Here is a 57,671-nt window from a genome sequence, read left to right on the forward strand (position 1 = left end):
GACGCGCTGGCCAAGCTCGGTGCCGTCGACCACGTCGCGGTGGGCCTCGCCGATTTCGGCAAGCCGGAGGGCTTCCTGGAACGCCAGGTGCCGCGCTGGCTTTCGGAGCTGGAGTCCTACAACGAGTACGACGGCTACCCCGGGCCCGACATCCCCGGCATCGACGAGGTGTCGGCCTGGCTGGACCGGCATCGGCCGGCCCACTGGACGCCGGGCATCATGCACGGCGACTACCACGCCGCCAACGTAATGTTCTCCCGCACCGGTCCGGACGTGGTCGCGATCGTCGACTGGGAGATGTGCACCATCGGCGACCCGCTGCTGGATCTGGGCTGGCTGCTGGCCACCTGGCGCCAGCCCGACGGCTCCAGCGTGTTCAGCCACGCCCTCGGCGGACAGGATGGGCTGGCCAGCACCGACGAACTTCTCGAGCGCTACGCCGCCGACACCACCCGCGACCTGTCCCACCTCACCTGGTACACCGTGTTGGCCTGCTTCAAGCTCGGCATCGTGATCGAGGGCACACTGGCCCGGGCCTGTGCCGGCAAGGCGGAGAAGGAGGTCGGCGACCAATTGCACGCGGCCACGGTGCATCTGTTCGAGCGGGCGCTGGGCCTGATCTCCAATGACGGCTGACCTACTAACATCTCCTCTCGTGCCGCGTTATCCCGAGGAACCGGATTTCTACTCCGAGCCGACCGCGGCCGCGCGGTACGGCGGATATTACGAGCCCGAGCCGCAATCGCCGGAGCCCCCGACGCCGCCGACGCCGTGGTATCGCCGTCCGGCGGCGCTGGTCGCGGCCGGCGCGATCGGGGTGATCGTGCTGGCCGCGTTGGTGTTCGCGGTGGTCAAGCTGACCAGCGGCTCACCGGCGCCCAGCCCCGCCACCACAACGACGCCGGTCCCGTCCACCACCGCGCCGGTGACCACCACGGTGCAGGCGCCGCGACACCACAGGGGCGGCGGTGGTGGAGGCCCGACTGAGACGGTGACCGAGACGGCGCCGCCGCCGCCGAGCACCGACACGAGCACGACGACAGAGCCGTCCACCACGATCGCACCGAGCACCGAAACCAGCACCGTCACGCAGACCGTGACCGAACCACCCCGCAGGGGCCCGTTCGGTGGACCGTTTCAGCCGTATCAGCCGCGCCCCTAGCGCGGCGACGTGCAAGCGAGTGGCGACCTGGTCCGGCCGGCGTCGGATGCGGATGCGCCAGCGTGCCTTGCCGAGAACGCGCCCATCTGCGACGCAACGCTTACAGCGCAAAGTACGTGATGTGACCTGCCCAACTCAGTCCGATACGGTCGAAGACGATTGGACCCGTGTACGTCAGAAGCATGTCCGACAGTCCGTAACTCGCCGTGACGTGCGCCAACCACGGCTGATGTTGGGCGGGTAGCTGGGATTGTTGCTCGGAGAACTGCAGCACCTGGCGGCGCAGCGACTCCAAATCGGGGGAATCGCCCACCAGGTAAACCGCGGCAGCATTAGCCGCTCCGCGGTCGGGGTTAAGGACAGCATGCCCGAACACATGGGCCCGGATCGGATGCGTGGCGGTCTTGAGCGCGTCGAGCCGCTGCTTCAACCCGACGTCGGAAAGGCCACGCACGTCGATGCCGAAATCGACCAGCGAGAGATGCAGATCCTGCAATGGCTCCCCACCGGGGATGGCCAGTAGCGGTCCGTCATCCGCGCGCGGGTAGAGCGCGATAAGCCCGCCCGTGGCCATGGCTTGTTCTTGCTCGGCGTCGATCAGCCGCATACTCCGCGCGCCGTTGGCCTGGTATACCGACATCGGTGATGCCCAAGTGGTCGTTGAGAGCATTAGGCAAGCGGCGATGACGGCAAGGCGCCAGACTGACATCAGCGAAGCCTGTCGCAGTTTGTTGACGATTTCATCTGCCCTGTGGCTTGGACACACGCTCCAGCGTGAGTTTCGGGGTAACCCGGCCACTCGAGTCAGTCCAAAGATCGTAAAATGCGACCCGGTTTTTGAGAAAAGCGATCACATCATCGTCCTCGTTCGGATCGTTTTCGTCCTCGATCAGACGTTTCAGCGCTGAATCGAAGCGATCAAGTTCTCTCGATGTGACAAAACGCGCGATCTCTGATGCCAGTCCGGGATCGTCCGGAACCCGTCGCCTGACCGCTTTATTGATTGCGCCCAGCGTTGTAGGTATATCGAGCAGGGCATGATCTTCCTCGACAAAGTAGGTCTCAACCGGGCGGCCCTTGGTGGTAGTAATCTCAAGGTTTTGGGCGTTGCTCTTTTTCCTGAAGGTGTCCGCATAATTGGTCGAAGCCTGCAGGTCTCGTGGAATGTAAACGTTGAGACGTTCGATCTGATCGATAGCTAATTCCCTAACCGGGCGCTTGTTCTCGTCGCGGAGGAAGGCCTTCGCATCAGTGCTTGATAATGCTTTCGCGGTGCGCTTCACCATGTTGGTGTAGTAGCCGAGAGCAAGGCCCGCCGTTGGGGAACCTTCGATCATTGGCCAACCCTTGTAGTACTCTGTAACCGGGTTATCGAATTTTCCCTGGGGACCAGGGTTGCGCATTTCGGCGAGCGCGGAATGGACCGTTTCTTCAATTGCCTCGCGCGCGGCGGCTGAGTCATCCAAATCCAAAACCAAGTGACGGTAGTGAGTGACGTCGAATGGGACATGCTCCGTCTGCTTGCGGAACCAGCCGAGTTTCGAATTTTTGTGCCGGACCATTATCGTCGGTAGGCCGATGCTGTGCCGGATGCCCAGCTCATACATTACGCTTGGATTTCCGCCGGTTATATCGGCCACCACCAAATTTGCGCGATCGAGGTCGGCGATAACCTGCTGCATAATCTGCTTTTGCTCCGGGACATTTGGAGTCTTGACTTCATATCCGCTTTCTTTCAGCAATGGACGCAAAATTTCGTTTGCGAGACGCTTTTGTCGAGCCAAGTCCCGGGGGTTCTTCATGGGCCCGATAACAAAACAGACCTGGCCCAATTTATTCTTGGCACCACCACTCACCGGATGCGCGTCCACTCTGGCCTCCGCCCTCGAAAATGACAAGCAAGAGTTAATGCAGTACAAAGCTTAGCATAGAGGCGGTATCAATGTCCATCGTCGTGCCAGGTAAATCGCTGTTTTCGGTTCCTAAACCGCCACAGGATCGCGGCTTTTCATGTATTTCTATGAAGGGCCAGAGCGACCGTGGGAATGTACATGCGCACCTGTTCCCGGTCGCTCTCTTTCTCCTGATCCGTTAATGAATGGTATGGAGTCCACATTTGCTTCTCCCAGTGCGAGGCCCATTCAGGCGGGATGAGTAGCGAACCATCTTCGTTCCTGTGACACTTTGAATGTAAGTAGCGCTGCCAATGAGACCAGCGTTCATGCTCGATAGCCGCGAGGTCTTCAATGACCGGGGGTGATCCCAAAGTTAACTCGATATCTCGTCGGGAAGGTAATGGCATCAGTTAACCGCTTTCAGCTTCCTGTCTAGACGCCTCACCCGAATACGCCTTATATCCGGCCGGCATCGACTAAGCCCCAGTAGTGCTTTCCGAGGGCCGTCAAACGGCAACCTGTCGAGTGCATGGCCGCGTAGTACATGTGCTCTTCATCGATTGGGACCACAAGCTGGCACGCCCGGTACTTTTGTAAACCGGAGAAAATCTCCTCGTTCGGACTAACGTCCGCGTCCGCGGTAGGCTCATACGACGGGTCCAGGGGATACTCGTAATCGGGCGCCGGAAACCACTCGGTGAGTTTACGCAGAATCGGCAAGGGCACTCGCGGCTTGCACCTTCGGATGTTTTCGAGCCGGTCGATATTCGCCTTGAATGTCGGCCGCTGCTCCCAGGCCCCGAAGGATTCCGAGAGGTAGGCGTACAGACCGGCTACGGTCACGTGGCCGAGCACGTCGGCGGCGCCACCGTCGAGGGCGCCCTCAAGGTAGGTGGAGAACTGTCCTCTCCCCTCGGCCGTCTCCATCGACGCTTCATCATTGCGGCTGGCCGTCAGCACGCCCAATCCAGTGCGTAAGTTCGCCAGGCCATTGTTCAAGGCCTCGATGGTTGTTGCGCCCCCAGAGAAGCAGCAATCGAGAATGACCGTGATCTCGGACACGGAGCTTGTGTTGATGCGAGCCAGGATCTCGGAGAACATCACTCCAGGGGTATTCTCCGTGGCGTCGGAGGTCGCAAGTGCGACGCCGCCATTGGTCCGAGAGCCGTGACCTGCGAAATATAGGAGCGCATAGGTCGCTCCACCGGCCAGTAACTCGTCCACCATCTGGAGCAGCTTGTCGCGGCTCAATCGAGAGGAACCGTCCCGAACACTCGCCAGTCGGCAGTCCAAATTCGGGCTGTCATCCTCGTTCTTCGTCAACAACGGTTGCAGAGCGGCGGCATCGTTCGCGCAACCCGACAGCGGAGAAAAGTTTTCGTAGTCGTCGATCCCGACCAGCAGCGCCCTCTTCACAAATTCCCCCTTACCGGTGTGAATGCCGCCGTGTCGTACTCGATGAACGCGGCCCTCGGCGACATAGTTTCACTTCACGTTCGTGAACGGAGACGATTTGCCTAACCTTCCTTGGCTAGCCAACTCTTACCAGAACGAGGGTGAGGTACCCGGCGATATAAGTGAGCGCAAACAGAACTGGGATCAATTGCTCGATGTGTGACAGCGGCCAATATCGGCTCCTGTCCTTTCCTTCACCGAGCGCCCACCACTCCGCGCGCCAGAACGGCGAGGCGGGCAATCGTTCTTCGAGGGCGCCCACGACGCGGTACTTTGCGGTGTTGAGCAATTGGTAGCTGCGGACAAGGTAGAACCAGGCATAACACTGACCCAATATCGCGACCAGCGGAATCGCGAACCACCACGCCTCGACGCCGGTGGGACCCTTGAACATGGTGGCGATGAGGCCGACGACTCCGGTGTTCAACGTCAAGAAGAAGGAATTTGTCAGCCCGCGGCGCGCACTAATTCGGTCGGCCATCTCGACGTAGAGTTTGTACTGCTCGAGCAGGGCGCTGTCATAAGACTCACTGGCGCCGTGGGCGCCAATCGCTTCCAGGGGCGCTTTGAAAAGCCGGACGTTGATCTCCGAATCGGTGTCATCCGCGGGCATTCCACTCCTCCTCGCGTCAACTGGGATAGTGCCACACGGGCTCGCGACGTGTCCTCGATCCGCTCTCCCGGGGGCAAGCTCGGTTCGCCGCCCCAGTTCAGCTTGAATAGCTGTTTAAATTCGAGGATTTGCGGCAGCATTGGCGATCAGCCGGGGTCGTCAACCCCGGAAGGCAAGGGGTTATGTTGATTTCCCAGGTGCTGAACATGGATTTTCTATTGGCGGCCGCCGAGGACACCCGCTCAAACCTCGATGACTCGCTCGTCGAGCGAAGGCGGCGTACTTCCATCGATCAGGGTCCACTGACACATATCTCAACTCACGACATTCGAGACGTCGTTGATGAGCTGGCACGCGCCCACCGCGCGAGCGCCGCCACGGCGAGCGTTAAGGCATCCGAGATGTGGATGCCGCGAGACCCGATCCTTGCGATCCTGCAAACCGAACTCACTCGCGCGCTCCATGCACAGACGGGCTCCCTTATAACTGACACCGAGGGTCTCGCCTCGCTTCGCATCGCAGCCGACCCTGGCACGAGAGACGCGGAGCGCCGGCGAGCGTTCGGCAAGTTCGAGGTGACAAGGCCGAAGATTTTCAGCGATCCGCGATGGGTATGGGCTGGTGTGGTCATCGCGTGGCACCGGTTCAAGAACAAGGCTCCTTTTGGGGGACTTCCCCAACAAGCGGTGCGGATCGCCGACGACGCTCGCGTCGTTCTGCTCGGCGATTGGGGCTCAGGCTTGCCACGAGCACAGGCGGTCGCCAAGCGTATCCGCGACGTCCTCGATGAGGGGGTTGCCGACAAACGCGAGCAGCATGTCGTGCACCTGGGCGACGTCTACTACACCGGGGCCAAGGAGGAATACACCGACAACTTCCTCGCCTATTGGCCGGTTCGGCCCGGAGAGCCGATCGGTTCCTACACCATCTGCGGCAACCATGACATGTACCGAGGCGGGCACGACTTCTACGCCACGGCACTAACCGATCCTCGATTTGATCGACAGGCTGACCGAAGCGTCTTCGCGCTAAAGAACAGCAATTGGCAATTTCTCGGTCTCGACACAGCGTACGAGGACCACCAGCTGTCGAACGGCCAAGTCGAGTGGGTTCACGAACAGCTAAGCGCCGCAGCCAATCTCAATACAGTCCTGCTGTCGCACCACCAGGGGTGGAGCGCCTACGAAGATGCTGGTGCGCAGCTGCGGGCACAACTCGCCGATGTGTTGGCGACCGAACGCGTGGACGCATGGTTTTGGGGCCATGAGCATCGCTGCCTCACGTACGACGCACAACACGGGGTCGGCTTTGCGTCTTGCCTAGGGCACGGCGGGGTGCCGGAATACCTAATCGCGCAGGACCCGCTCCCCTATCCGGTGGGGCTGCGATACGACTACCGGCTGAAACATGGAACAGGGTTAGAGCCGTGGAACACCTTCGGATTCGCCGTCATCGAGCTGAATGCCCGCGACATGGTTGTGCGCTACATCGACGAAAGGGGTGTCGAACACCACCGAGAGCATTTGCAAAGGTGAGCGCCGTCGGCGGGAACATCAACGCGGCAATTGCGGCCGCGCCTGCCTTGGTCGGCGATCCACCGGACTCGACGGGGTTTCGATGGCACTTTGTGTCATCGCCGTGACTGGGCCCCCGCAGGCGCAAGCTTCTCAACGTAGGACGTCGGCAGTGTTCAACGCCATTTCAGTGAGCGCCCGAAAGGGATTCGAACCCCTAACCTTCTGATCCGTAGGCGGATTCAACGTCGTTACTCACGTTCGCCGGTGTTTGACGGCGGTTGAGCCTGGGGGTCCGAAACCACCTCTGGCCTGCAGGGATTCGTCCGCTTTGATGTGTATGAGTCCCCTGCCGTCCGAGGGCGTTTGGGGGTGAGTTCTAGATGAGTTGTGACACCGTCGTGACACCGAGCAAGTTGGTCATCCCTCGCAGGACGAATCAGGCGTGGCGTGTCGCTTCCTGGGCGAGCTGAACGCGCGAGGTGAGGCCGAGTTTGGTGTAGACGTGGATGAGGTGGGTTTGGACGGTGCGCGGTGAGACGAATAGCCGTATGGCGATGTCCTTGTTGCCGAGTCCCTCGCTGATCAGTCGCACTACGTCGCGCTCGGTGGGGGTGAGCGACGCCCACCCGCTGGCGGGGCGTTTGCGTTCGCCACGGCCGCGCTGCGCGTAAGCGATCGCGTCCTCGGTAGACAGGGCGGCGCCCTCGGCCCACGCGGATTCAAAGTCCTGCTCGCCCAAGGCATCACGAACCGCCGTCACCCCGGCTTCGTAGTCGGCATCCCAGAGCTTGAACCGCACCGCGCCCCTGCGTTCCCGTATGGCGTGTGCTGCACCGAAGAGGCGGGCGCCTTCGCGGTGGCTGCCGGCCTGGCCGGCCAGAGCGGCGAGGCATTCGAGAGTGTCGGATACGTGCAGGTAAGCCTCAACTTCGGCGGCACATGCGAGCGCGGCGTGGGCGTCGCGTTCGCCTTGTTCGGGCTCCCCTTGCGCGATCGCCACGCGGGCGCGCGTCAACAGCGCTACCGTCAGGTAAAAGCCGGTCGTGCTCGTGACCGCCTCGTCTGCCCCGCGGCGGGCAGCGAGCAGATCCCCGCCCGCCAGTGCGGCCTGCGCACTGATGGCTCGCTGTATCGCCGCCGTCTGGGGCAGGGCGCTCAGGTGCGGCCCGGCCTCGGTCGCGTCCTGCAGCGTCGCAACATCCCCGGCGGCCGAGGCCGCGAGAGCCAACGCCACATGGCCGGTGCCCGCGTAGAGCCCACCCAGCTCGGCGGCGGCCTCGATGGCCGCGTCGGCGGCGGCCCGGGCAGCACCCGTGTCACCCTGAAACGCCAGGGTGGCGCCCTGATACGCGAGGCTAGCCGACTCAAGGATCCCATCGTGAGCTGCCTGAGCCTCGGCCACCAGCTCGGCGAATTGTGCGGCAGCACCGACCAGATCACCCCTATATGCCTGTGCCACTCCAAGGCACCAGCGGCAATAGCGCGAGACGAACCGATCGCCGATCGCCTCGGCCAGGTCGCGTCCTTCTTCGGCGGCTGCGCGCGTCGCGATCGGGTCACCGGCGACGCTGGCGGCCATCGCCTGAAAAGCGAGGATCTGGCCGAGCCGCCACCGATCATCCAAAGCACGGGCCAAGCCGATGGCCTCGGCGAAGTACGCCTCGGCCAGCTCGAAACGCGTGCAGAAGGCGGCGATCGAACCGCAGGCGGTCAGCGCCCGCGCCAGCAGGGCCAGGTCATCGACCTCGCGCGCGATCGCCAGGGCCTGCTGGGCCTGATCCAGGCTGTCGGCGGCGCCCATCCGGATGGCGAGCCCGGCCCTGTCGGCAAGCGCCCGCGCCCGCACCCCAGCGGCGACCTCAGCGTGCTGCGCGTCGAGGTCGGCCAGGGCAGCGTCGAACCACACCAGCCCTTCCCGCAGGCGGCCCCGCCCTTCCCACAGCGGCTGCAACGACGACGCCAGCGCCAACGCCAGCTCGACGTCGGAGTTTTCCCGGCACCACCCGAACGCGGCGCGCAAATTGTCGATCTCGATTTCGGCCTGCTCGATGCGCTGCTCATAACCACGGTCTGCCGGCGCGTCGAGCACCGCGGCCAGCGCCGTGTAGTGATCGCGGTGACGCGACCGCACGGCGTCGGCCTCGCCGGACTCCGCGAGCTTTTCCAGCGCGTACTGGCGCACCGTCTCCACCAGCCGGTAACGCGTTCGGCCCCTGCTGTCGTCGGCCACCACCAGCGACTTGTCCACCAACAGAGTGACCAGATCCAGGATCTGATAACGCTCCACATCTCCGCCGCCGGCGACCGCCTGGGCCGCGTTCAGATCGAAGCCACCCAAAAACACCGCCAGCCGGCGAAACAACACCCGTTCCGGCTCGGTCAACAGCGCATGCGACCAGTCCACCGAGGCGCGCAATGTCTGCTGACGGCGCACCGCGGTGCGCGCACCGCCGGTCAACAGCCGAAACCGGTCATGCAAGCCCTCGAGGATCTCGGCCACCGACAACGCCCGCACCCGCGCCGCCGCCAGCTCGATCGCCAGGGGCATCCCATCCAGGCGCCGACAAATCTCACCCACCGCCGCAGCGTTGTCGGCGTCGACGGCGAAATCGGGTCGAGCACGGCGAGCGCGCTCGACAAACAACTCGATCGCCTCGTCGGCCAACGACAGCGACGGCACCCGCCAGCTCACTTCACCCGCAACACCGATCGGCTCACGACTCGTGGCCAGCAGCGTCAGCGCCGGCGCTGCACCGAGGAGCGCGACTACCAGCTCCGCGCTCGCGTCGAGCAGGTGCTCGCAGTTGTCCAGCACCACCAGCAGCTGACGGTCGCGAACAAACCGCAGCAGCGTGTCCATCGTGGAGCGGCCGGGCTGGTCGGGCAGACCCAACGCGCGGGCCACCGCGACCACCACCACGCCTGGGTGGGCGATCGGCGCCAGATCGACGTACCACACACCGTCACCGAACTCGGCCGCGATGCGAGCCGCGACCTCAACAGCGAGACGGGTCTTGCCGGCGCCGCCGGCACCGGTCAGCGTCACCAGCCGGTTGTCGACGAGCAGCTTCTCCAGGTCAGTCATCTGTGCGCCCCGGCCGACAAAGCTGGTGAGCTGCACCGGAAAGTTTTGGGAGACAACCGCCTTTGCGGTGCGAAGCGCGGGGAAGTCGTTGCGCAGGTCGGGGTGGCATAGCTGCACCACCCGCTCGGGACGGTTCGCACCGCGCAGCTCGTGACGGCCGAGATCAACTAGCCAGGCGTCAGCCGGAAGTACATCGGCGACCAGATCCTCCGTCGTGCCGGAGAGCACGGTCTGGCCGCCGTGGGCCAGATCCCGGATGCGCGCGGCGCGGTTGATGGTGGGACCGATGTAATTACCTTCATCACGCAGCTGCACCTCCCCGGTATGCACACCGATCCGCAAGCAGATCGGGGCCAGCGGCGCCCGCTGCAATTCCAAAGCACACACCACCGCGTCACTCGCGCGGGCAAACGCCACCACAAAACTGTCGCCCTCACCCTGCTCGAGCGGCCGCACCCCGCCATGGGCGGAGACGAGATCATCCAGCGCGTGATCCAGGCGCGCAAAGGCCGCCGTCATCTGCTCGGGCTGGGCCTCCCAGAGCCGCGTGGAGCCCTCGACGTCAGCCAAAAGCAGCGTCACCGTGCCCGTCGGCAAAAGCCCGCTCATGCCAAGATCACTCCAGTCCACCAACGGCATATCAACGCGTGGATTGATCTCGCTCATGCTAACCAGCATGCGGCCACCGTGAGGCGTAAAACATCAGCGCAAACGCGTAGAGCCGCCGACTTACTACGCGGATTTTCCCCAGGTCACCGAGATTCGCGCGGCAGCGGCGTGCGCATGTGAGGGGCGGCCCACGACCGCAGTCGCACGGGGCGTTGGATTCGACGGACTTGCATACGGCAACTGAGTCCAACATGCAGACTTACACGCGAGCAGGAGAGCAGGAGTTATGACCGTGGCCTCCAACTACGATAACGCTGACAGCGCGGCCACTTCCGCAGGAGCGGGCGCCACTGACGAGACCGCCGTCATGCCGCCGTCAACCGCGGCGCCCCCCGAGTTGGCTTGGTCGCGCGACGATGACGACGCCCCGGTGTCTCGTGGGAGGTGGTGCTGAACGCGCCAGTATCATCCTCATCGGCGCCGCTGTAGTGGCTGTCGTTATCGGTCTTTCGGCCTGGCTCGGCTTCTTCCGCTATGACAGCACCGAACCCACGCATACCCCTGGCGCCACGAGCCCTGTCGTACTGACACCGATCACGCTGGGACAAGTCGTCAGGTCCGGCATGCAGTCGCCACACGTGAGTTCGAACGATCGTGTGACACTCTCGTGGCACCGAGGCCACTTGGGGTATCGGCGGGCATGACCCGCAATCTGCGCTGGCGCAGGCCAGTCGGCAATTTCGTTTGCGCGCCCGAAGGGATTCGAACCCCTAACCTTCTGATCCGTAGTCAGATGCTCTATCCGTTGAGCTACGGGCGCCTGTTATCTAGTTGTCGTTCCATGTGTTCCGTGTTTCCGTGGCGGAGGCGAGAGGATTTGAACCTCCGGTCCCCTTTGAGGGGGACAACTCATTAGCAGTGAGCCCCATTCGGCCGCTCTGGCACGCCTCCCTTGGACTTCCTGAGGGTACCGGACCCCTTTCCGCTCGCGCGGAGCCATACCTTACACAGTCGAGACATAAACTGTCGAAGTGACCGCCCGCCTGCGCAACGAACTGGTCGGACTGCCGGTGTATGTCCCCGGCAAGAACGTGCCCGGCTCGATCAAGCTGGCCAGCAACGAGACCGTGTACGGCCCGCTGCCCAGCGTGCAAGCGGCGATCGAGCGCGCGGTTGCCGTCGTCAACCGCTACCCGGACAGCGCCAGCGTCGACCTCAAGGCCGCGCTGTCCATGCACCTGGGGTCCGACGTCGCCCCCGAGCACATCGCGGTCGGTAGCGGTTCGGTCACGTTGTGCCAGCAGCTTGTTCAGATCACCGCCGCCGCCGGCGACGAGGTGATGATCGGCTGGCGCAGCTTCGAGTGCTACCGGCCCATCATCCAAGTCTCCGGCGCGACCACCGTCACCGTCCCGTTGACCGAGCACACGCACGACCTCGACGCGATGCTCGCCGCCATCACCGACCGCACCCGGCTCATCTTCGTGTGCAACCCCAACAATCCGACGTCCACCGTCGTCGACCCGGACACACTGAAGCGATTCGTCGAGGCCGTGCCGCCTCACGTCCTGATCGCCATCGACGAGGCCTACGTCGAATACATCCGCGACGGCATGCTGCCCAACAGCCTGGACCTGGCGCTGACCCGCAGCAATGTCGTTGTGCTGCGGACCTTTTCGAAGGCCTACGGGTTGGCGGGGCTGCGCGTCGGTTACGCGGTGGGCCACCCGGACCTGATCATCGCGCTGGACAAGGTGGTCATGCCGTTCGCCGTGACGAACGTCGCACAGGCGGCCGCCATCGCGTCGCTCGAGGCCTCCGACGAGCTGCTGGCCCGCACCGACGCACTGGTCGCCGAGCGCACCCGCGTCGGCGCCGCGCTGCGCGCCGCCGGATTCGAGCTGCCCCCCTCGCAGGCCAATTTCCTCTGGCTACCGCTAGGTGAGCGCACCACGGATTTCACCGAGCAAGCCGCCGATGCGCACCTGTTGGTGCGGCCGTTCGCGGACGAAGGCGTCCGTGTCACCATTGGTTCGCCGGAGGAAAATGACGCCCTGTTGCATTTTGCCCGCGACTGGGTAGCCCGCACCGAATCATAAGGAGACACCGTGGACCTCGCGCGCAAGAAGTTCACCGAGTTCAAGGAGCGCAGCGGCGACATCGCGGATTCCGAGCTCGACGAATTCTGGGCAGAGCTTGCGCCCGCGACGGTCGACGGGATGATCGGCGAGTGGAAGGGCGGCGAGTTCCAGACCGGCCACAAGATGAACGGCCAACTGGAAAAGGCCGGCTGGTACGGCAAGACCTTCAAGTCCGTCCGCGACGTGCAGCCACTCGTCTGTCTCGACGCCGACGGCAACAAGTTCTCCAACGTGGAGATGGGCAAGGGCGAAGCAAGCCTGTGGCTGGAGGATTTCCGCGGAGAGGTCACCGCGACCATGGTTTACGACGGTCAGCCGGTGCACGATCACTTCAAGAAGATCGACGACGACGCCGTGATGGGCATCATGAACGGCAAGGGCGTCCGGGACAACGGCAAGTACTACTACTTCTACCTGGAACGCGAGCAGTAACTCGGGCGCTCGAGTGGGTAGGCGCCCGAACTACCCTGCCGGGTTACGACCGGTGAACGCGACCAGCTGCTCGAGCGCGCCGGCGTCCGCCGAGACGTCGACCGGGTCATCGAATCCGGCCTGACCCCGCAACTCCGGCCTGATGATCTGACGCGCGAGCCCCAGCACATATTCGGACAGCGGCTCGGGGGCATCGACATCGCGGCCCACCGCGGCGGCGTAATCCCATGCGTGGACCAGGAATTCGATCGACAGGATGGCGCACGCACTGTTCGCGGGCATCTCACCCTTGCCGAACGGCACCGACCCCTCCAGACCGTGGCGGCGCCAGGCGTCCAACGCGGGCCGGGCCGCGGCGATCACTTGGCGTTCCACCGAATCGCTTTCCTCGCGCGCCGGAATCTCGGCACCGACCATGCCGCCGAGCGCCGAGATCGAATTCAACAGATGCCCCGTCAGATCCGCCACGTCGAATTCGGTGCACGGCGTCGGTCGGGACAGGTCGTCGGAGGCGATCGTGTGCAGCACCCGCTGCAGGACCCCCAAGGTGTCCTCGGCGCTGTGCAGCTCGTCGGTGGGCGGGGAATGCGGTCCGGGTCGCAAATCAGGAGCCATAATCGCCACGCTACGGTCTCGATATGGCGCAAGCATACGAATCCGTCACCGTCGAGACGAAAGACCACGTCGCCCAGGTGACGCTGATCGGACCGGGCAAGGGCAACGCGATGGGACCGGCCTTCTGGTCGGAAATGCCCGAGCTGTTCGCGGCGCTGGACGCCGACCCCGAGGTCCGGGCCATCGTGCTGACCGGCTCGGGCAAGAACTTCAGCTACGGGCTCGACGTGCCGGCGATGGGCGGTTCGTTCACCCCGCTGCTGTCCGGCGACGCCTTGGCCGGCCCGCGCGCGGTGTTTCACCGCGAGGTCAAGCGCATGCAGGGAGCGATCACCGCGGTCGCCGACTGCCGGACCCCGACCATCGCGGCGGTGCACGGCTGGTGCATCGGGGGCGGCGTCGACCTGATCTCGGCGGTAGACATCCGCTACGCCAGCGCCGACGCCAAGTTCTCGGTGCGCGAGGTCAAGCTCGCCATCGTCGCCGACGTCGGTAGCCTGGCCCGCCTCCCGATGATCCTGAACGACGGACACCTGCGCGAGCTCGCGTTGACCGGCAAGGACATCGATGCGGCCCGCGCCGAGAAGATCGGTCTGGTCAACGACATCTACGCCGACGCCGACGCCACCCTGGCCGCGGCGCACGCCACCGCCGCGGAGATCGCCGCCAATCCCCCGCTGACCGTGCACGGCGTCAAGGACGTCCTCGACCAGCAGCGCATCGCGGCGGTCTCGGAGAGCCTGCGGTATGTGGCGGCCTGGAATGCGGCCTTCCTGCCGTCCAAGGACCTGACCGAGGGCATCTCGGCGACGTTCGAGAAGCGCCCACCGCGGTTCACCGGGGAGTAACCGGACGCCACGTACCCTCGCTGGGGTGAACCAGCCGCCCTCAGCGACTCCCGACGGCAAGATCCGGCTCCCCGCAGACCTGGACTCCGTGACGGCGATCGGCGCCGAAGACCACTCGGAAATCGACAGCGCCGCCGTCGACCGGATCTGGCAGGCGGCGCGACATTGGTATGGCGCCGGTTTCCATCCCGCGATCCAGCTGTGCATCCGCCAGCACGGCCGCGTCGTGCTCAACCGCGCGATCGGCCACGGCTGGGGCAACGCCCCGAGCGATCCGCCCGACGCGGAGAAGATCGTGGTCACACCTGACACACCCTTCTGCGTGTATTCGGCGGCCAAGGGGATGGCGGCGACCGTGGTGCACATGCTGGTCGAGCGCGGTGTCTTCTCGCTTGACGACCGGGTGTGCGACTACATCCCCACATTCACCAGTCACGGCAAGCATCGGATCACCATCCGGCACGTCATGACACACAGCGCCGGACTGCCCTTCCCCACCGGGCCCAGGCCCGACGTCACCCGCGCCGACGACCACGAGTACGCGCAGCAGAAGCTGGGCGAGTTGCGGCCGCTCTACCGTCCCGGGTTGGTGCACATCTACCACGCGCTGACCTGGGGTCCACTGGTGCGCGAGATCGTTTACGCGGCCACCGGCAAGGAGATTCGCGAGATCCTGGCCACCGAGATCCTCGACCCGCTCGGCTTCCGATGGACCAACTTCGGCGTCGCAAAGGAGGATGTCCCGCTGGTCGCGCCGAGCCATGCCACCGGGCGGACGCTCCCGCCGGTGGTCGCGCAGATCTTCCGCAAGGCAATCGGCGGAACCGTGCACGAGTTGATCCCGTACACAAACTCCCCGATGTTCTTGACCACCATCATTCCGTCGTCGAACACGGTGTCTACCGCCCAGGAGATGTCGCGGTTCGCCGAGATATGGCGGCGCGGAGGCGAACTCGACGGTGTGCGGGTGATCAGCCCGGAGACCATGTATGGCGCCGTGACCCAATGCCGAAGGCTACGACCCGATTTCGCTGTCGGATTGCAACCGGCCCGCTGGGGCACCGGGTACATCCTCGGCACCAACCGGTGGGGCCCGTTCGGGCGCAACGCGCCACACGCGTTCGGCAACCTGGGCCTGGTCAACATCGCCATCTGGGCCGACCCCGCGCGCGGTATATCGGCCGGCGTAGTGAGCAGCGGCAAACCCGGCCGGGACCCCGAATCCGGCCGGTACACCGCCCTGCTGGACACGATCACCGCCGAAATCCCAACCGGTTGACGACGGCTGCAGTGGGAACACTGCCACTCATGGCTACCTATCGAGTGCTCAACCCGAAGGGCGACGTCGTCGCGACCAAGGACATCGAAAGCGCCGACGACGCCCACGCCTGGTTCGTTGACCAGAAGGCCGACAACAGCGAGCTCGGCTGGCGCATGGAGGTCCAGCACGACGACGAATGGCACTTCTTCGACGACAGTGAGGGCGATCGAGGCTAGGTGTTTGTCCCCCGGCGCGCGGGGCAACCAACACAGCATGGATTCGCAACGCTTCCGCAAGCTGCTGGACGCATCGGGGCCGTTCGCCTCGGTGTACTTCGATGACTCACATGACACCCACGACGCCGAAGCTCAGCTCGAGCTGAAGTGGCGGGCGGTCAAGGAGGAGCTGGAACGCTCAGGCGCCGAAGCGGCGGTGATCGGCCAGATCGAGGACGCAGTGCTGAATCTGCGTCCACCGATCGGCCGCAGCGGGCGCGCGGTGATCGCCGGTGCCGGCGGCGTGCTGATCAATGAGCACCTGGCGCGCCCGGCCGCGACCGACATCGTTCGCGTCTCCGAATTGCCGTACCTGGTACCGATTCTCGAGCTGAGCTTCGATCACCCGGACTACGTGCTGGTGGTCGCCGACCACAGCGGCGCCGACATCACCACCCACATCGGTGGGACGCTGCGCAGCGAGACCGTCGACGGCGGTGGCTATCCCGTGCACAAATCCGCCGGAGCCGAGACCGCGGGCTACGGCGATCCCCAGCTACGCACCGAGGAGGCCGCGCGGAAAAACCTGCGCGCCGTCGCTGACCGAGTCGCTGAGCTCGCCGACGACAAGGCGATCGAGGTGATCTTCGTGGTGGGCGAGGTGCGCTCGCGCTCCGATCTGCTCGCGGCACTGCCCGACCGACTGCAGGAACGCACGGTGGCACTCGAGATCGGGGCGCGGCACAGCGGTCACGATTTCGGCGAGATCGAGCACGCCGTCGAGGGCGAATTCGTCAAGCGCCAGCTGCGCACGATCGATGATGCGGCGCAGCGCTTTACCGCCGAGATCGGGCGGCAGTCGGGGCTCGCGGCCGAGGGGCTCGGGGCGGTGTGCTCCGCGCTGCGCCAGGGCGCGGTGGAGACACTGATCATCGGCGACATCGGCGATGCGACCGTGGTTGCCGACGAGGGCTTGACGACGATCGCGCCCGACGAGAACGTGCTCTCCGAGCAGGGCGCCGCTCCCGCCAAGACGCTACGGGCCGACGAAGCGCTGCCGTTCTCGGCGATCTCGGTCGGCGCCGCCCTGGTGCGCACCGACGAGCGGATCTCTCCGGCCGACGGCGTGGGCGCGGTCCTGCGCTACGCGCCGACGCTGCATCAGCCGAGTGAGAAGAGCGGTGGCGGAGGGATTTGAACCCCCGGACGGTGTTAGCCGTCTCTCGCTTTCAAGGCGAGTGCATTAGGCCGCTCTGCCACGCCACCGCTGATCAGGGTAGCCGGACTCGGTAGCGTGGCCACCATGCGCGCCATCGTCGCCGAATCCGCAGATCAGCTCTCCTGGCAGGAAGTACCCGATGTTTCCGCCGGCCCCGGCGAGGTGCTGGTCAAGGTCGCCGCCGCCGGAGTAAACCGCGCCGACCTGCTGCAGGCCGCCGGCAAATACCCGCCGCCGCCGGGTGCCAGCGAGATCATCGGGATGGAGGTGTCCGGCGTCATCGCCGATGTCGGCTCCGACGTCACGAATTGGTCTGTCGGACAAGAGGTTTGCGCACTACTCGCCGGTGGGGGCTACGCCGAATACGTCGCCGTTCCGGCCGGCCAGCTGATGCCGGTTCCCGAGGGTGTCGACCTGGTGGACGCCGCCGGGTTGCCCGAAGTGGCCTGTACCGTCTGGTCGAACCTGGTGCTGACCGCGCATCTCGGCAAGGGGCAGCTGCTGCTGATGCACGGCGGGGCCAGCGGCATCGGCAGCCACGCCATCCAGGTCGCCCGGGCGCTGGGCGTGCGCGTGGCCGTCACCGTCGGGTCGGCGGAGAAGCTGGAATTCTGCCGCGAACTCGGCGCCGAGATCACCATCAACTATCGCGACGAGGACTTCGTCGCGCGCCTGCAGGAGGCCGGCGGCGCCGACGTGATCTTCGACATCATGGGCGCCTCCTACCTCGACCGTAATATCGACGCCCTGGCCACCGACGGGCAACTCGTGATCATCGGCATGCAGGGCGGGATCAAGGGCGAACTCAACATCGGCAAGCTGCTGGGCAAGCGTGCGCGGGTCATCGGCACCACGCTTCGCGCGCGCCCGGTGACCGGGCCCAACAGTAAGACCGAGATCGTGCAGGCGGTGATCGAGTCGGTGTGGCCGATGATCGCCGAGGACCGCGTCCGGCCGATCATCGGCGCCCGCCTGCCCATCCAGCAAGCGGGAGAAGCGCATCAACAGCTGACGTCGAGCAAGGTGACCGGAAAGGTCCTCCTGACGGTCTAACCCAGCGACGCTAGCGCACGCACCAACTGATCGACTTCTGCGGTCGTCGAGTAGTGCGCCAGCCCGACCGTGACCGCGCCGCCGACGTCGTTGACGCCCAACACATCGAGCGCGCGGGAACTTTCGTTGGTGACGACCAGAATCCCGTTGTCCGCCAACCGCTGAACGACCCGCTCGGCGGGCACGCCGTTCAGCGCGAAACTGACCACCGGGATCCGCACCTCCGGGCGGCCGATCACCATCACCAACGGCAGCGACCGCAACGACACCATCAGGTAGTCGTAGATCCGGTTCAGGTACGAGGCGGCGGACTGCATCGACACCGCCAGGCGTTCGCGCCGGCTCCCGCGCGCGGTTTCGTCGAGCGATGCCAGGTACTCGATGCTGGCCACCACCCCGGCCAGCAGACCGAACTGGTGCGCGCCGATCTCCAGACGGGCCGGCCCGACGGCCTTGGGGTCCGGCGAGATCGAACTGAACGAGTTGAGCAACGCGGGATCGCGGAACACGATCGCCCCGATCGGCGGACCGCCCCACGCCGCGGCGTTGACCGCCACCACGTCGGCGTCGGTTTCCTTGACGTCGAGCAACCGGTAGGGCGCGGCGGCGGAATGGTCGACCACCGCCAGGCCGCCGACGTCGTGCACCAGTTTGGTCATCGCCCGCAGGTCGGTGACCGTGCCCAGTGTCGCGGACGCCGAGGCCACGGCGACCAGCCGGGTCGACTTCCCAATGAGACCCTCCCACTGCCACGTGGGAAGCTCACCCGTCTCGATGTCGATCTCGGCCCACTTGACCTTGGCGCCGTACCGGTGTGCCGCGCGCAGCCATGGAGCGATGTTGGCTTCGTCGTCCAGGCGGCTGACGATGACCTCGTAGCCCAGGCCGGCCCGCGACGACGACGCCTCGGCCAGCGCCGACAACAAGATCGCACGATCGGCGCCCAGCACGACACCCGCGGGGTCGACGTTGAACAGGTCAGCTACCGCCGCCCGCGCCGCCTCCAGGACGGCCGCACTGCGCTGCGCGGATGGGTGTGGGCCCACCGTAGTGGGACCGGACCTGCGGAAAGCCGTCGACACCGTGGTCGCGACGGAATCGGGAATCAGCATCCCGCTCGGGGCGTCGAAGTGTACCCAGCCGTCACCCAGCGACGGATGCAGTCCGCGCACCCGGGCGACGTCATATGCCATGTGGGCCACCTTAGGGCTTCCGCTTTTTGCGAAACTGTGACGGTAGCGGGTCCCGCAGACGTTCCGGCCAGTTGGTGGCCTCCCGAGCCAGGGCACCCGGCCAGCCATACTAGTCGAGTGGGGCTCTGGTTCGGAACGCTCATTGCATTGTTCTTGCTGATAGCGCCCGGGGCGATCATCGCACGTATCAGTCAGTTGTCTTGGTCTGTCGCAGTCGCGGTCGGCCCGGCGCTGACCTTCGGCATGGTCGCACTAGCCATTATTCCGTTTGGTGCCATCGGGATTCCGTGGAACGGCTGGACCGCGCTGGCGACGCTGGTTGTGGTGTGCCTGCTGATGATCGCCCTGCAGCTGCTGCTGGCCCGTTACCGCGACCGCGAAGCGGAGGCTCGCGGGGTCAGCCGTTGGCCTGCCATCACGGTGGGGGTGGGCGTACTGTTGGGCGCCCTGCTCATCATGTGGGCCGCCTACCGCGGCCTCGCCGCCCACTGGCAGACCATCCCGAGCACCTGGGACGCCGTCTGGCACGCCAACGAGGTGCGGTTCATCCTGGACACCGGCCAGGCGTCGTCGACGCACATGGGCGAGCTGCGCAACGTCGAGACCCATAAGACGCTGTACTACCCCTCGGTGTTCCACGCCCTGACCACCGTGTTCTGCCAGCTGACCGGGGCGGCTCCCACCACCGGCTACACGCTGAGTTCGGTCGCCGCATCGGTCTGGCTGTTCCCGACCAGCGCGGCCATGCTGACCTGGCATCTGGTGCGGCGGCACACCACCGAGTGGCGCAGCGCCGGGGCGGCGGCCACCGCGGCGGCGCTGTCGGCGTCGTTCACCGCGGTCCCGTATGTCGAGTTCGGCGTGGCCGCGATGCCTAACCTCGCGGCCTACGGAGTAGCGGTCCCGGCCTTCGTCCTGATCAGCACCACGCTGCGACACCGCGACCGCATCCCGGCGGCGGTCCTGGCGTGGGTGGGCGTCATGTCCGTGCACATCACCGGCGGGGTGATCGTGTTGTTGTTCCTGGTGGCCTGGTGGCTCATGGACGCGGTGTGGCGTCCGGTGCGCGGCAGGCTGGCCGATCTCGTCGCCCTGGCCTGGGTTGCGGTGGTCTCCGGATTGATCCTGTTGCCGCAGTTCATCAGCGTCCAGGGGCAGGAAGACATCATCGCCGGGCATTCCTTTCTGACGTACCTCAGCAAGAAGCGGGGACTTTTCGACGCCGTCTTCCAGCACTCCCGCCACCTCAACGACTTCCCATACCAGTACGGGCTCATGGCACTCGCGATCTTCGGCGGCCTGCTTTTCGCCTACAAGAAAATCTGGTGGCCGCTGGCCGTCTGGCTGCTGCTCGTGGTGGTCGAGGTCGACGCGGGAACGCCGCTCGGCGGTCCGATCGGCGCGGTGGCCGGAATGTTCGGCGAGTTCTTCTACAAGGATCCGCGCCGGATCTCGGCCGCCGTCACCCTGCTGCTGGAGCCGATGGCCGGAGTCGCAGTGTTCGCGATCGTCGTGGGCGTCGTGGCCGTCGCCCAACGGGTGAGCGGCAGGTTCAAGCCACTTCCCGCCCCGGTCTGGGTCTCGGCCACCGCTGTGCTGCTGGTGGCGATCACCGTGCTCACGGGGCGCCACTACCTGTATCGACACCTGGTGTTATTCGGCGACAAGTACGACTCGGTGATTGTCGACCAGCGCGACCTGATGGCCATGGCCTATCTGTCTAAACTGCCCGGCGCCCACGAGACGCTGATCGGCAACGCCAACACCGACGGCACAGCCTGGATGTACGCCGTCGCCGATCTGCATCCGTTGTGGACCCATTACGACTATCCGCAACAGATGGGTCCGGGCCCCAACCGATACATCTTCTGGACCTCGGCCCGCAAAGGCGAATCCGATCCGCGGGTCCTCGAAGCGATTAGAGCGCTCAATATCCGGTACATCTACACCAGCACGCCGACTGTCCGGGGGTTCGCCGTACCCGAAGGACTAGTGTCACTGGATAAGTCGAAGTCGTGGGCGTTGATCTACGACAATGGCGGTGCCCGAATTTATGAATGGCGACCAAACGGCGCGACGCCACACCCATAGTCCTCAAAGGATGGTGAAGGATTGAGTACCCGCAACGATGACGACGACGTCGAAATCATCGGCGGCGTCGACCCGCGAGTGATGGCGCTCACCGATGACGACGCCGACGAGCGTTCCCTGACCGACCTGGTCGAGCAGCCCGCGAAGGTGATGCGAATCGGGACCATGATCAAGCAACTGCTCGAGGAGGTGCGCGCCGCACCGCTGGACGAGGCCAGCCGTAACCGGCTGCGCGAGATCCACGCGACCAGCATCCGGGAACTGGAGGAGGGCTTGGCACCGGAGCTGCGGGAGGAGCTCGACCGCCTCACCCTGCCCTTCAATGAGGACGCGGCCCCGTCCGACGCCGAATTGCGCATCGCCCAGGCGCAGTTGGTCGGCTGGCTGGAAGGGCTGTTCCACGGCATCCAGACCGCCCTGTTCGCGCAGCAGATGGCCGCCCGCGCGCAGCTGGAAAAAATGCGCCAGGGGGCGCTGCCGCCGGGCATCGGTAAGCCGGGCGCGCCCGGGCACGGTCAATACCTGTAAGCGAACTTGAGTAGTTGACGGTGTCTGGTCCTCACATCGAGACGCACAACGCGTGGGTGGAGTTTCCCATCTTCGACGCCAAGTCGCGTTCGTTGAAGAAGGCCTTCTTGGGTAAGGCCGGCGGCACGATCGGCCGCAACAGCTCCAACGTGGTGGTGGTCGAAGCGTTGCGCGACATCACCATGTCCCTCGAGCTGGGCGACCGGGTCGGGCTGGTGGGCCACAACGGGGCGGGCAAATCGACTCTGCTGCGCCTACTTTCGGGCATCTACGAACCCACCCGTGGTTGGGCGACGGTCACCGGCCGGGTCGCGCCGGTCTTCGACCTCGGCGTCGGCATGGACCCCGAGATCTCCGGTTACGAGAACATCATCATTCGCGGCCTGTTCCTGGGTCAGACGCGAAAGCAGATGCTGTCCAAGGTCGATGAGATCGCCGAGTTCACCGAGCTGGGCGACTACCTGTCCATGCCGCTGCGCACCTATTCCACCGGGATGCGTGTCCGGCTCGCGATGGGCGTGGTCACCAGCATCGACCCCGAGATCCTGCTGCTCGATGAAGGCATCGGCGCGGTGGACGCCGACTTCTTGAAGAAGGCGCAGTCGCGGTTGCAGAGCCTGGTCGAGCGCTCCGGAATCCTGGTTTTCGCCAGCCATTCCAACGAATTCCTGGCCCGTCTGTGCAAGACGGCGATGTGGATCGACCATGGCGTCATCCGCATGTCCGGCGGCATCGAAGACGTGGTGCGCGCCTACGAAGGGGAGGACGCGGCCCGGCACGTTCGCGAAGTGCTGGAAGAGACGCAGCAAGCGAATCGGGTCGAGACACCCCTGGCCCAAAGAGCATCCGGGAATGAGTGAGACTATCTTCGCCGTCGTCGTCACCCACCGGCGCCCCGACGAGCTGGCCAAGTCGCTCGATGTGCTGAGCACGCAGACCCGGCTGCCCGATCACCTCATCGTGGTGGACAACGATTTTTCCGGCGAAGCACCGGACTCCGGCCGGGTAGGCGACCTGGTGGCCGGCCAACCGATCCCGACCACTTACCTGGCCTCACACCGAAACCTCGGCGGCGCAGGGGGTTTCGCGCTGGGCATCCTGCACGCGTTAGCTCAGGGCGCCGATTGGGTGTGGCTGGCCGACGACGACGGGCGCCCGCAGGACACGAGGGTTCTGGCCACCCTGCTGGCCTGTGCCGAAAAGCACGGCCTGGCCGAAGTGTCTCCGATGGTCTGCAACTCCGACGACCCGGAACGGCTGGCCTTCCCGCTGCGCCGCGGGTTGGTATGGCGCAGGCGCGCAAGCGAATTGCGCACCGAAGCGGGACAGGGCTTACTGCCGGGAATCGCCTCGCTGTTCAACGGCGCGCTGTTCAGGGCCACCACCCTGGAGGCGGTCGGCGTCCCGGACCTGAGGCTGTTCATCCGCGGCGACGAGGTGGAGATGCATCGCCGGCTGGTTCGGTCCGGCCTGCCGTTCGGGACCTGCCTGGACACGATCTACCTGCACCCGTGCGGGTCCGACGAGTTTCGGCCGATTCTGGGTGGCCGCATGCACACCCAGTATCCCGACAACCACACCAAGCGGTTCTACACCTACCGCAACCGCGGCTACCTGCTGTCGCAGCCCGGCCTGCGCAAACTGCTGGTACAGGAGTGGGTCCGGTTCGGTTGGTTCTTCCTGGTGACGCGTCGCGACCCGCGCGGTCTGGCCGAATGGATCCGGTTGCGGCGCTTGGGGCGTCGCGAGCAGTTCGGCACGCCAGCAGAGGAGCGGCGCAGATGACCCGCGCCGGCGACGATGCAGAGCGCAGCGATGCGGAGGAGTGGCGCACATGACTTTCGTCGACGCGGCGGCACAGTCGCGCACCCTTACCCGCGCCCGGGGCGACCTCGTCGCGGGCTTTCGCCGGCACGAGCTCTGGCTGCACCTGGGCTGGCAGGACATCAAACAGCGCTACCGCCGCTCGGTGCTGGGACCGTTCTGGATCACCATCGCAACAGGAACCACGGCCGTCGCGATGGGGGGCTTGTACTCCAAGCTTTTTCATCTCGAACTGTCGCTGCATCTGCCGTATGTGACGCTGGGGCTGATCATCTGGAACCTGATCAATGCCGCCATCCTGGAGGGCGCCGACGTCTTCGTCGCCAACGAGGGACTGATCAAGCAACTGCCGACGCCGCTGAGCGTCCATGTCTATCGGCTGGTGTGGCGGCAGATTATCCTGTTCGCGCACAACATCGTCATCTACGTCGTCATCGCGATGATCTTTCCCAAACCGTGGTCATGGGCCGACCTTTCGGTCATCCCGGCGCTGGCGCTGATCGTGCTCAACTGCATCTGGGTGTCACTGTGTTTCGGCATCTTGGCGACCCGCTACCGCGACATCGGCCCGTTGCTCTTCTCGGTGGTGCAGCTGCTGTTCTTCATGACGCCGATCATCTGGAACGACGACACCCTGCGACAGCAAGGCGCGGGGCGCTGGTCGAAGATCGTCGAACTCAATCCCCTGCTGCACTACCTCGACATCGTGCGCGCCCCGCTACTGGGCTCCCATCAGGAACTGCGGCACTGGGCCGTGGTGCTGGTGTTGACGGCCGTCGGCTGGCTGCTGGCCGCAATCGCGATGCGCCAATACCGCGCCCGGGTGCCCTACTGGGTGTAGGGGTTCCCGCGGGTCGAACAGTGGCCCGCCCTGATGTCGGTGGTAGGGCGGCGGGACGGTTGCGCTATGCAATTGCGCTGATCGTCCCGCTCGACGCCGCTGGGGCCCGGTGCCGTTGCGCGTCCACACAATCCGGTGCGCCACACTGACGCGCCGCTCTGCGCGCGCAGAGGTAGGTCACACGGAGACGCCCTGTTGTCACATTGCGCAACCGAGCGGTGTCTAAAGGCCATCAACGAGTCGGCGAAGTACGCCGGCGCGGGTTGGTTGGCGATAGCCGCCATCCTGGCTCAGGCGAACGGCACCACAGCGAAGGAACCCCATGACCACCAACCAGCCACTTCTTCTCCTGCACGGCCTGATGATGTCCGCCGGGGTGTGGGCCGACGTCATCCCGCTGCTCGCCGATCGTCATGACGTCATGGCACCCACCGCCCTCGGCCATCGCGGCGGGCCAAAGCTCACCGGCAAAGCCACCGTTGCGGCCCTCGCCGATGAAATGGAGCGTCTCCTGGACGTCCGAGGACTCGATCGCATTCACATCGCCGGAAATTCGATGGGTGGGTGGATGGCTATCGAACTGGCCCGCCGCGGCCGAGCACTTACCGTCTGCGCCTTCTCACCGGCAGGATTCTGGACGCACGGTACAAGCGACGAAACTCTTGCCAGCGGCAGGGTTCGGCGCGCTAGACGTCGGGCGCATCTGGTTCGACCGGTGGCACCGGCGTTGCTCCGCTTCGCATGTCTTCGCCGACTGGCGATGCAGGATGCCGCCGATCACGGTGAACGACTCACCCCTGCGCAGGCCCTCGATGCCCTCCTCGACCTTGCAAGATGCACCGCCGCCGAAGACATGCTGCAACCATCCGAGAGCGTCGAACCTCTCGATCCGCTGCCCTGCCCAATGACCCTGGCATGGTCGGGCAACGACCGCATTCTTCCGCCACACGTCTACGGCGCCACCGCCCGAAAACGGCTTCCCGGCGCCGAGTACTTGCTACTCCGCGACGTCGGTCACGTGCCGATGATCGACAATCCGCGGCTATGCGCTGACACGATCCTTGCCACCACCCGGGCACTCGCGCCGCGCTGACGCAGAACGCTGGCGGCCCGCTCGTCGTGGTGTCACACTGGAACGCCACCTGAGCAACCGGGCGAAAGGTCCACCGACGTGAGCAAAAAGGTCCCATCGGCAGCGGACGCCGCGCGGAACAACCTCGAAGCGGAACTGGACCGGCTACGGCAACGGCGCGAGCGGCTCGAGGCCGAGGTCAAGAACGACCGCGGCATGGTGGGCGATCACGGGGATGCGGCCGAGGCGATCCAGCGCGCGGAGGAACTGGTGGTCCTCACCGACCGGATCGGCGAGTTGGACCGGCGTCTGCGGGCCGGGCCGTCGGACGCCGACGCCTCGGAGACGCTGCCCGGCGGCACCGAGGTGACGCTGCGGTTCGCCGACGGTGAGGTGGTCACGATGTACGTGATCTCGATCATCGAAGAGACACCGGTCGGCCGGGAGGCTGAGACGCTGACCGCGCGCAGCCCCCTGGCCCAGGCCTTGGCCGGGCGCAAACCCGGCGACACGGTGACCTACTCGACGCCGCAGGGCGAGAACCAGGTCGAGCTGATCTCGGTCAAGCTGCCCCGCTGACGCTTGCCGGGGCGCGCCCGGCGACCCCGTTAGACTCCCCTGGATGGTTGCGCCGCTACCCGATTCCGCGTCCGAAGACGTGCGCCTGGACTTGAGCCTGAAGACGCAGGTCGTCCGGTTCGTCGTCACCGGCGGCATGGCGGGAATCGTGGACTTCGGGCTCTACCTGCTGCTGTGGAAGGCCTTGGGCGTCCAGGTTGACCTGTCCAAGGCGACCAGCTTCGTCGTCGGCACCATCACGGCCTATCTGATCAACCGCCGCTGGACCTTCCAGGCGACCCCCAGCACCGCCCGGTTCGTCGCGGTCATGGTTCTCTACGCCATCACGTTCGCCGTCCAGGTCGGGCTCAACCACCTATGTCTGGCGCTTCTGCACTACCGCGGCTGGGCGCCGCTTGTCGCATTCGTGATCGCGCAGGGCACCGCGACGGTGATCAACTTCGTCGTGCAGCGGGCCGTAATCTTCCGCATCCGCTGAGCCGCGCTGCGCAAGCGGTACCCTCTTTGACGATGTCGAGCACCGATCCCCTGACCAAGCCCGCCCGGCTGATGGGCTTCGGGCGCACCGCGCCGTCAGTCGCCCAGGTGCTCTGTACCCGCGATCCGGAGGTGATCGCCAAGGCGGTAGCCCGGGTGGCCGACTCGGGCGATCCCAAGAGCCGCGGCGTGATCGCCCGCGGACTGGGCCGCTCCTACGGCGACAACGCGCAAAACGGCGGCGGCCTGGTGATCGACATGACCGGGCTCAATCGCATCCACTCGATCAGCGCCGACACCCGACTGGTCGACGTCGACGCCGGCGTCAGCCTCGACCAGTTGATGAAGGCGGCGCTGCCGTTCGGGCTGTGGGTTCCGGTGCTGCCGGGAACGCGCCAGGTCACCGTCGGCGGCGCGATCGCCTGCGACATCCATGGCAAGAACCACCACAGCGCGGGCAGCTTCGGTAACCACGTCCGGTCGATGGACCTCCTCATGGCCGACGGCACCGTGCGCACCATCACCCCCGACGGGGACGATGCCGAGCTGTTCTGGGCCACCGTCGGCGGCAACGGCCTGACCGGAATCGTGCTGCGCGCCACCATCGCCATGACGCCGACGGAGACGGCCTACTTCATCGCCGACGGCATTGCCACCAAGGACCTCGACGAAACGGTCGCCGTTCACCTCGACGGCAGCGAGGCCAACTACACGTACTCCAGCGCCTGGTTCGATCTGATCAGCCCGCCGGCGAAGCTGGGCCGGGCCGCGGTCAGCCGCGGCAGCCTGGCCAAGCTCGATCAGCTGCCGAAGAAGCTGGCCAAGAACCCGCTGAAATTCGATGCGCCGCAGCTGTTGACGGTGCCGGACGTGTTCCCGGTCAGCGCGATGAACAAGCTGTCGTTCATGGCGATCGGCGAGGTGTATTACCGGCTGGGCGGGACCTACAGCGGCAAGATCCAGAACCTCTCGCAGTTCTACCACATGCTCGACCTGGTCAGCGGCTGGAACAATGCCTACGGCCCAAGGGGTTTCGCCCAACACCAGTTCCTGGTCCCGCCGGACGCGATGGACGAATTCAAGGCCATCATTCGCTGGATCCAGACCAGTGGCCACTACTCGGCGCTGAACGTGTTCAAGCTCTTCGGCCCGGGCAACCGCGCGCCGCTGAGTTTCCCGATGGCCGGCTGGAACGTCGCCATGGACTTCCCCAACAAGCCGGGGATCAACGAGTTTCTCAACGAACTCGACCGGCGCGCACTGGAATTCGGCGGAAGGGTCTACACCGCAAAGGATTCTCGCGTGAGCGCCGAAACCTTCCACGCCATGTATCCGCGCATCGACGAATGGATCGCGGTGCGCCGCAAGGCCGACCCCTTGCGGGTATTCGCCTCCGACATGGCCCGACGTTTGGAGCTGCTCTGACATGGTGCTCGATGCCGTAGGGAATCCGCAGACGATTCTGCTGCTCGGCGGAACCTCCGAGATCGGCCTGGCAATCTGCGAGCGCTACCTGCAGAACGCGCACGCGCGGATCATGTTGGCCGCCATGCCCAGTGACTCCGGACGCGATGCCGCAGTGGCCCAAATGCAGGCCGCCGGCGCCCGCTCGGTCGAGCTGATCGATTTCGAAGCCACCGACCCCGACACCCACCCCAAGATGATCGAGGCGGCCTTCGCGGGCGGCGACGTCGACGTGGCCATCGTCGCGTTCGGCATCCTCGGGGACGCCGAAGAGCTGTGGCAAAACCAGCACAAGGCGGTGCTGGCTGCCGAAATCAATTACACTGCAGCTGTTTCGGTGGGCGTGCTGCTGGGCGAGAAAATGCGGGCGCAGGGCTTCGGCCAGATCATCGCGATGAGCTCGGCCGCCGGGGAGCGGGTGCGGCGGTCCAACTTCGTCTACGGCTCCACCAAGGCCGGATTGGACGGATTCTACCTGGGGCTTTCAGAGGCATTGCGGGAGTACGGAGTTCGCGTGCTGGTGATCCGGCCCGGCCAGGTGCGTACCCGGATGAGCGCGCACGTCAAGGAAGCGCCGCTGACCGTCGACAAAGAGTATGTCGCCAACCTCGCGGTGACCGCGGCCGCCAAAGGTAAGGAATTGGTTTGGGCACCAGCAGCATTCCGTTATGTGATGATGGTGTTGCGACACGTCCCGCGTCCCATCTTCCGCAAGCTTCCCATCTGACGATGCGGAGCGCGCTGGCCACCCTCGGCCAGATGGCCTTGGCGGTCCTGGTCGCGGTTGTCGTCGCGGCGGTATCGCTGATCGCCATTTCCCGGGTGCAATGGCCGGCCTTCCCGTCCTCCAACCAGCTGCACGCGCTGACCACCGTCGGGCAGGTCGGCTGCCTGGCCGGGCTGGTCGCCGTCGGCTGGGTGTGGCGGCGCTGCGCCCGCCCGCGCAGCCGTCTGCTGACCCAATTGGGTGGGCTGGTCTTCGTGTCCGCCTTCACCGTCGTGACGCTGGGGATGCCGCTGGGCGCGACCAAGCTGTATTTGTTCGGCATCTCCGTGGACCAGCAGTTCCGCACGGAATACGTGACCCGGCTCGCCGACAGCCCCGCCCTGCGCGACATGACCTATCTCGGGCTGCCGCCGTATTACCCGCCGGGCTGGTTCTGGATCGGCGGGCGCGCCGCGGCGCTCAGTGGGACGCCGGCGTGGGAGATCTTCAAGCCCTGGGCCATCACGTCGATCACCATCGCGGTCGCGGTCGCACTGGTGCTGTGGTCGCGAATGGTCCGATTCGAATACGCGTTGATCGTCACCGCCACGACGGCCGCGGTGACGCTGGCCTACGGTTCTCCCGAGCCCTACTCGGCGATGATCACCGTGCTGTTGCCGCCGGTGCTGGTGCTGACCTGGTCGGGTCTGCGCGCCGGTGACCGTCCGGACGCGCCGCCCGGCGCGGGCTGGGGTGCGGTCGTCGGCACCGGGATCTTTCTGGGCTGGACGGCCACCTGGTACACGCTGTTGTTCGGGTTCAGCGCGTTCGCGGTGGGATTGATGGCCCTGTGGCTGGCCGGTGTGCGCTGGCAGCGGAACCGCAACACCGGCGGCCTCAAAGCCGCCCTCGATCCGCTGCGCCGGTTGGCCGTCATCGCCGGCATCGCCGTGGTGATCGCGTGCACGACGTGGCTTCCGTTCGTGGTGCGAGCGGTCCGCAGCCCGATCAGCAACTCCGGCAGCGCCATGCACTACCTGCCGGCCGACGGCGCCGAGTTGACCTTCCCGATGCTGCAGTTCACGCTGCTGGGCGTCGTCTGCCTGATCGGCACCCTGTGGCTGGTGCTGCGGGCCCGCTCCTCGGTGCGGGCCGGCGCCCTGGCGATCGGCGTGCTGGCCATCTACCTGTGGTCGCTGCTGTCGATGCTCACCACGCTGGCGCGCACCACCTTGTTGTCGTTTCGGCTGCAGCCGACCCTGAGCGTGTTGCTGGTCACCGCCGGGGCGTTCGGCTTCCTCGAACTCGCGCAGGCGCTGGCCGCCGCCGGCCGCGACCGCGGCTGGGGTCGCGTTATCGCCCCGGTAGTGGGCGCCATCGGCCTGGCCGCCGCGATCGCGTTTAGCCAGGACATCCCCGACGTGCTGCGGCCCGACCTCACCATCGCCTACACCGACACCGACGGTCACGGACAGCGCGGGGACCGCCGGCCGCCCAGCGCCGAGAAGTTCTACGCCACAATCGATAACGCCATTACCCGGGTGACCGGCAAGCCCCGCGATCAGACCGTCGTGCTGACGGCCGACTACAGCTTCCTGTCCTTCTACCCCTACTGGGGATTCCAGGGGCTCACCTCGCACTACGCCAACCCGCTCGCCCAGTTCGACCTGCGCGCCGCGCAGATCAACAAGTGGTCCAACCTCAAGACCGCAGACGAGTTGATCCATGCCCTGGACACCTGCCCGTGGCCGCCGCCGACGGTTTTCCTGATGCGTCGTGGCGCCGGAGGCAATTACACGCTGCGACTGGCCGAGGACGTCTACCCCAACCAGCCCAACGTGCGGCGCTACACCGTAGATCTGCGCGGAGCCCTGTTCGACAACCCGCGCTTCGTTGTCCAAACCGTCGGCCCATTTGTGCTGGCCATCCGCAAGCCGGGGTCCTAACTGCTGATGAGTACCGACACTGCGCCTCCAACGGCCGAAGAACTAGCATCTAGCTCCGTGAACGACAGGGAAGCGAATCACCGGATCGCCCGGCTGGTTGCTTCTGTTGCCGGGCTGCTCGGAGTGCTGCTGGCGATCGCCACCCCGCTTCTTCCGGTCGACCAGACCACCGCGCAACTGAACTGGCCGCAGAACGGCACCTTCGGCAGCGTCGACGCACCGCTGATCGGCTACGTCGCCACGGATTTGACCGTCGCCGTCCCGTGCCAGGCCGCCGCCGGGCTGACCGGCGGAGGCAACGCCGGCAAGACGGTGTTGCTGTCGACGGTGCCCAAGCAGGCACCGAAGGCCGTCGACCGCGGTCTGCTGATCGTGCGCGCCAACAACGACCTGGTGCTGGTGGTGCGCAACGTCCCGGTGGTGACCGCGCCGCTGAGCCAAGTGCTCAGCCCGGCCTGCCAGCGGTTGACCTTCACCGCACACGCCGATCGGGTCACCGCCGAGTTCGTCGGGCTGACCCAGGGGCCCAACGCCGAGCATCCCGGCTCGCCGCTGCGCGGCGAGAAAAGCGGCTACGACTTCCGGCCCCAAATCGTCGGCGTCTTCACCGATCTGAGCGGTCCGGCGCCGTCCGGCCTGCACTTCTCGGCGACCATCGACACCCGCTACAGCAGCAGCCCCACGCCGCTGAAGATGGCCGCGATGATCCTCGGGCTGGTGCTCACGGCCGCCGCCCTGGTCGCCCTGCACGTCCTCGACACCGCCGACGGAACCCGGCACCGCCGCTTCCTGCCGGCCCGCTGGTGGTCGATCGGCGGGCTGGACGCCCTGGTCATCGGCGTGCTGGTGTGGTGGCATTTCGTCGGCGCCAACACCTCCGACGACGGCTACATCCTGACCATGGCCCGGGTATCCGAGCACGCCGGCTACATGGCCAACTACTACCGCTGGTTGGGCACGCCCGAGGCGCCGTTCGGCTGGTACTACGACCTGCTGGCGCTGTGGGCGCACGTGAGTACCACCAGCGTCTGGATGCGGTTGCCCACCCTGGCGATGGCGCTGACTTGCTGGTGGGTGATCAGCCGTGAAGTCATGCCGCGGCTCGGCCACGCGGTCAAACAGAACCGCGCCGCGGCCTGGACCGCCGCGGGCATGTTCCTGGCCGTCTGGCTGCCGCTGGACAACGGCCTGCGCCCGGAGCCAATCATCGCCCTGGGCATCCTGCTGACCTGGTGCTCGGTGGAACGCGCGGTGGCGACCAGTCGGCTGCTGCCGGTGGCGATCGCCTGCATCATCGGTGCGCTGACCCTGTTCTCCGGGCCGACGGGCATCGCCTCGATCGGCGCGTTGCTGGTCGCGATCGGGCCGCTGCGGACCATCCTGCACCGCCGCTCCACACGGTTCGGCGCGCTACCGCTGATCGCGCCCCTGCTGGCCGCGGTCACGGTCACCACCATCCTGATCTTCCGCGACCAGACCCTGACCGGTGAGATCCAGGCCACCATGCTCAAGCGCGCGGTCGGACCCAGCCTCAGCTGGTTCGACGAACACCTCCGCTACGAGCGGCTGTTCATGGCCAGCCCCGACGGGTCGGTCGCCCGCCGCTTCGCCGTGCTGGCCCTGATCCTCGCGCTCGGGATCACTGTCGCAATGTCGTTGCGCAAGGGCCGGATTCCGGGCACGGCCACCGGACCGAGCCGGCGCATCGTCGGGATCACCATCATCTCGTTCGTGGCGATGATGTTCACGCCCACCAAATGGACCCACCACTTCGGGGTGTTCGCCGGACTGGCCGGGCCGCTGGGCGCGCTGGCCGCGGTAGCGGTGACCTCCGTGGCGATGCGCTCGCGGCGCAACCGGACCGTATACGCCGCCGTGGTGCTGTTCCTGGTGGCGTTGTCGTTCGCCAGCGTCAACGGCTGGTGGTACGTCTCGAATTTCGGTGTGCCGTGGTCGAATGAGTTCCCGGCCTGGCACTACGCCTTCGCCACCGCGCTGCTCGGGTTGACCGTGGTGGTGCTGCTGCTGGCTGCGTGGTTCCACTTCGTCGACCCGGACAACGGGCCACCCAAGACCCGCCTGGGCGCCCGGGCCGCCGGAATCGTCCAGTCCCCCTTGGCAATTGCGACCTGGGTGCTGGTGGTGTTCGAGGTCGCATCGCTGACCCTGGCGATGACCGGCCAGTATCCGGCGTGGTCGGTCGGTCGTTCCAACCTGCAGGCTTTGACCGGCAAGTCCTGCGGACTCGCCGAAGACGTGCTGGTGGAACAGGACCCGAACGCCGGGATGCTGACACCGGTGAACGCATCGGCGGCCGACGCGCTGGGCGCCGGCTTGTCGGAAGCCTTCACGCCCAACGGGATTCCCGCCGACGTGCGCGCCGACCCGGTGATGGAACGCCCGGGTGACCGCAGCTTCGTCAACGACGAGGAGAAGACCGGCAGCAACCAGGCCGGCACCGAGGGCGGCACCACCCCCGCACCGGGGATCAACGGATCGTCCGCCCAGCTGCCCTTCTACCTCGACCCCGCGCACACACCGGTGCTGGGCAGCTGGCGCTCCGGGATCCAGGTGCCCGCGCACCTGCGGTCCAGCTGGTACCGGCTGCCCGCCCGGGACACGGCCGGACCGCTGCTGGTGGTGAGTGCCGCCGGTCGCTTCGACCCCCGCGAAGTCCAGGTGCAGTGGGCCACCGACGACCAGGCGGCCGGCGGACACCCCGGCGGTTCGCTGCAATTCGCGGACGTGGGCGCGTCGCCGGCGTGGCGCAACCTGCGGTTGGCGATGTCCGCAATTCCGAACACCGCCACCCAGATTCGGCTGGTCGCCGACGACGAAGATCTGGCCCCGCAGCACTGGATCGCGCTGACCGCGCCGAGAATCCCGCAGCTGCGCACGCTGCAGGACGTGGTGGGCTCCACCGACCCGGTGTTCCTGGACTGGCTCGTCGGGCTGGCCTTCCCCTGCCAGCGACCCTTCGGCCATCAGAACGGCGTCGACGAGACCCCGAGATGGCGCATCCTGCCCGACCGATTCGGCGCCGAGGCGAACTCACCGGTGATGGACAACAACGGCGGCGGCCCGCTGGGCGTCACCGAACTGTTGACCAAGGCGACCACCATGGCCACCTACCTCAGGGACGACTGGTCTCGCGATTGGGGCTCGCTGCAACGGCTGACGCCCTATTACCCCGACGCGCACCCCGCCCACCTGCTGCTGGGGACGGCGACGCGCAGCGGCCTGTGGGGCCCAGCGCCGCTGAGACACTAAGACGCACAACGGATTTCGAAAGTCCGTGCGCGGCTGGGGCGAATCGGGCGTGCATAGGCCGGCTCACAACCCTTGAGGTCCGCCATCGGTAAGCCTAGACTTACGGTTCGTGGTCACTTACCAAACGAGTGGCGTCTGGCTGGCGCTGGCGGACGGGACGCGGCGGGCCATCGTGGAGCGCCTCGCGCACGGCCCGTCGGCGGTCGGCGAGTTGGCCCGCGATCTGCCGGTCAGCAGGCCGGCGGTGTCCCAACATCTCAAGGTGCTCAAGTCCGCCGGGCTGGTGCGCGACCGCGCCGCGGGAACCCGTCGGGTCTATCAGCTCGACCCCACCGGTCTGCAGGCATTACGCGCCGATCTCGACCGGTTCTGGACACAGGCGCTGGCCGGCTACGCGCAGACCATCGACGAAATGAACGAAGGAGCAACATGACGCAGCGGACTCCCGACGTCAACCACCACGTCGTCGTCAACGCCCCCATCGAGCGCGCGTTCGCCGTGTTCACCGAGCAGTTCGGCGCATTCAAACCGCGTGAACACAATCTGTTGGCGGTGCCGATCGCCGAGACGGTGTTCGAACCCCAAGTGGGCGGCCATATTTACGACCGAGGCGTCGACGGCAGCGTGTGCCGATGGGCGCGAATCCTGGTCTACGAGCCGCCCCACCGCGTGATGTTCAGCTGGGACATCGGCGCGACTTGGCAACTGGAAACCGACCCGGCCAAGACCAGCGAGGTCGATGTGCGCTTCACCGCCGAGTCCGACGAACGCACCCGGGTCGAACTACAACACCGCCATCTGGACCGGCACGGGCCGGGTTGGGAGTCCGTCGCCGACGGCGTCGACGGCGATGCGGGTTGGCCGTTGTACCTGAACCGGTACGTGGAGCTGTTCAGCGGTGGTGAAACGCGATGAGCTCCGACCTGATGACCATGGCGCGCGAGGAGCGGGCCGACCTCGCGGAATTCCTCGCCACCTTGCGGCCGCAGGATTGGGACGCGCCCACCCTGTGCACCCGATGGACCGTGAAAGACGTTGTCGCACATGTGATCAGCTACGAGGAGCTGGGCGCGCTGGGGCTGCTCAAACGGTTCGCCAAAGGCTGGATCGTGCGGGCAAACCAGGTGGGCGTCGACGAATTCGCGGCTATGACCCCACAACAGCTGCTGGAATTCCTGCGCAGCCACCTCCAACCACGCGGATTGACAGCGGGTTTCGGCGGGATGATCGCACTCGTCGACGGCACCATCCATCACCAGGACATCCGGCGCGCGCTCGACCGGCCGCGCGAGGTGCCACCCGAACGGCTCACGCGAATCCTTCCCCTGGTCCCCGGTAATCCCCGACTCGGCGCGGGACGCCGGATCCGGGGCCTGCGCCTGCGCGCCACCGATGTCGAGTGGACGCACGGCGACGGGCCCGAGGTGATCGGCCCCGGCGAGGCGCTCCTGCTGGCCATGACCGGACGCCCGGCCGCCCTGGCCGACCTGGCCGGGCCCGGGGTCGCCCCGCTGGCGGACCGCGTCCGCGGGTAGCGCCCGGTGGCCGACTGCTTGTGTCGAGACGGCGCGCGGGCCCTCGTGCGCGTCGGATGACAGCGACGGTCCGACTCGTCGCCGAGGCGCTGCGCGGCCCCGCGTCCTCATCGGACTAAGCCGCGTCGCTTACGATCGAGCCTCGTGCCCCACGACGGTAAAGAGCGATCGCAGCGGACGCCCCGGTCGGTGGCCGCCATCGTGGGGATCGTGGGCCTGCTGCTGTGCCTGTCCGTCCCGCTGCTTCCGGTGAAACAGACCACCGCAACGGTCCTGTGGCCGCAGGGCGACACCGACGGGCACGTCAGCCAGATCACCGCCCCCCTGGTCTCGGGGGCGCCGCGCGCACTGGACATCTCCATTCCCTGCCCGGACATCGCCACCTTGCCCGCCGCCGGCGGGTTGGTCGTCGCGACCCTGCCGCCCGGCGGCATTGACGCCGGGAAGAACGGGCTGTTCGTGCGGGCCAACACCGACGTGGTCGTCGTCGCATTCCGCGACACCGTGGCCACGGTCGCACAACGCTCGGCGGTCGCCGCCGGGGCCTGCAGCGTGCTGCACGTCTGGGCCAACGCCGGCGCGACCGGCGCGGACTTCGTCGGCATACCGGGCGCCTCCGGCGTGCTGCCGGCCGAAAAGAAGCCCCAGGTCGGCGGCGTCTTCACCGACATGAAGGTGCCCGCGGGACCGGGGCTGTCGGCCCGCATCGACATCGACACCCGATTCATCACCGCGCCCACCGTCCTCAAGGAAGTGGTGATGGTCCTGGGCGCGCTGGCGGTGCTGGCGGCGATCGTCGCGCTCGCACTGCTGGACCGCCGCAGCCGAGGCGGCAGCACCCTGCTCAACTGGCGCTCCCCGATCGCCTGGCTCTCCAGATACCGCCCCGGCACGCGCCTGGCCAACTGGCGGCGGGTGGGGATCGCGACCTGGATCGCCGACGCTGGCGTGATCGCGACCCTGCTGCTGTGGCACATCATCGGCGCCACCTCCTCGGACGACGGCTACAACCTGACCATCGCGCGCGTCGCCCCCGGCGCCGGCTACATCGCCAACTACTACCGCTACTTCGGCACCACGGACGCACCCTTCGACTGGTATCTCGGGCTGTTGGCCAAGATGGCGTCGGTGAGCACGGCCGGCGTCTGGATGCGGCTGCCTGCCACGGTCGCCGCAATCGGATGCTGGCTGATCATCAGCCATTGGGTGCTGCGCCGGCTCGGGCCGGGCCGCGGCGGTCTCGCGGCCAACCGGGTGGCGGTCTTCACCGCGGGCGCGGTGTTCGTGGCGGCGTGGCTTCCGTTCAACAACGGCCTGCGGCCCGAACCGCTGATCGCCCTCGGCGTGCTGGTCACCTGGATGCTGATGGAACGTGCAATCGCGCTGCGGCGGCTGGCGCCCGCGGCGGTGGCCGTCATCGTGGCGCTGCTGAGCGCCACGCTCGCACCGCAGGGCCTGATCGCCGTCGCCGCGCTGCTGACCGGGGCGCGGGCCGTCGCCCAGACAATCCGGCGCCGCCGGGCGACCGATGGCCTGATGGCGCCCCTGGCGGTGCTGGCGGCCTCGCTGTCGCTGATCCTGCTGGTGGTGTTCCGCAGTCAGACGCTGGCCACGGTCGGCGAGTCGGCCCGCATCAAGTACAAGGTCGGCCCCACCATCGCCTGGTACCAGGATTGGCTGCGCTACTACTTCCTCACGGTCGAATCCAACCCCGACGGATCGATGGCGCGGCGATTCGCCGTGCTGGTGTTGCTGCTGTGCATGTTCGGGATGTTGGTCACGCTGCTGCGGCGGGGCAGGATCCCGGGCGTCGCCAGCGGCCCGGCCTGGCGGTTGATCGGCACCACCGCATTCGGCCTGCTGTTGTTGACGTTCACGCCGACCAAGTGGGCGGTCCAGTTCGGCGCGTTCGCCGGGCTGGCCGGGGCGCTGGGCGCGGTCACCGCGTTCGCCCTGGCCCGGATCGGCCTGCACAACCGCCGCAACCTGACCCTGTACGTGACGGCGTTGCTGTTCGTGCTCGCGGTGGCGACCTCTGGCGTCAACGGCTGGTTCTACGTCGGCAACTACGGGGTGCCGTGGTACGACATCCAGCCGGTCATCGCCAGCCACCCGGTGACGTCGATGTTCCTGGCGCTGTCGATCGCCACCGGCCTGCTGGCCGCCTGGCAGCACTTCCGGATGGACTACGCCGGGCACACCGAGGTCAAGGACAACCGGCGCAACCGGGTGCTGGCGTCGACCCCGCTCCTGGTGGTCGCGACCATCATGGTCGTCGGCGAAGTCGCCTCGCTGACCAAGGGCGCGGTGTTCCGCTACCCCCTGTACACGACCGGCAAGGCCAACCTCGCCGCGATCACTTCGGGGCTGTCGCCCGCCAGCTGCGCCATGGCCGACGACGTGCTGGCCGAGCCGGACCCCAATGCGGGCATGCTGCAGCCGGTGCCCGGGCAGACGTTCGGGCCGGACGGCCCGCTCGGCGGCGGCAACCCGGTCGGTTTCAAACCCGACGGCGTCGGCGATGACCTGAGGTCGTACCCGGTGGTCACCAAGCCGGGCGTGGTGAACTCCGACGCGTCACCGAACAAGCCCAACGCGGCCATGAGCGACTCCGCGGGCACGGCCGGCGGGAAAGGTCCCGTCGGGGTCAACGGCTCGCGCGTGGCGTTGCCGTTCGGCCTCGACCCGGCCCGCACGCCGGTGATGGGCAGCTACGGCGAGAACTCGCTGGCCGCCACCGCCACCTCGGCCTGGTACCAGCTGCCGCCACGCACCTCCGACCGTCCGGTCGTCGTGGTGTCGGCGTCCGGTGCCATCTGGTCCTACAAGGAGGACGGCACCTTCAACTATGGGCAGTCACTGAAACTGCAGTGGGGCATCGCGCGCCCCGACGGCACCACCCAGCCGCTCTCGGAGGTGCAGCCGATCGACATCGGGCCGGAGCCTGCGTGGCGCAATCTGCGGTTCCCGCTGACCTGGGCGCCGCCCGAGGCGAACGTGGCGCGCATCGTCGCCTACGACCCGAACCTGAGTTCGGATCAGTGGTTCGCGTTCACGCCGCCGCGGGTGCCGGTGCTGCAGACCCTGCAGCAGCTGATGGGCTCGCAGACACCGGTGCTGATGGACATCGCGACCGCCGCGAATTTCCCGTGCCAGCGGCCGTTCTCCGAACACCTCGGCGTTGCCGAACTTCCGCAGTACCGCATCCTGCCCGATCACAAACAAACGGCGTCGTCGTCGAACGGCTGGCAGGCCAGCGAGGCCGGCGGGCCGTTTCTGTTCCTGCAGACGATGCTGCGCACCTCGACGATCGCGACGTACCTGCGCGGCGACTGGTATCGGGACTGGGGCTCCGTCGAGCAGTACGTCCGGTTGGTGCCGGCCGATCAGGCGCCGGACGCCGCAATCGAAGAGGGTGTGATGACAGTGCACGGCTGGAGCCGGCAGGGACCGATTCGAGCACTCCCATGAGCGTCACGGCCGTCGAGAACCGCGAAGACAAGGCGGTCCCCCGTCACGACGTGCGCGTGACGCGCTGGGTCGCGACGATCGCCGGGCTGGTCGGTTTCGTCTTGTCGGTCGCGACGCCGCTGCTGCCCGTCGTACAAACCACCGCGACGCTGAACTGGCCGCAGAACGGGCAGTTGAACAGCGTTACCGCGCCGCTGATTTCGCTCACACCGGTGGACGTGCACGTGACCGTGCCGTGCTCGGTGGTGCACGCCCTGCCACCCGAGGGCGGGGTCGTGCTCAGCACGGCGCCCAAGAAGGGCAAGGACGCCGCGCTCAACGCGCTGTTCGTCGTCGTCAACGGCAAGCGGGTCGACGTCACCGACCGCAACGTGGTGATTGCCAGCGCGGCCCGCGATCAGGTGGAGTCGGCGCAGTGTCAGCGCATCGAGATCACCTCGACCAAGGCGGGCGCCTTCGCCACCTTCGTCGGACTGAATGATCCGGCGGGCAGACCGATCAGCGGCGGCTTCCCCGACCCGAACCTGCGCCCCCAGATCGTTGGGGTGTTCACCGACCTGAGCGGCCCGGCCCCGCCGGGTTTGCAGCTCTCGGCGACCATCGACACCCGGTTCTCCACCACCCCAACGACTTTGAAGCTGGCCGCGATGGTGCTGGCCATCGTGTCCACCATTGTCGCGCTGATCGCCCTGTGGCGACTCGACCAGCTGGACGGTCACCGGATGCGCCGCCTCATTCCGGCGAACTGGCGCACGTTCACCCTGGCCGACGTCACGGTGATCTCCGGCTTCGTGCTGTGGCACGTGATCGGCGCGAACTCCTCGGACGACGGCTACATCCTGGGCATGGCCCGGGTCGCCGACCGCGCCGGCTACATGTCCAACTACTTCCGCTGGTTCGGTAGCCCGGAGGACCCCTTCGGCTGGTACTACAACCTGCTGGCACTGATGACCCATGTCACCGATGCCAGCCTGTGGATGCGGTTGCCGGACTTGATCGCCGGGATCGTGTGCTGGCTGCTGCTCTCCCGTGAGGTGCTGCCGCGGCTGGGGCCCGCGGTTGCCGCGAGCAAGCCGGCGAATTGGGCGGCGGGCATGGTGCTGTTGACGGCCTGGATGCCGTTCGACAACGGTCTGCGTCCGGAGCCGATCATCGCCGTCGGCTCGCTGATCACCTACGTGCTGATCGAACGCTCCATGCGCTACAGCCGGCTCACCCCCGCGGCGCTGGCGGTCATCACCGCGGCGTTCACCCTCGGCGTCCAGCCCACCGGATTGATCGCGGTGGCCGCCCTGGTCGCCGGTGGCCGCCCGATCCTGCGCATCCTGGTCCGCCGTCATCGCCTGGTCGGCACGTTGCCACTGGTGGCGCCGATGCTGGCCGCCGGCACGATCATCCTGACCGTGGTGTTCGCCGATCAAACGCTGTCAACGGTGTTGGAAGCCACCAGGATTCGGACCTCGATCGGGCCCAGCCAGGCTTGGTACACCGAGAACCTGCGCTACTACTACCTGATTCTGCCCACCGTCGACGGGTCGCTGTCGCGCCGCTTCGGGTTCCTGGTCGCAGCGTTGTGTCTCTTCACGACCGTCTTCATCATGTTGCGGCGCAAGCGAATTCCCGGCGTGGCGCGTGGTCCGGCCTGGCGGCTGATGGGCGTCATCTTCGGCACCATGTTCTTCCTGATGTTCACCCCCACCAAGTGGGTGCACCACTTCGGGCTGTTCGCCGCGGTGGGAGCGGCGATGGCCGCGCTGACGACGGTGCTGGTGTCACGCGACATCTTGCGCTGGTCGCGCAATCGCATGGCGTTCCTGGCGGCGCTGTTCTTCGTGCTGGCGCTGTGTTTCGCCACCACGAACGGCTGGTGGTACGTCTCCAGTTACGGCGTCCCGTTCAATAGTTCGATGCCCAAAGCCGGCGGAATCACAATCAGCACAATATTTTTCGCGTTCTTCGCGATTACCGCGCTGTGGGCGATATACCTGCACTTCGCCCCCAGGGATCGCGGCGAAGGACGGCTGGCGCGGGCGCTGACGGCCGCGCCCATCCCCGTCGCGGCCGGCTTCATGGCGCTGGTGTTCATCGCATCGATGGTGGCCGGGATCGTTCGCCAATACCCCACCTACTCCAATGCCTGGGACAACCTGCGTGAGTTCAGTGGGGGCTGCGGGCTGGCCGATGACGTGCTCGTCGAGCCGGACAGCAACGTCGGCTTCATGGCGCCCCTACCCGACAATTACGGCCCGCTCGGGTCGTTGGGTGGTGTCAACCCAACGGGATTCAGTCCCAACGGCGTGCCGGACCGCACCCTGGCCGAATCGGTCAAGGAAACGGCGGTGCCACAGCCCGGTACCGACTACGACTGGGATGCACCCCTGAAGCTGACGACACCGGGCATCAACGGCTCGACGGTTCCGCTGCCGTATGGCCTCGACCCCGCGCGGGTCCCGCTGGCCGGCAGCTACACCACGGGCGCGCAACAGCAGAGCAGGCTGACCTCGGCCTGGTACCAGCTGCCCAAGCTCGACGACGGACACCCGCTGGTGGTGGTGACGGCCGCGGGCACGATCACCGGCAACAGCATCCTGCACCACCACACCACCGGGCAGACCGTGGAGCTGGAATTCGGCAGGCCCGGTCCCGGCGGCGCGGTGCAGCCGGCCGGCCGTCTGGTCCCCTACGACCTGTACGGCGAGCAGCCCAAGGTGTGGCGGAACCTGCGCTTCGCGCGCTCCCAGATGCCCGCCGACGCGGTCGCGGTGCGGGTGGTCGCCGAGGACCTGTCCCTGACGCCGGACGACTGGATCGCGCTGACCCCGCCGCGGGTGCCGGAGCTGCGCTCGTTGCAGGAGTACATCGGATCCAAGCGGCCGGTGCTGATGGACTGGGCGGTCGGGCTGGCGTTCCCGTGCCAACAGCCGATGCTGCATTCCAACGGCGTCACCGAGATCCCGGAGTTCCGCATCACCCCCGACTACAACGCCAAGAAACAGGACACCGACACCTGGCAGGACGGCGTCAACGGCGGCCTGCTGGGCATCACCGACCTGTTGCTGCGGGCCCGCGTCATGTCGACATACCTGTCCCACGACTGGGGCCGGGACTGGGGATCGCTGCGCAAATTCGACACCATCGCCGACGCACACCCGGCGCAGCTCGACCTGGGCACCGCCACCCGTACCGGCTGGTGGTCGCCCGGACCGATTCGCATCAAGCCGTAGCGAGCGAACGAGTACGGCGTCGCGAATGGCTTTGCGTCGTCATTATTCATTGGTTGAATAGTGCGCGTGAATTAACGTAAGAGTAATTACTTTTCAGGGTTTACCGGCGCCATTTTCGGGTGAATACTAATTCCGCTGTGATCTATTTCACACCACGGAAAAGGGTGGGCCCAAATGCACACGCTGACACGCCTGGGAACCTGCACGGTCGCGGCCACGCTGCTGATCGCCCCGGCCTCGAGTTTGGCCATCGGGACCGCGGCCGCCGAGGGCGGCGGCACCACCGTCGTGTTCGACAATTACTTGCGGCGTTGCGATTTCAGCAAGGTCGCCATTGCCCCCAAGGTGCCCGGTCCGATGCTCGGCACCGGGTCGGCAATCGTCCGCACCAGCGAGAACCGGGCTGTCGCCGAGGTGCATCTGGCCGATGGGCCCGAGCCGGGCATGCATTACGACGTCGGCCTCATCGAAGAACCGCGCCCGTCGTCGTCGACGTGTGGACCCGGGGACCCGGGAACCGCCTTCACGGGCATGGATCTCGACGGCGCGGGAAACGGAACGGCCACCGTCATCGACACCATTCGCCCGGGCACGACCGGTGTATGGCTCATTATCGAGCGGCCCAATCCGAACTCACAAAACCCGGGCGAGTTCTACACGTCGGAGTTCCTGGTGCCGGTGCGCGCGTAACACCGCCGACACGCTCCGGTCACAACCGCGCCGGACGAAACAGGGACTTCGGTCCCTATCTTGACGCTCGCGGCAAATGTTGCGATGGAGGTATCGACGGCGCGAGAGGAAACGGTGTCGGCGCCATACGAGGAGACAAGACAGCAACCAATCCCGCCGGGTGAAGCCACCGGCGACATCGGTTCGGTACTGCCTGCAGACCCGCGCGCCGAAATCGACACATCGTCGGCCGTCGCCGAAGCGGCGACGCTGCCCCGCGGCTCGGCCATGCTCGTGGTGAAGCGGGGTCCCAACGTGGGGGCGAAGTTCGAGCTGAACCAGCCGGTGACGAACGTGGGCCGGCACCCGGCCAGCGACATCTTTCTCGACGACATCACCGTCAGCCGCAGGCACGCCGAATTCCACGCCGCGAACGGCGAATTCCGCGTCGTCGATCTCGGCAGCCTGAACGGCACCTACCTCAACCGCGTCGCCGTCGACTCTGCGGTGCTGACCAACGGTGACGTGCTCCAGGTCGGCAATTTCCGGCTGATCTTCCTCAGCGCCCCGGGCGGATGACACGAGGAGACGATCTGCCCGGCGCGTAGCGTCTGACCCATGAGCGACTACGCCGTTGAAGCGGTGGACCGACTGCCGTTTGCCACCGCCGAGAAATCCCAGCGCTACGCGACGGAGAACTACAGCGGAGCCGTCGGGCTCAATTGGTACCTCACCGATCCGACGCTGCGGTTCACCATGGCCTACTACCTGGAGCCCGAGGAATTGGAACTGGCCGAACGCCACCTGATGCGCATCGGCGAACTGATGGGCGGCCCGGTGGCCCGGTGGGCCGAAGAGACGGATCGCAACCCACCGCAGCTGCAGCGCTACGACCGGTGGGGTCACGACATCAGCGAGGTGGTGATGCCGTCCTCCTTCACGCAGTCCAAGCGGGCAGTCCTGGACGCTCAGCAGGCGCTGCGAACCGAGGCCCGCTCGGCGAAGATCAGCTCGTCGCTGCCCATGTTCGCGTCGAATTACCTTCTCAACCAAGCCGATATCGGCATGGGTTGCGCGTTGGGCACCGGCGGCGGCATGGTGCAGTCGCTGGTGGCCGCCTACGCGCCACCCGATGTGGCCGAGCACGTGCTGGCCAGATTCGCCTCGGGCGAGTGGGCCGGCGAGACGGCGCAGCTGCTGACCGAACGCACCGGCGGCTCCGATCTGGGCGCGCTGGAGACCACCGCGACCCGCCACGGCGACGCGTGGTTGTTGAACGGCTTCAAGTGGTTCGCATCCAACTGCGCCGGGGAGGCGTTCGTCGTCCTGGCGAAACCCGAAGGTGCGCCGGATACTTCGCGAGGCGTCGCCAACTTCCTGGTGCTGCGGACCCGCCGCGACGGCTCGCGCAACGGGGTCCGCGTCCGGCGGCTGAAGGACAAGCTGGGCACCCGCTCGGTGGCCTCGGGTGAGGTCGAATTCGTCGACGCCGAAGCGTTTTTGCTGTCCGGTGAGCCCACCGACGCCGCCGCCGGTCCGTCGGACGGCAAGGGGCTGGGACGCATGATGGAGCTGACCAACGCCGCCCGCCTGGGCATCGCCTTGTTCGGGCTCGGTAATGCGCGACGCGCGCTGGTCGAATCGCTGTGTTACGCCCGGCAACGCCGGGCGTTCGGCGGCGCGCTCATCGACAAGCCGCTGATGCGACGCAAACTCGCCGAGATGATCGTCGATGTCGAGGCCGCGCAGGCGTTGGTGTTCGACGGCACCGGCGCCACCAACCACCGTCAGCCGCGCAGCATGCGTCAACGCATCGCCGTGCCGGTCACCAAGCTCAAGGTGTGCAGGCTGGGGATCACCGCGGCCTCGGATGCGATCGAAATCCACGGCGGCAACGGCTATATCGAAACCTGGCCGGTGGCGCGGCTGCTGCGCGACGCGCAGGTGAACACCATCTGGGAGGGTCCGGACAACATTCTGTGTCTGGATGTGCGACGCGGAATCGAGCAGACCCGCGCGCACGAGACGCTGTTGGCCCGGCTGCGCGATGCGGTCTCGGTAGCCGATGACGGCGAAGCCACCCGGCTGGTCGCGGGCCGCATCGAGGACCTCGACGCGGCGATCACCGCGTGGACCAAGCTCGACAGGCAGCTGGCCGAGGCGCGGCTGTTTGCGCTGACCCGATTCATGGGTGACGTCTATGCCGGTGCGTTGCTCATCGAGCAGGCAGCCTGGGAGCGCGCCACCCGCGGTGGTGAGCGCAAGGCGCTTGTCGCGCGGCTGTACACGCAGCGCTACCTCGCCGATCGCGGGGCGCTGCGCGGTATCGATGCCGACTCCGACGAGGCGCTGGAGCATTTCGACGAACTGGCGGACGGCGCGCTACGGCTCGAGGACTAGATCGGGATGAGGCCGTGCTTCCGCGCCGTGCGGAACCACAGTTGCTTTTCCCGCAGCAGCTTCATCGACTTGCGCAACAGCAGCCTGGTCTGGTGCGGGTCGATGACGGCATCGATGAAGCCGCGCTCGGCGGCGGTCCACGGGATCGCCATGTTCAGGTTGTAGCCCTCGATAAAGTCCTTCTTGATCTGCTGCGCCTCGGGCGTGGTCGGGTCGGGGAACCGCTTCATCAGCAGCTGCGCGGCCCCCTCGGCGCCGATCACCGCGATGCGCGCGGTCGGCCAGGCGAAGTTGAAGTCGGCGGTCAGCTGCCTGGACCCCATGACGGCGTAGGCGCCGCCGTATGACTTGCGGACGGTGATCGTCACCTTCGGCACGTCGGCCTCCACGACCGAGTACAGGAACCGGCCGCCGCGCTTGATGATGCCGTTCTTCTCCTGCTCGGCGCCGGGCAGGAAGCCCGGTGTGTCCACCACGAAGACCAGCGGGATGTTGAACGCGTCGCAGAACCGGATGAAGCGCGCCGCCTTGTCGGAGGCCTCGTTGTCGATCGATCCCGACAGGTGCATGGGCTGGTTGGCGATCACCCCCACCGGGCGTCCGTCGACCCGGGCGTACCCAGTGATGATGGCCGGCCCGTGCTGGGCGGCGACCTCGAGAAAGTCACCGTCGTCGAAGATCCGCAACAGGATCTCGTGCATGTCGTAGGCCATGTTGTCCGAGTCCGGCACGATCGTGTCGAGCTCCAGATCGGTCGGGGTCGTCTCCGGCTCCAGGCCCGGGTTGACGATCGGCGGCTCGCTGACGGCGCTCGACGGCAGGAACGACAGGAAGTCACGAACGTACTGGAACGCCTCGGCCTCGGAGTTCACCACCTGGTGGATGTTGCCGTAGCGGGCCTGCGCGTCCGAGCCGCCGAGCTCGTCGAGGGTGACGTCCTCGCCGGTGACTTCCCGGATCACATCGGGGCCGGTGACGAAGAAGTAGCCCTGGTCGCGCACCGAGACCAGCAGGTCGTCCTGGATCGGCGAATACACCGCTCCCCCAGCGCATTTGCCGAAGATGAGGGAGATCTGCGGCACCAGCCCGGACAGCGCCTCGTGGCGGCGGCCCAGCTCGGCATACCAGGCCAGCGAGGTGACCGCGTCCTGGATGCGGGCGCCACCCGAGTCCTGGATGCCGATGATCGGGCAGCCGACCATCGCACACCACTCCATCAGGCGAGCGACCTTGCGGCCGAACATCTCGCCGACCGTGCCCTGGAACACGGTCTGGTCGTGGGAGAACACCCCGACCGGACGGCCGTCGATCATGGCGTGGCCGGTGATGCAGCCGTCACCGTAAAGCGCGTTCGGGTCGTTGGGCGTTTTGGCCAGCGCCCCCACTTCCAGGAAGGTGCCCGGGTCGACCAGAGCGTGCACCCGCGCGCGGGCGCTCGGGATGCCCTTCTTGTCGCGCTTGGCGACGGCCTTCTCACCCCCGGGCTCTTTGGCCAGTTCCAGGCGTGCCCGGAGCTCGGCCAGCTTCTCGGCGGTGGTGTGCTGAATGGGAGCTGCCTCCGGAGCTGGCACGGTCTCCGTCACTACTTGCCCACCTCACTCGTCTGACTGGTTTCGGCCTCCACCTTATTCAGCACGCCGGCGAGGTGAGCACCGACCTTGCCGATGATCGGTTCGTCGATGGCCTGGATGTGCTCGCCACCGATCGGCACGACCTCGAGGTCGGCCACGAACTCGCCCCAGCCGCCGTCGGGCTGGCGAACCGCATATCGCGGCTCGAACTCGATGACGTCATCGTGGTAGCGATCGGCCATGTACAGGGTCACGTGCCCGTCATACGGCTCGATCCGGACGGTCTCGAGCGCCCGGTTGTCCAGGTAGGACGTCCGCTGGTGCTCGACGATGCCGCCCGGAATCTGCACACCGCTCTGCTGCACGATGTCGAGCACGAACTTGACCTGCCCCTCGTCGTCGAGCGCTTCGAGCTGCTCGTAGGGAATCGCGGGGATCTCGACGTTGAAAGTGCGCTCGGCGAACTTCGCGTACCGGTCCCAGCGCTTGCGGGTCTCCTCCTGAGTCTGCGGGATTTCCTCGCCGGCGCGCACGGTGTCGATCATCCCGACGAACCGCACGTCTTCGCCCGCCCGCTTCAGACCGATCGCGCACGCGTAGGCCAGCGCGCCGCCGAGCGACCACCCGGCCAGGATGAACGGCTTGCCCGCGTTCATCTCCAACAGCTTCGGCACGTACTGCGCGGCCCGTTCCTGGACGGTGCCTTCCACGCGCTCGAAGCCGTACATCGGTGTATCCGCCGGCAACCGCTTCAGCAGCGGCTCATAGACCACGGTCGAACCGCCGGCCGGGTGGAACACGAACACGGGTACCTGCGACTCGTGCTGCGGGGCCCGCAAGGTGCGGACGAAGCCGTCGATTTGACCGGCCTCCAAATACTGGCGGACTTTTTCGGCCAGCGCCTCGATGGTCTCCGACGTCTGGACATCCTCGGTGGTGATGGCGCCCTCGGCGCGCTCCGAGAGCCGCTGCGCCATCTTGGCCGCGCTGTCCTCGTCGAGCTTGGGCAGCGGGTTGAAGATGCCGCCCGGCGACTTGCCCGTGACGATCGCCCACGTGGCGAAGGTGACCCGCTCGGCGGCATCACGTGGCGGCACATCGGAATTCAGAGCCTTGGCCACCGCCTCTTGGCTGAGCGCTGCCGCGAGGTCCGGCTTCGCGCCGTTGGTCGCCGCGCCCTTCGGGCCGGACGGATCCGTCGGGGGCGGCGGGATCGTCGCGTCCGACGGCGAAGCCGGCTGAGTCTCGGGCTCGGCCTGCGGGTCCGGTGCTGGTGCGGCGACCGACGCCGGCGTCGCCCCGCTGAGCAGCTGGGCCTGCTCTTTGGCGATCTCCTCGGGCGTCAGCGTCTTCTGGTGCTCGTGCAGCTGCTGGACCTCGTCGCGGTGCTCGACCGCGTACTCGATCAGCTTCTCGACGGCATACAGGTTGGCGTCGCGCACGGCCGTCAACTGAATGGGCGGCATGTCGAAGTCGTATTCGACGCGATTCTTGATCCGCACCGCCATCAGCGAGTCCAGGCCCAGCTCGATCAGCGGCACCTCCCACGGCAGGTCCTCGGGCTCATAACCCATGGCCGCCGAGACGATCATGCCAAGCCGCTCGCCGATGGTCTCACCGGAATCCGGTGTCCACCTGCCGACGCTGGACGGCAGGTAGCGGTTGGTCAGGCTGTCCGAGAGCGTCTCGGCGTCGTCCTCCTCGGCCGGCGCCGCGGGTGCCTCAACCGCGCCGCTCGTGGTGGTGGCGGCGATGGTCGCCCCGGCGCCCACCGCGGTCGGCAACGCGGCCACACTCTGACCGGCCCGCGACACCAGCGCGTCGTAGACCAGGGTGAAGGATTCGTCGATGCGGGCGTGCACCTGCACCGAGGCGCCACCGGGGTGCCGGGTCATCGTGGTCACCAGGCGGGCGCCCGCGCCGGGCACCGCGCGCTGCTCGGACGCCACCAGCTGAGCATCCGAAAGCACCTGCGCCGCAGCGGATCTCACTAGCGCGGCCAGATCAGTCTCGCCGTTGCGCGGTGCGTACTCCCAGACGTGGCGACCGTCCGGCAGCGCGACGTGGGTCCCCGGCATGATCACCGAGCCGTCGCCGGAGAAGTGCACGTCGAGCCAGTGCTCTTTGCGCTTGAACCGGGTTGGCGGGATGTTCGCGTAGTCCTCGGGGCCTTGCGCACGGCTGAACAAGGTGCGGATGTCCAGGTCGTGACCGTGCACGTAGAGCTGCGCCATGGCCGAGATCATCGACTCGACGTCGTCCTGCTTTTTGGCCAGCGTCGGAATCAGTTGGGCGTCATGCAATCCCGCGGCGGCGGTGGTCAGGCCGATCTGCATCAGCGCCACCGGGTTCGGTGCGAGCTCCAGGAAGGTGGTGTGGCCGCTGTCCACGGCGTTGCGCACGCCGTGGGTGAAGTAGACCGAATGCCGCATCCCCTTGACCCAGTAAGCGACATCGTGGACCGGCTCGCCGCCGGGCTTGATGTAGCTGCCCTCGTGCACGGTCGAGAAAATGCCGACGGTCGGGCTCATCGGCTGGATGCCCTGCAGCTCGGCGGAGAACTCGCCGAGCAGCGGGTCCATCTGCGAGGTGTGCCCGGCGCCCTTGGTCTGCAGTTTGCGCGCGAAGCGGCCCTCGGCCTCGGCGCGGGCGACGATCGCGTCGATCTGCTCGGGCGGCCCGCCGATGACGGTCTGACTGGGTGCGGCGTAGACGCACACCTCCAGGCCGGGGAAGTCGCCGAACACCGTCTTGAGCTCGTCGGCGGAGTACTCGACCAAGGCCATCAGCCGGATGTACTCGCCGAACAGCATCGCCTCGCCCTCGCCCATCAGGTGCGAGCGCGACGCGATCACGCGGGCCGCGTCGGCCAGCGACAGTCCACCGGCGAAGTAGGCCGAGGCAGGCTCACCGAGCGACTGGCCAATCACCGCAGCGGGTTTGGCGCCGTGGTGCTTGAGCAGCTCGCCCAGGGCGATCTGGATCGCGAAGATGACGACGTTGCTGGTTTCGATGCCGTATTCGTGGGAGTCATCGAGTATCAGCTCGAGCACCGAGTAACCACGCTCGTCCTGGATCAGCGCATCAACCTTCTCGATCCACTCGGCGAAGACCTCGTTGCGCAGGTACAGGTTTTTGCCCATCTTGCGGTGCTGCGCACCGAAACCCGCCATCGCCCACACCGGACCGCTGGTCACCGGCCCGTCGGTGCTGAACACGTTTGGCCGCTGCTTGCCCTCGGCGATCGCGCGCAGGCCCTTGATGGCCTCTTCGTGGTCGTGGGCCAGCACCACCGCGCGCGAGCGGCCGTGGTTGCGCCGCGACAGCGACCGGCCGATCGATTCCAGCGAGGACGCCTGCCCCTCCGGGGTCTCCATCCAGTCCGCGAGCTCAGCGGCCGCGACCTTCTTGCGCGAGGTCAAAAACGCCGACACCGCGAGCGGGATCAGTGGCTTGGTGGGCTCCGACTCCTCTTGTGCGGCAAGCTCTTCCAGCGCGATCGCTTTGAGGCGCAGCGCCTCGTCGGTCACACCGGGGAGTTCGTACTCCGGCTCCGCGACCTCGGAAGCGTCGGGAATGATGTTGCCGAAGTCGTCGAAGCGCAGCGAGTGGCTCTCGAGCGTCGGCGCCTCGGCCGGTTCTTCGCCCGCGTCGGCGGGCGCGATGACTTGGGCCTCGGGCTCGGCGTCACGCTCGATCACGTCCCGCGGCAAAACCTCCCGCACCACCAGGTGCGCGTTGGCCCCACCGAAGCCGAAGCTGGACACGCCGGCCAGGGCGTAACCGCCGTAGCGAGGCCAATCACTGGCGCTGTCAACGACTTTCAGCCGCATGCCGTCGAAGTCGATGTAGGGGCTGGGGCCGGCGAAGTTGATCGACGGCGGCAGCTTGTCGTGCTGCAGCGCGAGCACCACCTTGGCCAGGCTCGCCGCGCCGGCGGCCGACTCCAGGTGTCCCACATTGGTTTTCACCGCGCCGAGCAGCGCCGGGCGGTCGGCGGGGCGGCCCCGCCCGACGATGCGGCCCAGCGCCTCTGCCTCGATCGGGTCACCCAGGACGGTGCCGGTGCCGTGTGCCTCGATGTAGTCGACGTTGCGGGGATCGATCCCGGCGTCCTTGTACGCCCGGCGCAACACCTCGGCCTGGGCGTCCTGGTTTGGGGCGATCAAACCGTTGGACCGGCCGTCGTGGTTGACGGCGCTGCCGGCGATGACGGCCAGGATCTGATCGCCGTCGCGGCGGGCGTCGTCGACCCGCTTGAGCACGAACATGCCGCCACCCTCGGACCGGGTGTAGCCGTCGGCGTCCGAGGAGAACGACTTGATCCGGCCGTCGGGGGCCAGTACCGCGCCGATCTCGTCGAAACCGAGGGTCACCAAGGGCGTGAGCAGCGCGTTGACGCCACCGGCGACCGCCACGTCGCACTCACCGTTGCGCAGCGCCTGCACCGCCTGATGCGTCGCCACCAGCGAGCTCGAGCAGGCGGTGTCCAGCGCCACCGACGGGCCGCGGAAGTCATAGAAGTAGGACACCCGGTTGGCGATGATCGAACTGGCCGTTCCGGTGATCGCGTAGGGGTGCGCGACCGTGGGGTCCGACACCGCCAGGAATTGGTAGTCGTTGTTGGAGAAGCCGACGTACACACCGACGGCCTCGCCGCGCAGGCTCGACGCCGGGATGCGAGCGTGCTCGAGAGCCTCCCAGGTGAGCTCCAGCGCCATCCGCTGCTGCGGGTCGATGTTGTCGGCCTCGGTCTTGGCGACCGCGAAGAACTCGGAGTCGAAGCCCTTGACGTCCTTCAGGTAGCCGCCCCGGGTGCGAGCGGTGCTGACCCGCTGGGCGATGCGCGGCTCCTCGAGGAACTCCGACCACCGACCCTCGGGCAGATCCGTGATGGCGTCGCGGCCCTCCATCAGCGCCGCCCAGGTCTCGTCCGGGGAGTTCATGTCGCCCGGCAGCCGGGTCGACAGGCCCACGATCGCGATGTCGACGCGCTCGGCCGGGCCGGTACGCGTCCAGTCGGCGCGGTCGAGTTCGTCGTCGGCGACCTCGGGTTCGCCCTCGATGATGCGGGTGGCCAGCGATTCGATGGTCGGGTGCTGGAAGGCGACCGCGACCGACAGGGTCACACCCGTCATGTCCTCGATGTCGGCGGCCATCGCCACGGCGTCGCGCGACGCTAGGCCCAGCTCGACCATCGGCACCGACTCATCGATCTCGTCGGGCGATTTCCCGACGGCACGGCCCACCCAGTTGCGCAGCCACTCGCGCATCTCGGGCACGGTCATGTCGGTCTTTTTGGCGGGCACCTCCCCGCCTGGGCCCGGGGTCTGGTTTTCGGGGTGCTCAGTGTCAGCCATGGTCCTCAGAGATTCAGTCGGTGGAGCTGGCGAAGGCCGTCGGCGAACCGACGCCGCTTCGCAGACTCCCGTCGAGGTAGGCCGCGCGGCAGGCGCGGTGCCCGATCTTGCCGCTGGAGGTACGCGGGATCGTTCCCGACTGCACCAGCAGCAGGTCACGCACGGTGACGCCGTGGCGCACGGCGATCGCGGCCCGGATGTCGTCGGCGATGGGCTGGTAATCCAGCTTGTGCGAACCCGCGGCGCGCTCGGCGACGATCACCAGCTGCTCGGAGCCGTCGTCGGGGTCGTACTTGATGCCGGCGTGCGGGTTGTCGAACACTTCCTTCGGCAACTGGTTGGCCGGCACCGAGAAGGCGGCCACGTAGCCGGTGCGCAGCGCCTTGCTGGCTTCCTGCGCCGAGTACTCGAGGTCCTGCGGGTAGTGGTTGCGGCCATCGATGATGACCAGGTCCTTGATGCGGCCCGCGATGTAGAGGTGGCCCTTGTGGTAGGTGCCGTAGTCACCGGTCTTGACCCACATGCCGTCGTCGGGGGCACCCTCGGCATGCGACTGGCTGATCCGCGACTTGAGGATGTTGCGGAAGACGTCGTTGGTCTCTTCTTCCTTGCCCCAGTAGCCGATGCCCAAGTTGTTCCCATGCAGCCAGATCTCACCGATCTGACCGTCCGGGAGCTCGCTCGCGGTCTCGGGGTCGACGATGACTGCCCACTCGTCGACGCCGATGATGCCGGCGGAGACCTGCGGGACGGCCTTCGGCGAGTCGGCGGGCACCTCGACGAAGCGCTGCTTGTTCAGCTCGTCGCGGTCGACGTGGATGACCGTGGGCGCCTCGTCCATCGGCGTGGTGGAGACGAACAGCGTCGCCTCGGCCAAGCCGTAGGACGGCTTGATTGCGGTCTCCCGCAGACCGTAAGGCGAGAACGCGTCGTAAAACTTGCGCATCGACGCCGGGGACACCGGCTCGCTGCCGTTGAGGATCGCCTTGACGTTGCTCAGGTCCAGCGGCGGCTCACCCTCCTTGGGCACGCCGCGGACCGCCGCATGCTCGAACGCGAAGTTGGGCGCCACGGTGATGACCTCGCAGTCCGGTGCGTCCTCGGGCTTGCGCGCCATCTCGCGGATCCACCGGCCGGGCCGGCGCACGAAGGCCGCCGGCGTCATGAAGGTGAACTTGTGACCGACCACCGGTGACAGCAGCGCGGTGATCAACCCCATGTCGTGGAAGAACGGCAGCCAGGACAGGCCGCGGTCGGCCTCCTTGCCCTCCAGGCCGTTGAGCACCTGCAGCACATTGGTCGGCAGGTTCAGGTGGGTGATCTCCACGCCGGTCGGGGTGCGCGTGGAGCCCGAGGTGTACTGCAGGTAGGCGATGGTGTTCTCGGTGGCCTCAGGCGGGACCCAGGTGGATGCGACCTCGTTGGGTACCGCGTCCACGGCGATGACGCGGGGGCGCTCCTTGGCCGCACGGGCGCGGATGAACTTACGTACGCCCTCGGCGGCCTCGGTGGTGGTCAGGATGGTCGACGGGGTGCAGTCGTCGAGCACGGCGTGCAGGCGGCCGACGTGGCCGGGCTCGCTCGGGTCGAACAACGGCACCGCGATCCGACCGGAGTACAGCACACCGAAGAGCGCGACGAGGTAGTCCAGGTTCTGCGGGCAGAGCACGGCGATGCGGTCGTCGGGCTGGGTGACTTGCTGGAGCCGGGCGCCCACGGCGCGGTTGCGGGCGCTGAATTCCGACCAGGAGATGTCACACTCGACGCCGTCGCGCTCGGTCGAGTAGTCCAGGAACCGGTAGGCGAGCTGGTCGCCGCGAACCCTCGCCCACTTCTCAACGTGCTTGACCAAGTTCGTGTTGTCGGGGAACTTGATCTTTCCATTCACGATGAACGGGTTGTGGTACACCATGCCGCTCTCCTGTCACACCTGTTTTCGGTCGGCTGGGCCGACGCTTTGTTCCTAGGTCGGCTCCGCCGACGGCTTCGTTCCTCAGCCGGCCACGCCGACGGTTACATGTCTAAATCACGCGCCGGACCTCGCACGGCACCCGTTGGGGGAACGCCGGTGATGTGCCAGCCCTAGCCAGCATCCACCCGATTGAGTGCGCGACAAAGGTCCGATAGCTCTTAAATTCCTCTTAATGTTACGGGGCCGCCTACGGCAGACCAAATCACAAGGTACCGCTGATCGCCATCGGCAGCCGCCACCTGACGCCTGTGTCCGGGCGCGCCGATCATCCGTGTTTTGGTTGTGGCGCATTTGCAATCAGACCGTGAGCCCAGTTGAGCGTCCAGTCGGTCGCCGGTGCGCCGTCGATGCTCCAGCACTGCGTCGTCGCGTACAGCGCGTGGACCGGCTGACCGGCTCCGCCGGCCAAGGTGTTCAGCGTGGTCGGCAGGTTGGCGATGCTGAACGCCTCCTCCGGAGCGGCGCAGATCAGGTCGCCCGGCGCGCAGATCTCATTGGTCTTGCCGTTGAGGTCGCCGAAACCGCCCGGGCGCTCCCCGGTCATGGTCAGGCCCATCCCGGAGAGGATGGGCACCTCGTGCAACGTGATTTCGGCGCCCTGCCCCGGCGGGTTGGGCCCAATGTCGTTGCCCACCCCGATCTGGCGACGACCGTCAGCGATCAACGTCACACCCAGTACCAGGTCGTCGTCGACCGGTCCGCGCCCGTTGCCGATATCGCTGGCGATGTCGCCCATGATCACGGCGCCCTGCGAAAAGCCCACCAACACGTAGCTGGTCAACGGGCACTTGGTGTTCATGTCGGTCATCGCCTGCACGGTCGCGCGGGTGCCTTCGGCCCGGCTGGCGTTGTAGGACATCTGTGTGTCGCCACTCAGCGGATTGTGAAACTGGGCGGTGTACGGAGTGGTGTAGGCCTGCACCCGCGACGACGGAAACTGCTCGGTGAGGGTCGCGATCGCCTTGTGCAGCAGCGCGTTGGGGAATTGGACCGGGCTGCCGGGGTCGTCCTGCACCGAGGACTCCCACGTGCCGGGAACGTTGACCAGCAGCACGTCAGGGCAGGACGCGTCCTGAGACGCGGGCCGCGGCTTGTGCGGGTGCGTCGTGGTCGACGACGGGGGCAGAACCCCGGGCGGGACCGCGCTGGGCTCCGAGGAGTGCCCGCGCAACAAGGTCACCGCGGCCAAGATGCCCAACAGGACGACGGCAGCAACCGAAAGTGCGGCGATCCAAGCGAGGGTGCGTTGCCGCTTACGCCGCGCGCTTGTAGCCATGTTCTCCTGCCAGCAGTGTCGATGGATCGCAGCTACGCGGTCCTCCCGACCCCTGCTGCACCCCCTACACGGTACCGGCTCGGCCGGGTGGGCCGGCCGGGCAGCGACCCGCTACACCAATTGGCGCCGACCCGCATCGCCCGGCTGCGCCGCGCTTGCGATCGCCGCTAGCGAATCGCGCCGACCCGCATCGCCCGGCTGCGCCGCGCTTGCGATCGCCGCTAGCGAATCGCGCCGACGATGTCACCCGACATCGCCCCGAGCTGCCCCGACCACGAACCCCAGCCGTTGTCGCCACCGCCGGGGAAGTCGAAGTGGCCGTTGTGGCCCCCATTGCTCCGGTACTGCTGATAGAACTCCCGCGAACTGCCCATCGCCGCGCCGGCCTGGCCGATCATCGCGGCATCGTCGCCGCCCATGTTCGTCGGGCTGTAGACCCAGACGCGGGTGTTGTTCTGCGCCAGCAGCGAGGCGTGCACGTAGGGGTCGTGCCACTTCCACCGGCCCAGCTGCGGGGCCCCCCACATGCCGTTGCCGTCGACGCCGCCGAACTGCTGCAGGCCGGCCAGGATGGCGCCGTTGTAATTGGTGCTCGACGGGTAGAGGAACCCGGACAGCGATCCGGCGAAGCCGAAGCGGTCGGGATGGAAGGCGGCCAGCGCCATCGCGCCGTAGCCGCCTTGCGAGGCGCCGACGGCGCCGTGGCCGCCGGGCGCAAGTCCCTTGTTGGCGGCCAGCCAGTCGGGCAGCTCGCTGGACAGGAAGGTGTCCCACTGCTTGCTGCCGTCCTGCTCCCAGTTGGTGTACATGCTCCACGCGCCGCCGGCCGGGGCCACCACCGAGATGCCCTTGCCGCCGAGCGTGTTCATCGCGTTACCGGCCGTGACCCAGTTGCTCACGTCCGGGGCCGCGTTGAAGGCGTCCAGCAGGTAGACCGCGTGCGGGCCGCCGCCCAGGAAGGCGACCGGAATGTCGCGGCCCATCGCCGCCGACGGAACCATCAGGCTTTCGTAGCCCGCCGCCCTGGCTTTGCCGGTTGCCGCGGTCTGCAACGCGAAAGCCAACCCGACCGCAAGCACGGCTACCCAGAACATCCGGAAAAGCGCCGACATACCCCGCACGACCGTCATGTCCACCCTCCATCGTGTAGTCGCTGAAAGCACATTAGCCAGGGCCGTAGTTCCCCCGCGCGCCGGGTAGTGAAACAAATCACACACGCCGCAAACGACCAGCGGCGGAAACCCCGAAGGGTTCCCGCCGCTCGTCGTACTGCTTGGTGTGTTTAGGTGCCCTGGCCGTTACCGGCGTTGGTGGTCGCGGCCGTAGCCGGACCCGCACCCGGGGTGGCGCCCAGCGTCGACTGCAGGTCGGGCAACATGGCGTGCACCTGCGCGCCCCAGTAGGGCCAGTCGTGGGTGCCGTTGGCGTCGAAGTTCCACACCGCGTTGTGGCCACCGGCGCCGTTGTAGGCCTCCTGGAACTTCAGGTTGCTGGTCCGCACGAAGCCCTCGAGGAACTTCGCCGGCAGGTTGTCCCCACCCAGGTCCGACGGCTTGCCGTTTCCGCAGTACACCCAGATGCGGGTGTTGTTCGCGACCAGCTTGCCGACCTGAAGCGAAGGGTCGTTGCGGGCCCAAGCCGGGTCCTCCTTCGGGCCCCACATGTCGGCCGTCTTGTAGCCGCCGGCGTCACCCATCGCGAGACCGATCAGCGACGGGCCCATCCCCTGCGACGGGTCCAGCAACGCCGACAGCGAGCCGGCGTAGACGAACTGCTGGGGGTGGTAGGCGGCCAGGATCAGCGCCGACGAACCGGCCATCGACAGACCGACCACGGCGCTGCCGGTCGGCTTCACCTGCTTCTGCGACGAGAGGTACTCGGGCAGCTCGCTGGTCAGGAAGGTCTCCCACTTGTAGGTGGTGCAGCCGGCCTTACCGCAGGCGGGCTTGTACCAGTCGGAGTAGAAGCTGGACTGGCCACCGACCGGCAGGGCAACCGAAATGCCGGACTGGAGGTACCACTCGAACACCGGGGTGTTGATGTCCCAGCCGTTGAAGTCGTCCTGCGCACGCATACCGTCGA

General features: G+C 66.8%; 43 protein-coding genes and 3 tRNA genes (2 of these 46 running past the window's edge). 30 read left to right on the forward strand and 16 right to left on the reverse strand.

The annotated features are described in order from the left end of the window. Both A5753_RS15990 and A5753_RS23960 read left to right on the forward strand, forming a co-directional pair. Positions 1-636, forward strand: the 3' portion of a protein-coding gene (locus A5753_RS15990; RefSeq protein WP_067129929.1) for a phosphotransferase family protein. The gene continues 363 nt to the left of window position 1, outside the view; 636 of the gene's 999 nt are visible here — the last part of the coding sequence; its start codon lies beyond the left edge, outside the window; it ends in the stop codon at positions 634-636. Positions 637-655: 19 nt separating this feature from the next. Beyond that, positions 656-1,162, forward strand: coding sequence for a hypothetical protein (locus A5753_RS23960; protein WP_082971349.1), 507 nt, complete (start codon positions 656-658; stop codon positions 1,160-1,162). Between the two features lie 100 nt (positions 1,163-1,262). On the opposite strand, the gene A5753_RS16000 is transcribed toward A5753_RS23960, so the two are convergent. The 4 genes from A5753_RS16000 to A5753_RS16015 all read right to left on the reverse strand — a co-directional run bounded on the left by A5753_RS16000 (position 1,263) and on the right by A5753_RS16015 (position 5,125). Beyond that, complete coding sequence (locus tag A5753_RS16000) at positions 1,263-1,769, reverse strand: hypothetical protein (protein ID WP_067129935.1); 507 nt, start codon at positions 1,767-1,769, stop codon at positions 1,263-1,265. A 133-nt stretch (positions 1,770-1,902) separates the two neighbouring features. Next, on the reverse strand, positions 1,903-3,033 hold the full coding sequence (locus A5753_RS16005; protein WP_156656130.1) for an STING domain-containing protein: 1,131 nt from the start codon (positions 3,031-3,033) through the stop codon (positions 1,903-1,905). A gap of 480 nt (positions 3,034-3,513) precedes the next feature. Then, on the reverse strand, positions 3,514-4,473 hold the full coding sequence (locus A5753_RS16010; protein ID WP_067129941.1) for a caspase family protein: 960 nt from the start codon (positions 4,471-4,473) through the stop codon (positions 3,514-3,516). Positions 4,474-4,588: 115 nt separating this feature from the next. After that, entirely contained in the window at positions 4,589-5,125 is a 537-nt protein-coding gene (locus A5753_RS16015; protein WP_197694712.1) for a hypothetical protein, read from the reverse strand. 182 nt (positions 5,126-5,307) lie between these two features. On the opposite strand from A5753_RS16015, the gene A5753_RS16020 reads away from it, so the two are divergent. Then, positions 5,308-6,660 carry a metallophosphoesterase gene (locus A5753_RS16020; protein WP_067129944.1) on the forward strand — a complete coding sequence of 451 codons (1,353 nt, stop codon included), beginning with the start codon at positions 5,308-5,310 and terminating at the stop codon, positions 6,658-6,660. A gap of 418 nt (positions 6,661-7,078) precedes the next feature. Here the strand turns inward: A5753_RS16020 and A5753_RS16025 are convergent, their stop codons facing one another. From A5753_RS16025 to A5753_RS16035, 3 genes are all read right to left on the reverse strand, one after another. Further along, a complete protein-coding gene (locus tag A5753_RS16025; RefSeq protein ID WP_067129947.1) occupies positions 7,079-10,336 on the reverse strand; it encodes a LuxR C-terminal-related transcriptional regulator in 3,258 nt (1,085 codons plus the stop codon). A 747-nt stretch (positions 10,337-11,083) separates the two neighbouring features. Next, positions 11,084-11,156: transfer RNA gene (locus A5753_RS16030), tRNA-Arg, on the reverse strand. Between the two features lie 39 nt (positions 11,157-11,195). Then, positions 11,196-11,287, reverse strand: a tRNA-Ser gene (locus tag A5753_RS16035). A gap of 80 nt (positions 11,288-11,367) precedes the next feature. Here A5753_RS16035 and hisC point away from each other — a divergent pair. After that, on the forward strand, positions 11,368-12,435 hold the full coding sequence (gene hisC, locus A5753_RS16040) for a histidinol-phosphate transaminase (protein WP_067129949.1): 1,068 nt from the start codon (positions 11,368-11,370) through the stop codon (positions 12,433-12,435). Between the two features lie 9 nt (positions 12,436-12,444). After that, positions 12,445-12,909, forward strand: a complete 465-nt coding sequence (locus A5753_RS16045) for a DUF4334 domain-containing protein (protein ID WP_067129953.1) — start codon at positions 12,445-12,447, stop codon at positions 12,907-12,909. A 30-nt stretch (positions 12,910-12,939) separates the two neighbouring features. On the opposite strand, the gene A5753_RS16050 is transcribed toward A5753_RS16045, so the two are convergent. Then, positions 12,940-13,524 (reverse strand): TIGR03086 family metal-binding protein, encoded by a 585-nt coding sequence (locus A5753_RS16050; protein ID WP_082971351.1) that lies wholly within the window; start codon positions 13,522-13,524, stop codon positions 12,940-12,942. A 23-nt stretch (positions 13,525-13,547) separates the two neighbouring features. On the opposite strand from A5753_RS16050, the gene A5753_RS16055 reads away from it, so the two are divergent. Genes A5753_RS16055 through A5753_RS16070 form a run of 4 tightly spaced genes read left to right on the forward strand, consistent with a single transcriptional unit; the run spans position 13,548 to position 17,046 of the window. Beyond that, positions 13,548-14,372, forward strand: coding sequence for a crotonase/enoyl-CoA hydratase family protein (locus tag A5753_RS16055; protein ID WP_067129959.1), 825 nt, complete (start codon positions 13,548-13,550; stop codon positions 14,370-14,372). Between the two features lie 25 nt (positions 14,373-14,397). Beyond that, complete coding sequence (lipE, locus tag A5753_RS16060; RefSeq protein ID WP_067129962.1) at positions 14,398-15,651, forward strand: lipase LipE; 1,254 nt, start codon at positions 14,398-14,400, stop codon at positions 15,649-15,651. 29 nt (positions 15,652-15,680) lie between these two features. Further along, a complete protein-coding gene (locus A5753_RS16065) occupies positions 15,681-15,869 on the forward strand; it encodes a hypothetical protein (RefSeq protein WP_067129965.1) in 189 nt (62 codons plus the stop codon). 37 nt (positions 15,870-15,906) lie between these two features. Next, positions 15,907-17,046 carry a hypothetical protein gene (locus A5753_RS16070; RefSeq protein ID WP_082971352.1) on the forward strand — a complete coding sequence of 380 codons (1,140 nt, stop codon included), beginning with the start codon at positions 15,907-15,909 and terminating at the stop codon, positions 17,044-17,046. Here the strand turns inward: A5753_RS16070 and A5753_RS16075 are convergent. After that, positions 17,028-17,114 (reverse strand) — tRNA-Ser (locus A5753_RS16075). The genes A5753_RS16070 and A5753_RS16075 overlap by 19 nt on opposite strands. Positions 17,115-17,151: 37 nt before the next feature. Between A5753_RS16075 and A5753_RS16080 the strand changes: the two genes are divergently transcribed. Continuing rightward, positions 17,152-18,120 (forward strand): NAD(P)H-quinone oxidoreductase, encoded by a 969-nt coding sequence (locus tag A5753_RS16080; RefSeq protein ID WP_067130176.1) that lies wholly within the window; start codon positions 17,152-17,154, stop codon positions 18,118-18,120. Here the strand turns inward: A5753_RS16080 and A5753_RS16085 are convergent. Further along, on the reverse strand, positions 18,117-19,313 hold the full coding sequence (locus tag A5753_RS16085; RefSeq protein ID WP_067129968.1) for a cysteine desulfurase-like protein: 1,197 nt from the start codon (positions 19,311-19,313) through the stop codon (positions 18,117-18,119). The two genes, A5753_RS16080 and A5753_RS16085, sit on opposite strands and share 4 nt — an antisense overlap. 117 nt (positions 19,314-19,430) lie before the next feature. Between A5753_RS16085 and A5753_RS16090 the strand changes: the two genes are divergently transcribed. From A5753_RS16090 to A5753_RS16185, 20 genes are all read left to right on the forward strand, one after another. Continuing rightward, positions 19,431-21,404 (forward strand): DUF6541 family protein, encoded by a 1,974-nt coding sequence (locus tag A5753_RS16090; protein WP_067129971.1) that lies wholly within the window; start codon positions 19,431-19,433, stop codon positions 21,402-21,404. An 81-nt stretch (positions 21,405-21,485) separates the two neighbouring features. After that, positions 21,486-21,932, forward strand: a complete 447-nt coding sequence (locus tag A5753_RS16095; protein WP_231990094.1) for a bacterial proteasome activator family protein — start codon at positions 21,486-21,488, stop codon at positions 21,930-21,932. A gap of 20 nt (positions 21,933-21,952) precedes the next feature. Beyond that, on the forward strand, positions 21,953-22,792 hold the full coding sequence (locus A5753_RS16100) for an ABC transporter ATP-binding protein (protein ID WP_067129977.1): 840 nt from the start codon (positions 21,953-21,955) through the stop codon (positions 22,790-22,792). After that, entirely contained in the window at positions 22,785-23,717 is a 933-nt protein-coding gene (locus tag A5753_RS16105; RefSeq protein WP_067129980.1) for a glycosyltransferase, read from the forward strand. Before A5753_RS16100 ends, A5753_RS16105 begins: the two co-directional genes overlap by 8 nt. 49 nt (positions 23,718-23,766) lie before the next feature. After that, positions 23,767-24,597 carry an ABC transporter permease gene (locus A5753_RS16110; protein ID WP_067129984.1) on the forward strand — a complete coding sequence of 277 codons (831 nt, stop codon included), beginning with the start codon at positions 23,767-23,769 and terminating at the stop codon, positions 24,595-24,597. Between the two features lie 322 nt (positions 24,598-24,919). Further along, on the forward strand, positions 24,920-25,690 hold the full coding sequence (locus A5753_RS16115; protein ID WP_067129988.1) for an alpha/beta fold hydrolase: 771 nt from the start codon (positions 24,920-24,922) through the stop codon (positions 25,688-25,690). A gap of 78 nt (positions 25,691-25,768) precedes the next feature. Beyond that, entirely contained in the window at positions 25,769-26,248 is a 480-nt protein-coding gene (locus A5753_RS16120; protein ID WP_067129991.1) for a GreA/GreB family elongation factor, read from the forward strand. 43 nt (positions 26,249-26,291) lie between these two features. Then, the gene (locus tag A5753_RS16125) at positions 26,292-26,726 is read left to right on the forward strand and encodes a GtrA family protein (protein ID WP_067129994.1); all 435 of its coding nucleotides are present in this window, start codon (positions 26,292-26,294) and stop codon (positions 26,724-26,726) included. 32 nt (positions 26,727-26,758) lie between these two features. Beyond that, the gene (locus A5753_RS16130; protein ID WP_067129997.1) at positions 26,759-28,150 is read left to right on the forward strand and encodes an FAD-binding oxidoreductase; all 1,392 of its coding nucleotides are present in this window, start codon (positions 26,759-26,761) and stop codon (positions 28,148-28,150) included. A gap of 1 nt (position 28,151) precedes the next feature. Next, a complete protein-coding gene (locus tag A5753_RS16135) occupies positions 28,152-28,916 on the forward strand; it encodes a decaprenylphospho-beta-D-erythro-pentofuranosid-2-ulose 2-reductase (RefSeq protein ID WP_067130001.1) in 765 nt (254 codons plus the stop codon). 2 nt (positions 28,917-28,918) lie between these two features. Next, complete coding sequence (locus tag A5753_RS16140) at positions 28,919-30,841, forward strand: galactan 5-O-arabinofuranosyltransferase (protein WP_067130004.1); 1,923 nt, start codon at positions 28,919-28,921, stop codon at positions 30,839-30,841. A 6-nt stretch (positions 30,842-30,847) separates the two neighbouring features. After that, positions 30,848-34,111, forward strand: a complete 3,264-nt coding sequence (locus A5753_RS16145) for an arabinosyltransferase domain-containing protein (protein WP_067130007.1) — start codon at positions 30,848-30,850, stop codon at positions 34,109-34,111. A 109-nt stretch (positions 34,112-34,220) separates the two neighbouring features. After that, positions 34,221-34,544, forward strand: a complete 324-nt coding sequence (locus A5753_RS16150) for a helix-turn-helix transcriptional regulator (protein ID WP_067130010.1) — start codon at positions 34,221-34,223, stop codon at positions 34,542-34,544. Continuing rightward, the gene (locus A5753_RS16155; protein WP_067130012.1) at positions 34,541-35,026 is read left to right on the forward strand and encodes an SRPBCC family protein; all 486 of its coding nucleotides are present in this window, start codon (positions 34,541-34,543) and stop codon (positions 35,024-35,026) included. The genes A5753_RS16150 and A5753_RS16155 overlap by 4 nt, the downstream gene beginning before the upstream one ends. Beyond that, positions 35,023-35,646, forward strand: coding sequence for a maleylpyruvate isomerase family mycothiol-dependent enzyme (locus A5753_RS16160; RefSeq protein ID WP_067130015.1), 624 nt, complete (start codon positions 35,023-35,025; stop codon positions 35,644-35,646). The genes A5753_RS16155 and A5753_RS16160 overlap by 4 nt, the downstream gene beginning before the upstream one ends. A 144-nt stretch (positions 35,647-35,790) precedes the next feature. After that, positions 35,791-39,117 carry an arabinosyltransferase domain-containing protein gene (locus A5753_RS16165; protein WP_067130018.1) on the forward strand — a complete coding sequence of 1,109 codons (3,327 nt, stop codon included), beginning with the start codon at positions 35,791-35,793 and terminating at the stop codon, positions 39,115-39,117. Further along, positions 39,114-42,341, forward strand: coding sequence for an arabinosyltransferase domain-containing protein (locus A5753_RS16170; RefSeq protein WP_067130021.1), 3,228 nt, complete (start codon positions 39,114-39,116; stop codon positions 42,339-42,341). The genes A5753_RS16165 and A5753_RS16170 overlap by 4 nt, the downstream gene beginning before the upstream one ends. A gap of 174 nt (positions 42,342-42,515) precedes the next feature. After that, positions 42,516-43,031 carry a hypothetical protein gene (locus tag A5753_RS16175; RefSeq protein WP_067130024.1) on the forward strand — a complete coding sequence of 172 codons (516 nt, stop codon included), beginning with the start codon at positions 42,516-42,518 and terminating at the stop codon, positions 43,029-43,031. 84 nt (positions 43,032-43,115) lie between these two features. Then, positions 43,116-43,589 (forward strand): FHA domain-containing protein, encoded by a 474-nt coding sequence (locus A5753_RS16180; protein ID WP_197694719.1) that lies wholly within the window; start codon positions 43,116-43,118, stop codon positions 43,587-43,589. 39 nt (positions 43,590-43,628) lie between these two features. Then, the gene (locus A5753_RS16185) at positions 43,629-45,410 is read left to right on the forward strand and encodes an acyl-CoA dehydrogenase family protein (RefSeq protein ID WP_067130027.1); all 1,782 of its coding nucleotides are present in this window, start codon (positions 43,629-43,631) and stop codon (positions 45,408-45,410) included. On the opposite strand, the gene A5753_RS16190 is transcribed toward A5753_RS16185, so the two are convergent. From A5753_RS16190 to ag85A, 6 genes are all read right to left on the reverse strand, one after another. Next, complete coding sequence (locus A5753_RS16190; protein WP_156656134.1) at positions 45,407-46,981, reverse strand: acyl-CoA carboxylase subunit beta; 1,575 nt, start codon at positions 46,979-46,981, stop codon at positions 45,407-45,409. The two genes, A5753_RS16185 and A5753_RS16190, sit on opposite strands and share 4 nt — an antisense overlap. 11 nt (positions 46,982-46,992) lie before the next feature. After that, on the reverse strand, positions 46,993-52,341 hold the full coding sequence (gene pks13, locus A5753_RS16195) for a polyketide synthase Pks13 (protein WP_067130033.1): 5,349 nt from the start codon (positions 52,339-52,341) through the stop codon (positions 46,993-46,995). Positions 52,342-52,354: 13 nt separating this feature from the next. After that, the gene (gene fadD32, locus A5753_RS16200) at positions 52,355-54,253 is read right to left on the reverse strand and encodes a long-chain-fatty-acid--AMP ligase FadD32 (RefSeq protein ID WP_067130037.1); all 1,899 of its coding nucleotides are present in this window, start codon (positions 54,251-54,253) and stop codon (positions 52,355-52,357) included. A gap of 325 nt (positions 54,254-54,578) precedes the next feature. After that, the gene (locus tag A5753_RS16205) at positions 54,579-55,589 is read right to left on the reverse strand and encodes a cutinase family protein (protein ID WP_067130040.1); all 1,011 of its coding nucleotides are present in this window, start codon (positions 55,587-55,589) and stop codon (positions 54,579-54,581) included. 221 nt (positions 55,590-55,810) lie between these two features. Next, entirely contained in the window at positions 55,811-56,710 is a 900-nt protein-coding gene (locus A5753_RS16210) for an esterase family protein (protein WP_067130182.1), read from the reverse strand. Positions 56,711-56,871: 161 nt separating this feature from the next. Next, a protein-coding gene (ag85A, locus tag A5753_RS16215) for a diacylglycerol acyltransferase/mycolyltransferase Ag85A (RefSeq protein ID WP_067130043.1) crosses the window boundary here: on the reverse strand, positions 56,872-57,671 show its 3' portion. It continues 244 nt past the right edge of the window; 800 of the gene's 1,044 nt are visible here — the last part of the coding sequence; its start codon lies off the right edge, out of view; the stop codon is at positions 56,872-56,874.

The organism is Mycobacterium sp. 852002-51971_SCH5477799-a, from assembly GCF_001667145.1.
Taxonomy (GTDB): Bacteria; Actinomycetota; Actinomycetes; order Mycobacteriales; family Mycobacteriaceae; genus Mycobacterium.

Bases quoted from the DNA above. Each gene is read 5' to 3' on its own strand.
- A5753_RS16020 (WP_067129944.1), top strand. From the start codon at position 5,308: ATGTTGATTTCCCAGGTGCTGAACATGGATTTTCTATTGGCGGCCGCC.
- A5753_RS16070 (WP_082971352.1), top strand. From the start codon at position 15,907: ATGGATTCGCAACGCTTCCGCAAGCTGCTGGACGCATCGGGGCCGTTC.
- A5753_RS16115 (WP_067129988.1), top strand. From the start codon at position 24,920: ATGACCACCAACCAGCCACTTCTTCTCCTGCACGGCCTGATGATGTCC.
- A5753_RS16170 (WP_067130021.1), top strand. From the start codon at position 39,114: ATGAGCGTCACGGCCGTCGAGAACCGCGAAGACAAGGCGGTCCCCCGT.
- A5753_RS16050 (WP_082971351.1), bottom strand. From the start codon at position 13,524: ATGGCTCCTGATTTGCGACCCGGACCGCATTCCCCGCCCACCGACGAG.
- fadD32 (WP_067130037.1), bottom strand. From the start codon at position 54,253: ATGGTGTACCACAACCCGTTCATCGTGAATGGAAAGATCAAGTTCCCC.
- A5753_RS16135 (WP_067130001.1), top strand. From the start codon at position 28,152: ATGGTGCTCGATGCCGTAGGGAATCCGCAGACGATTCTGCTGCTCGGC.
- A5753_RS16160 (WP_067130015.1), top strand. From the start codon at position 35,023: ATGAGCTCCGACCTGATGACCATGGCGCGCGAGGAGCGGGCCGACCTC.
- A5753_RS16155 (WP_067130012.1), top strand. From the start codon at position 34,541: ATGACGCAGCGGACTCCCGACGTCAACCACCACGTCGTCGTCAACGCC.
- A5753_RS16105 (WP_067129980.1), top strand. From the start codon at position 22,785: ATGAGTGAGACTATCTTCGCCGTCGTCGTCACCCACCGGCGCCCCGAC.
- A5753_RS16185 (WP_067130027.1), top strand. From the start codon at position 43,629: ATGAGCGACTACGCCGTTGAAGCGGTGGACCGACTGCCGTTTGCCACC.
- pks13 (WP_067130033.1), bottom strand. From the start codon at position 52,341: ATGGCTGACACTGAGCACCCCGAAAACCAGACCCCGGGCCCAGGCGGG.
- A5753_RS16205 (WP_067130040.1), bottom strand. From the start codon at position 55,589: ATGGCTACAAGCGCGCGGCGTAAGCGGCAACGCACCCTCGCTTGGATC.
- A5753_RS16140 (WP_067130004.1), top strand. From the start codon at position 28,919: ATGCGGAGCGCGCTGGCCACCCTCGGCCAGATGGCCTTGGCGGTCCTG.
- A5753_RS16125 (WP_067129994.1), top strand. From the start codon at position 26,292: ATGGTTGCGCCGCTACCCGATTCCGCGTCCGAAGACGTGCGCCTGGAC.
- A5753_RS16000 (WP_067129935.1), bottom strand. From the start codon at position 1,769: ATGCGGCTGATCGACGCCGAGCAAGAACAAGCCATGGCCACGGGCGGG.
- A5753_RS16175 (WP_067130024.1), top strand. From the start codon at position 42,516: ATGCACACGCTGACACGCCTGGGAACCTGCACGGTCGCGGCCACGCTG.
- A5753_RS16025 (WP_067129947.1), bottom strand. From the start codon at position 10,336: ATGAGCGGGCTTTTGCCGACGGGCACGGTGACGCTGCTTTTGGCTGAC.
- A5753_RS16110 (WP_067129984.1), top strand. From the start codon at position 23,767: ATGACTTTCGTCGACGCGGCGGCACAGTCGCGCACCCTTACCCGCGCC.
- A5753_RS16145 (WP_067130007.1), top strand. From the start codon at position 30,848: ATGAGTACCGACACTGCGCCTCCAACGGCCGAAGAACTAGCATCTAGC.
- A5753_RS16080 (WP_067130176.1), top strand. From the start codon at position 17,152: ATGCGCGCCATCGTCGCCGAATCCGCAGATCAGCTCTCCTGGCAGGAA.
- A5753_RS16130 (WP_067129997.1), top strand. From the start codon at position 26,759: ATGTCGAGCACCGATCCCCTGACCAAGCCCGCCCGGCTGATGGGCTTC.
- A5753_RS16085 (WP_067129968.1), bottom strand. From the start codon at position 19,313: ATGGCATATGACGTCGCCCGGGTGCGCGGACTGCATCCGTCGCTGGGT.
- A5753_RS16055 (WP_067129959.1), top strand. From the start codon at position 13,548: ATGGCGCAAGCATACGAATCCGTCACCGTCGAGACGAAAGACCACGTC.
- A5753_RS16065 (WP_067129965.1), top strand. From the start codon at position 15,681: ATGGCTACCTATCGAGTGCTCAACCCGAAGGGCGACGTCGTCGCGACC.
- A5753_RS16180 (WP_197694719.1), top strand. From the start codon at position 43,116: ATGGAGGTATCGACGGCGCGAGAGGAAACGGTGTCGGCGCCATACGAG.
- A5753_RS16095 (WP_231990094.1), top strand. From the start codon at position 21,486: ATGGCGCTCACCGATGACGACGCCGACGAGCGTTCCCTGACCGACCTG.
- A5753_RS16015 (WP_197694712.1), bottom strand. From the start codon at position 5,125: ATGCCCGCGGATGACACCGATTCGGAGATCAACGTCCGGCTTTTCAAA.